This is a genomic window from Mucilaginibacter flavus (assembly GCF_030409315.1).
Classification (GTDB): Bacteria; Bacteroidota; Bacteroidia; order Sphingobacteriales; family Sphingobacteriaceae; genus Mucilaginibacter; species Mucilaginibacter flavus.
Map to the genome: position 1 here is coordinate 1 of NZ_JAUFPS010000086.1, position 42,227 is coordinate 42,227.

Annotated in this window: 34 protein-coding genes; 13 read left to right on the forward strand and 21 right to left on the reverse strand. The window is 42.4% G+C overall.

Annotated elements, in window-relative coordinates; genetic code table 11:
- Positions 1–231 precede the first annotated feature (231 nt).
- From QWZ17_RS24975 to QWZ17_RS24985, 3 genes are all read left to right on the forward strand, one after another.
- The gene (locus QWZ17_RS24975) at positions 232–1,884 is read left to right on the forward strand and encodes a M1 family metallopeptidase (RefSeq protein WP_290308061.1); all 1,653 of its coding nucleotides are present in this window, start codon (positions 232–234) and stop codon (positions 1,882–1,884) included.
- Positions 1,885–1,971: 87 nt separating this feature from the next.
- On the forward strand, positions 1,972–3,648 hold the full coding sequence (locus QWZ17_RS24980; RefSeq protein ID WP_290308062.1) for a M1 family metallopeptidase: 1,677 nt from the start codon (positions 1,972–1,974) through the stop codon (positions 3,646–3,648).
- 233 nt (positions 3,649–3,881) lie between these two features.
- A complete protein-coding gene (locus QWZ17_RS24985) occupies positions 3,882–4,628 on the forward strand; it encodes a head GIN domain-containing protein (protein WP_290308063.1) in 747 nt (248 codons plus the stop codon).
- 322 nt (positions 4,629–4,950) lie between these two features.
- Here the strand turns inward: QWZ17_RS24985 and QWZ17_RS24990 are convergent, their stop codons facing one another.
- From QWZ17_RS24990 to QWZ17_RS25040, 11 genes are all read right to left on the reverse strand, one after another.
- Positions 4,951–5,676: a DUF2490 domain-containing protein gene (locus tag QWZ17_RS24990; RefSeq protein WP_290308064.1), complete on the reverse strand. Its 726-nt coding sequence runs from the start codon at positions 5,674–5,676 to the stop codon at positions 4,951–4,953.
- A 29-nt stretch (positions 5,677–5,705) separates the two neighbouring features.
- On the reverse strand, positions 5,706–6,734 hold the full coding sequence (locus QWZ17_RS24995) for a lipid A deacylase (protein WP_290308065.1): 1,029 nt from the start codon (positions 6,732–6,734) through the stop codon (positions 5,706–5,708).
- Between the two features lie 10 nt (positions 6,735–6,744).
- The gene (locus tag QWZ17_RS25000) at positions 6,745–8,469 is read right to left on the reverse strand and encodes an ArnT family glycosyltransferase (RefSeq protein WP_290308066.1); all 1,725 of its coding nucleotides are present in this window, start codon (positions 8,467–8,469) and stop codon (positions 6,745–6,747) included.
- An 825-nt stretch (positions 8,470–9,294) separates the two neighbouring features.
- Complete coding sequence (gene atpG, locus QWZ17_RS25005; protein ID WP_290308067.1) at positions 9,295–10,179, reverse strand: ATP synthase F1 subunit gamma; 885 nt, start codon at positions 10,177–10,179, stop codon at positions 9,295–9,297.
- 207 nt (positions 10,180–10,386) lie between these two features.
- Positions 10,387–11,961 (reverse strand): F0F1 ATP synthase subunit alpha, encoded by a 1,575-nt coding sequence (atpA, locus tag QWZ17_RS25010; protein ID WP_290308068.1) that lies wholly within the window; start codon positions 11,959–11,961, stop codon positions 10,387–10,389.
- A 33-nt stretch (positions 11,962–11,994) separates the two neighbouring features.
- Positions 11,995–12,543 carry an ATP synthase F1 subunit delta gene (gene atpH / locus QWZ17_RS25015; protein WP_290308069.1) on the reverse strand — a complete coding sequence of 183 codons (549 nt, stop codon included), beginning with the start codon at positions 12,541–12,543 and terminating at the stop codon, positions 11,995–11,997.
- 122 nt (positions 12,544–12,665) lie between these two features.
- On the reverse strand, positions 12,666–13,160 hold the full coding sequence (atpF, locus tag QWZ17_RS25020; RefSeq protein WP_290308070.1) for a F0F1 ATP synthase subunit B: 495 nt from the start codon (positions 13,158–13,160) through the stop codon (positions 12,666–12,668).
- 96 nt (positions 13,161–13,256) lie between these two features.
- Positions 13,257–13,466, reverse strand: a complete 210-nt coding sequence (gene atpE / locus QWZ17_RS25025; RefSeq protein ID WP_259091316.1) for an ATP synthase F0 subunit C — start codon at positions 13,464–13,466, stop codon at positions 13,257–13,259.
- A 43-nt stretch (positions 13,467–13,509) separates the two neighbouring features.
- Positions 13,510–14,595 carry a F0F1 ATP synthase subunit A gene (gene atpB / locus QWZ17_RS25030; protein WP_290308071.1) on the reverse strand — a complete coding sequence of 362 codons (1,086 nt, stop codon included), beginning with the start codon at positions 14,593–14,595 and terminating at the stop codon, positions 13,510–13,512.
- Positions 14,596–14,612: 17 nt separating this feature from the next.
- A complete protein-coding gene (locus QWZ17_RS25035) occupies positions 14,613–14,996 on the reverse strand; it encodes a hypothetical protein (RefSeq protein WP_290308072.1) in 384 nt (127 codons plus the stop codon).
- On the reverse strand, positions 14,993–15,220 hold the full coding sequence (locus QWZ17_RS25040; protein WP_290308073.1) for an AtpZ/AtpI family protein: 228 nt from the start codon (positions 15,218–15,220) through the stop codon (positions 14,993–14,995). Before QWZ17_RS25040 ends, QWZ17_RS25035 begins: the two co-directional genes overlap by 4 nt.
- Positions 15,221–15,292: 72 nt before the next feature.
- Here QWZ17_RS25040 and QWZ17_RS25045 point away from each other — a divergent pair, with 72 nt between their 5' ends.
- The 4 genes from QWZ17_RS25045 (at position 15,293) to uvrC (ending at position 22,900) form a co-directional block, all read left to right on the forward strand.
- Positions 15,293–15,496, forward strand: a complete 204-nt coding sequence (locus QWZ17_RS25045; RefSeq protein WP_290308074.1) for a hypothetical protein — start codon at positions 15,293–15,295, stop codon at positions 15,494–15,496.
- A 68-nt stretch (positions 15,497–15,564) separates the two neighbouring features.
- Complete coding sequence (gene porW, locus QWZ17_RS25050; protein WP_290308075.1) at positions 15,565–18,618, forward strand: type IX secretion system periplasmic lipoprotein PorW/SprE; 3,054 nt, start codon at positions 15,565–15,567, stop codon at positions 18,616–18,618.
- 5 nt (positions 18,619–18,623) lie between these two features.
- Positions 18,624–20,879: a penicillin-binding protein 1A gene (locus tag QWZ17_RS25055; RefSeq protein ID WP_290308076.1), complete on the forward strand. Its 2,256-nt coding sequence runs from the start codon at positions 18,624–18,626 to the stop codon at positions 20,877–20,879.
- Between the two features lie 206 nt (positions 20,880–21,085).
- Positions 21,086–22,900 carry an excinuclease ABC subunit UvrC gene (gene uvrC / locus QWZ17_RS25060; RefSeq protein ID WP_290308077.1) on the forward strand — a complete coding sequence of 605 codons (1,815 nt, stop codon included), beginning with the start codon at positions 21,086–21,088 and terminating at the stop codon, positions 22,898–22,900.
- A gap of 189 nt (positions 22,901–23,089) precedes the next feature.
- Here the strand turns inward: uvrC and porN are convergent, their stop codons facing one another.
- From porN to QWZ17_RS25100, 8 genes are all read right to left on the reverse strand, one after another.
- On the reverse strand, positions 23,090–24,076 hold the full coding sequence (porN, locus tag QWZ17_RS25065) for a type IX secretion system ring subunit PorN/GldN (protein ID WP_290308078.1): 987 nt from the start codon (positions 24,074–24,076) through the stop codon (positions 23,090–23,092).
- 7 nt (positions 24,077–24,083) lie between these two features.
- On the reverse strand, positions 24,084–25,598 hold the full coding sequence (gene porM / locus QWZ17_RS25070) for a type IX secretion system motor protein PorM/GldM (protein WP_290308079.1): 1,515 nt from the start codon (positions 25,596–25,598) through the stop codon (positions 24,084–24,086).
- Between the two features lie 39 nt (positions 25,599–25,637).
- The gene (porL, locus tag QWZ17_RS25075) at positions 25,638–26,441 is read right to left on the reverse strand and encodes a type IX secretion system motor protein PorL/GldL (protein ID WP_290308080.1); all 804 of its coding nucleotides are present in this window, start codon (positions 26,439–26,441) and stop codon (positions 25,638–25,640) included.
- A 51-nt stretch (positions 26,442–26,492) separates the two neighbouring features.
- Positions 26,493–27,803 carry a T9SS ring complex lipoprotein PorK/GldK gene (gene porK, locus QWZ17_RS25080; protein ID WP_290308081.1) on the reverse strand — a complete coding sequence of 437 codons (1,311 nt, stop codon included), beginning with the start codon at positions 27,801–27,803 and terminating at the stop codon, positions 26,493–26,495.
- 253 nt (positions 27,804–28,056) lie between these two features.
- Positions 28,057–28,821, reverse strand: coding sequence for a uroporphyrinogen-III synthase (locus QWZ17_RS25085; protein ID WP_290308093.1), 765 nt, complete (start codon positions 28,819–28,821; stop codon positions 28,057–28,059).
- Between the two features lie 13 nt (positions 28,822–28,834).
- Complete coding sequence (locus tag QWZ17_RS25090) at positions 28,835–29,815, reverse strand: DUF4271 domain-containing protein (protein ID WP_290308082.1); 981 nt, start codon at positions 29,813–29,815, stop codon at positions 28,835–28,837.
- Between the two features lie 67 nt (positions 29,816–29,882).
- Positions 29,883–30,653, reverse strand: a complete 771-nt coding sequence (locus QWZ17_RS25095) for a hypothetical protein (RefSeq protein WP_290308083.1) — start codon at positions 30,651–30,653, stop codon at positions 29,883–29,885.
- A gap of 87 nt (positions 30,654–30,740) precedes the next feature.
- Positions 30,741–33,899 carry a GH92 family glycosyl hydrolase gene (locus tag QWZ17_RS25100; RefSeq protein ID WP_290308084.1) on the reverse strand — a complete coding sequence of 1,053 codons (3,159 nt, stop codon included), beginning with the start codon at positions 33,897–33,899 and terminating at the stop codon, positions 30,741–30,743.
- 424 nt (positions 33,900–34,323) lie between these two features.
- Between QWZ17_RS25100 and QWZ17_RS25105 the strand changes: the two genes are divergently transcribed.
- A complete protein-coding gene (locus tag QWZ17_RS25105; RefSeq protein ID WP_290308085.1) occupies positions 34,324–35,019 on the forward strand; it encodes a porin family protein in 696 nt (231 codons plus the stop codon).
- Between the two features lie 132 nt (positions 35,020–35,151).
- On the opposite strand, the gene QWZ17_RS25110 is transcribed toward QWZ17_RS25105, so the two are convergent.
- Positions 35,152–36,048, reverse strand: coding sequence for a flavin reductase family protein (locus QWZ17_RS25110; protein ID WP_290308086.1), 897 nt, complete (start codon positions 36,046–36,048; stop codon positions 35,152–35,154).
- Between the two features lie 326 nt (positions 36,049–36,374).
- Here QWZ17_RS25110 and QWZ17_RS25115 point away from each other — a divergent pair, with 326 nt between their 5' ends.
- From QWZ17_RS25115 to QWZ17_RS25135, 5 genes are all read left to right on the forward strand, one after another.
- Entirely contained in the window at positions 36,375–37,424 is a 1,050-nt protein-coding gene (locus tag QWZ17_RS25115; RefSeq protein ID WP_290308087.1) for a hypothetical protein, read from the forward strand.
- Between the two features lie 54 nt (positions 37,425–37,478).
- Entirely contained in the window at positions 37,479–38,600 is a 1,122-nt protein-coding gene (gene hemW / locus QWZ17_RS25120) for a radical SAM family heme chaperone HemW (RefSeq protein WP_290308088.1), read from the forward strand.
- A gap of 218 nt (positions 38,601–38,818) precedes the next feature.
- Positions 38,819–39,367, forward strand: a complete 549-nt coding sequence (locus QWZ17_RS25125; RefSeq protein WP_290308089.1) for a fasciclin domain-containing protein — start codon at positions 38,819–38,821, stop codon at positions 39,365–39,367.
- A 246-nt stretch (positions 39,368–39,613) separates the two neighbouring features.
- The gene (locus QWZ17_RS25130; protein WP_290308090.1) at positions 39,614–40,495 is read left to right on the forward strand and encodes a cupin-like domain-containing protein; all 882 of its coding nucleotides are present in this window, start codon (positions 39,614–39,616) and stop codon (positions 40,493–40,495) included.
- Positions 40,496–40,612: 117 nt separating this feature from the next.
- On the forward strand, positions 40,613–40,834 hold the full coding sequence (locus QWZ17_RS25135; protein WP_290308091.1) for a hypothetical protein: 222 nt from the start codon (positions 40,613–40,615) through the stop codon (positions 40,832–40,834).
- Positions 40,835–41,014: 180 nt separating this feature from the next.
- On the opposite strand, the gene QWZ17_RS25140 is transcribed toward QWZ17_RS25135, so the two are convergent.
- A complete protein-coding gene (locus QWZ17_RS25140; protein WP_290308092.1) occupies positions 41,015–42,007 on the reverse strand; it encodes an AAA family ATPase in 993 nt (330 codons plus the stop codon).
- Positions 42,008–42,227 lie beyond the last annotated feature (220 nt).

The following is a 42,227-nucleotide window of genomic DNA, read 5'->3' on the forward strand; positions in this document are numbered from 1 at the left end:
TAAAATGTGAACAAACACCGAAAATAAAAATAAAAATCCACTTATAAGGTTTCGAACACTCAAGGTTTTAAACCCATCGCTACGAACATAGGCTACCTTAACCCAATTTTACCAAACATTAGCCACTTATTAGCTCCTTAATGTAACAGTGTTGTATTTAATTATTTGTTAGCGATTATGTTGCTAAATTAGGCTGTTTAAATTTTGACTGATTATCGAAGCCCTCCGTTAATGAAACTACGATTTCTCATTATTCTGCTATCCTTTGGTGCGCTAACAAGTCGTGCCCAACTCCTTAAAGAAAAAGAAGGCTTTACCCATGCCGATAGCCTGCGGGGTAACCTTACGCCTTTACGTACCTGTTACGATATTAATTACTATCACCTGGATGTGAAGTTCAATATCACCCAACGCGCTATCAGCGGCAGCAACCTTTTTAAGTTTACGGCAACAGAAGATTTTACCAAACTACAGTTTGATTTGTTTGCCAATTTAACAGTGGATAAAGTGATTTACAAAGGCAAGATAATTCCGTTTACACGGGATGCCAACGCAGTGTTTGTTACTTTCCCAAAAACAATTGCTAAAGGCAGTAAAGATCAGTTTACGGTATTTTACTCGGGCAAGCCAACTGTAGCTGTAAACGCGCCCTGGGATGGTGGCGTGGTTTTCAAAAAAGACTCATTGGGCAAACCATGGGTGGTTACTGCCTGCGAGGGTGTGGGTGCCAGCATCTGGTGGCCCAATAAAGATCATTTAAGCGATGAGGTTGATAGCATGCTCATCAGCATCAGCGTACCCAAAGGCTTAAAAGACGTATCAAACGGCAGGCTGCGCAAGGTTACACCACTTGCCGATGGCTATACCCGCTTTGATTGGTTTGTAGCCAACCCCATCAACAATTATGATGTGGTAGCCAACATTGGCGATTACGTTCATTTTGGGGATACTTACATGGGCGAAAAAGGCAAACTCACCATGGATTACTGGGTACTCCCCGCCAGCCTGGCCAAGGCTAAAGAACATTTTGGCATCAACGCCAAGCCTATGCTTAAAGCCTTTGAACATTGGTTTGGTCCGTACCCTTTTTATGAAGATGGTTATAAATTAGTAGAAACCCCGCATTTAGGCATGGAGCACCAGAGCGCCACAGCCTACGGTAATCACTTTTTAAACGGCTACCTGGGGTATGATATGTCGGGCACGGGTTGGGGTAAAAAATGGGATTATATTATTATCCACGAGAGCGGGCACGAGTGGTTTGGCAACAACATTACTGGTAAAGACCTTGGCGACATGTGGATTCACGAAAGCTTTACCTGTTATTCTGAATCGTTGTTTATTGAGGATAACTGGGGCAAAGCAGCCGGACAGGAATATAATTTTGGACTGCGTAGCGGGATAGAAAACGATAGCCCTATTGTTGGACCATACAACGTAAACAAAGAAGGATCGGGCGATATGTATCCTAAAGGTGCGATTATACTTAATATGGTGCGTACTATTATTAATGATGATGAAAAATGGCGCGACATCCTGCGTGGCCTCAACAAAACCTTTTATCATCAAACGGTTACTTACAACCAGGTTGTAAACTACATAAACGAAAAGTCGGGCAAAAACCTGCTGCCCGTGTTTGATCAGTATTTGCATTATAAAGATTTACCTATACTGGAGTTTGCAACCGTACGTGGTAAATTCTGTAGCCGTTGGATAGCCAACGCGAAAGATTTTACCATGCCCATTTTGGTACGCGTAAAAGGCGGCGAATACAAATTTATTACCCCGACTACCCGTTTTACTCCGGTTGATGTAGAGGGGGCCAATAAGGATAACATTGAGATTGATAAACTGAATTTTTATGTGGGGGAATTAGTTGATTAGAAGCCTCACCCTGCCCTCTCCAAAGGAGAGGGTTCTTAAAAAGCAAGCTGCTTTGGGCGCAGTATATTAAATGAGTAAAATATGAACATGAAAACTAAATATCTATACAAATTATCATTGAGCCTTTTACTGGCGGGCGGCGCTTTCATGTCCGCGCAGGCGCAATTGGGTACGGTGAAAGAGAAATTTACCAGGGCCGATACTTTACGAGGATCGTTGACCACGCCATTGCGTACCTGCTACGATATCAACTATTATCACCTTGATGTGAAGTTTGATATCGATAAAAAATTCATCAGTGGCAGCGTACTGTTTAAGTTTACTGCCGATGCTGATTTTGATAAATTACAATTCGATTTGTGGAATAACCTCACCATTGAAAAGGTGGTTTACAAAGGCAAAGAACTAAAATATACCCGCGAGTTTAACGCCGTGTTTTTAAGTTTCCCTAAAAACATCGCCAAAGGCAGCAAGGACGAGTTTACCGTTTACTACTCGGGCAACCCAACTATTGCTAAACGTGCCCCATGGGATGGTGGTATTGAGTATAATACCGACTCCTTAGGCCATGCCTGGGTTTCCACCGCCTGCCAGGGCATGGGAGCCAGTGTATGGTGGCCTACTAAAGATCAGCAGGCCGATGAGGTGGATAGCGCTTTGATCAGCATCAGCGTACCCACCGGTTTAAAAGATGTATCCAACGGCCGTTTGCGTAAAGTAACCGATCTGAAAAATGGTTATACCAAATTCGACTGGTTTGTATCAAACCCCATCAACAACTACGATATTGAAGCCAACATTGGCGACTATACCCATTATGAAGGCGTATACAATGGCGAAAAAGGTAAGCTAACTATGGATTTTTGGCCGTTAAGCTATAATCTTGATAAAGCCAAAGCACAATGGGGCCTTGACGCGCCTCGCATGCTTAAGGCTTTTGAACACTGGTTTGGTCCGTACCCTTTTTACGAGGATGGCTATAAACTGGTTGAAAGCCATCACCTGGGTATGGAGCACCAAAGCGGTACTGCCTACGGTAACCACTACCATAACGGCTACCTCGGGCGCGACCTTTCTGGCACCGGCTGGGGCTTAAAATGGGATTTTATTGTGGTACACGAAAGCGGGCACGAGTGGTTTGGCAACAACATCACCTCAAAAGATTTGGCCGATATGTGGATTCATGAAAGTTTTACCAACTATTCCGAGTCGTTATTTGTGGAGACGTTTTATGGTAAACAGGCCGGTCAGGAATATGTGCACGGCACCCGCATGGCTATTGTTAATGACAGGCCTATAGTTGGCGCTTATGGAGTAAATAAAGAAGGATCGGGCGATATGTACTATAAGGGCGGCAACATGCTCAACATGATCCGCACTATTATTAACGACGATGAAAAATGGCGCGGCATCCTGCGTGGTTTAAACAAAACTTTTTACCATCAAACCGTTACTTACGATCAGGTTGTCGACTACATCTGTAAAGAAACAGGCATGAACCTGGCCCCGGTGTTTGATCAGTACCTGCATTATAAAACCCTCCCGATATTGGAGCTTATAGTACGTAACGGCAAAACCCTTGCCCGTTGGACAAGCGCCGACGCCAAAGATTTTGCCATGCCGGTTAAAGTGCGCATTAAAGGCGGCGACTATAAATTTATCACTCCAACAACCCGCTTTAAACCCGTTGAGCTTGAAGGCGCAACCAAAGACAATATTGAGGTTGATACTTTTAATTATTATATTGGGGTGTTGGTGGATTGATGTTGAGGTGAGTGGTTGATTGGGTTGATTAGGTGAGTGGTTGATTAAGTTGAATTGAGTTGAATAGGTTACAATAATTGAGAAAAATATTTTCCTACCCAATTCGACACCGGTCAACCTAATCAACTTACTCCAACTTAATCAACCCAATCAACCACTCACTTAATAAATTTTCACCACCCATGCAACCTTTATTTACAACCTGGGTCTTATAGGTACAAAACGATATAATTATGAAGTGTTTAAGTAAAGTATTATTGGTTGCAGCGCTGGCAACCGGTACCGTACAATATACTATTGCCAAAGCGCCTGTTGCTAAAATTGTTGCCGATGACGACCAAAGCAATACCGAAGACCGTCACCTCTCAGGTTTTAGTTCGGTAAATGTATCTGGTTCTTTTGATGTGGTAATTACCCAGGGATCAACCGAATCTGTTAAAGTAACGGCCCCTGCCGATATCATCAAACGCATCATTACCGAAGTTGACGGCGGCGTATTGAAAATTTACACCAAAAGCGATAACGACTGGCATTGGTTTGATGGCGGCCATAAAAAGATCATGATCTATGTATCGGCCAAAGAACTTGATGGCGTTACACTTTCAGGATCTGGCGATGTATCTTTTAAAGAAGGTCTGCGCGCCAATTCATTTAAATTAAAGCTAACCGGCTCCGGCGATTTAAGCGGCAAGTTAGAAGTTAAAAACCTCGATTGCGTTTTGGCAGGCTCGGGCGATATCAGCATCAGCGGCAGCGCCGATAACTCAAACGTAAGCGTGGCCGGCTCTGGCGATTACTCGGCAACCCGCCTGGTGACCAACACCGCCGCCGTACGCGTAGCTGGTTCTGGTGATGTTAAAATTAATGTAAGCACAAAATTAGATGCCAGCGTAGTGGGATCAGGTGATATCCATTACACCGGCAGCGTTAAAAGCGTGAGTACTTCAAAAATTGGTAGTGGAGATGTGAGCAGGATGTAGAAGCCTCACCCTGCCCTCTCTCCAAAGGAGAGGGCTCTTGAATTTGATATAAAACAATAAAAGCGATCAGTGATCATCGCTTTTACTGTTTTATGGGGTAACTTTTGTCATCGCGAATATCCCATCAAGGAAACCCCAAAAAATCGACACGAGGTAATTTATAGAATCGTCATTGCGAGGTACGAAGCAATCTCTACGCAGACAAATCGGCCTTATATTATCCGCTCTGTATAGCTTGGAGATTGCTTCGTACCTCGCAATGACGGAATATATAATACCTCAATGGATAGGTAGGAAGCAATCACAAATTTAGATGAGGCTCCTAAAACCTCGTATAAAACGCCAGCTGCGCTACGTGGTTCAGCGTATATGTTTCAGCCTGTTTAATGTATTGGTTTAAATACCCCGTTTCTACATCTATCATTTTGTTGATGCGGTAACCAATGGCTACGTAAGCGCGGTTTTGATCAAAAAAGTGTTTGTTCACTTTTTGTTTGTTGTGTACGTTTACAAATACTTCGTTCTGTAAAGCCACAAATGGCCCTTTATTAAATACTACCGAATCGTTCCCTATCGGCACTACTGCCCGGGCAAAATAACGCATACGCTGGGCAAAGTAATGATCATTTTTGGTGGCGGCGGTGTTGCCAAGGTAACGCTGTTCTAACCGGAAACGGTGCTGCATCGCTACATCTTTCCCAATTTTGTGCGAGTAAATGAATTGCTCCCAGGTGCGATGCTCCGGACGAAAGGTTTGATCGCCGGCCGGGGTACGGCCATAAGTGGCAATATAGGCATAGCCCAAAGCGCCAACTTTGTTTTTAGCAAAGTAATAATTCACGGATGGGCGCAGCAGGATGTGCTTTAAATAGCTGATCTCATCGTGAGATCGTAACTGGCCATCAAACGAGTAACCCCAATGGGTTGATAGCTTCTGGGTGTGGAACAGGGCTCCCCAGGCCGAAAACTGATTGTCCTGTGCGCGTAGAGTTGCAGGAACTACGAACAACAGGATAGCTGCAAGAGCTAATTGTTTTTTCAGGTGCATAAGGTATATATATTAATTAAAAACTCAATTTAGTCTTTTAACCTTTCCAGTACACGCCTGCCCAGGTCAAATGTAATTCTGAAAGCTTCCTGGTTACTCATCTGGTATCCGGGGGTTTGATGAAAGCTCAGGATAAACTGACCTTTGAATCGGTTGTACAAAAACGGTGTCCAGATGATGTCCATACGGTTATATGTTTTCTTTTCATAAAACGCGTCGCCATACATAATATGATGCCCTTCGCCTTTATAAAATTCATCGTACAGCGCAAAACGGTGATAACCAAAATAGGCATTGGCTACAAAACCGGCAGGTTTTTGAAAACCATCCAAACCGCGTACCCGCTCAAATGACATCATACCACCAGCCTCTACCGATAAAGAATCGAGGAAGGTTTTGTGTCCAAAATCCAGGCCTAACCTAATCTGGCCTCCGCCATTATCCCTGATATTGTCATTAGGTACAGCCACCGCGGCACCGGCATCGTGTTCTAACATAAAATAATGCGATACATAAAACATGCCATTCACTGCCGGCTTGTATTTACCAGAGAAACCGAAGATAAACTGCTCCCTATCGGTATTGGTTTGGCGGCTTACCCAATCAATCCAGCCGGTTTCAATAAAATGGTCATTATGCACCCGGGCCAATAAGCCCTCAATATTGGGGCGATAATAACGCAAGGTATCATTTAATAAAGCACGTGGATAATCGGTAAGCAAACCTTCGCGCGGGAAAGCACCGGCATTAAACAACCAGCTTTTACCGGTAAAGCTATAATAGGCAACCGGGTTAACTTTTAAAAAGTAAGGTTGTGCGCCAAACTCGTGGATGCCATTGGCACCAAACACAAAATGGTTAAGGCTATCCAGGTTAAATCCAAAATCCAGCTCGGTACGGATACCGTTGTAGGTGTGGGAGCGCAATACAAATGGTTTGTACTCGCGGTTATCCATAAAACCCAACGCGTTAAAATGCACATCGATGGTTTCCTGTGCCATTGCGGCGGTGCAGCTAATAATTGAAACAATGGCTAATAAGTATATTTTTCTGATCATAAGAAATGTATTATTTAACTGTAAATTTTATAACGCCGCTGTTGCGGCTGCCTGAAAAAGGATCGGTACGCAATGAGAAATAAAGCTGGTACAGCCCTTTCTTTAGCGGCGTTTTTAGCGGAAATTTATAATGGGCTTTTTGCCCCGGTTTTATCGATATATTATAAAAATCTTCAGATGCCTTTTGAACGTCGACCTGGTTAACTCCTAAAAAGAAGCATGCCTCCATAGTAAGTTGATGCGTTACTTGTTTATTAGTAAAGTTGATAGCGAAAGGATAAGGGTTTGTGATTTCCAAGTCGATCATTTGCGTTTGGCCCGCCATACCTGCCATTATGTATGATGTAGGTTTACATATCACTTTTTGATAAGTGCGCGTGTCTTCAATCCAGCCGCCATACCATTTACCCAGGTTGTTAAGGCTATCAGTTGTTACACCAGGGATTTTGCTATCGGTTAAAAAGTATACCTTTTTGTGCTGCATATCGTCCTCAAAAGGCCACATGTCAAACTGGGTAGTGCGGTAATAACGGGAATCGTACCCAAAGCCTTTTAAGGAGTTGGTATAGAAATCATATTTAGATGGATTTTGATATTCATCTCGCATTACCACATAAGCGTCACCAGCTTTCGCGTGTACAGCATCGGCCCAACTGTGAAAGCCGTAGTAAGTTGATAACTGGGGCGCATGCTGTATAGCATCGAAACCAATGATGGTACAAATTCTGAAAACCACAAAAACAGCTATGTTGGCAATACTTAATTTATAAAACCAAGCGGGCGGGTTTTTACCATCTTGTTTAAAGTGGATAAGCGTTAGCATGATCAGCGGCACAAAACCGATCAAGGTATAATGCGGCTGCACATCTACCTTGAAAGTATTGAGGTAAAAAAATACAAAGATACCTACCGCGTTCACCTTCATGGTACGTGTAAAAACGTCCTGCACTTTAGTGGTAAACCCTTTATAAAATAAAAACCAGCTGGTAAAAGCGCCGCCCAGCAATAGCTGCATCCCTATAAAAGTAAAGCCAAACGTAAAGTTGATGGTATCATCGCGCTCAAACAGGTTAAAGTTTAGCGCCGGGAAACCGTGGTGATATTGCCATAAAATATGCGGCACATATAAGCCCAACGCCAGCAATACAATAAAGTAAAATGACGGACGCTTTAACAGCTTCAAATTGGCAAGCAGCGTAAAAGTTACCAATAAAATGCCATGGTATTTGCTGTACATTAAACACGCTACCACTACGCCCAATACCAGCGCCAGCAACCAACTATCCTTATCTAAATAACGCTGATAAAAGAAATAGAACAGTACCGCAAAGAAAAGCAAAGGCGAATCTGGCGTGGCTATAAAGCCATATATGTGTATTACCCAAATGCTTGAAATTAGCAGGATAAACCATTTAGCACTTACCTGGTAACGTTTTAGCATTAACCATATGAGGTAAATAGACGCGCTGTTGGCCAATATGGTTGCCGACCGTACACCAAGTTCATTGTGCATCAGCACATCGCCCATGCGGATAAATACGGCTACCATAGGCGGATGGTAGTAAAAGCCCCAATCCATCATACGGGAGTAAACCCAGTAATAGGCCTCATCGGCATGCAGTTCAAGGCGGCAGGATTGCAGAATGTTAAAAGCCGTCCAAATTAGTAAAAAATAAAGAACGGGCTTGTTATTCCTGGTTTGGGCCTCCGTATTGTTGATGGCGGTATCCTGCATTAGCCTTTATTGTGAAAAATTTAGCTGCAAAGGTATGATAAAACCCCAAACCCTTAAACAAGCGGCTATCATGATTAAGTAAATTGATTAAAATACACATAAAATCTTCATACTTTACGGATAGCGGCAAGAATTAAGACGGGAAAAAGTGTCGGGCATTATAGCCCGAAGTTTAGGCGGGAAGAAGTGTTTTTTAAAATACCGTCATACGAGGAACGAAGCAATCTCCACGCAAACAGATCAACCTTGCATAGTTTGCGCTGTAGCATTTGCAGATTGCTTCGTGCCTATCTATGACAAATCGTAATTTTTAAAGAGGGCTGTCAGTCTGAGCTTGTCGAAGACACGCGTGGAGAGGCCTTCGCACGCGTGCTTCGACAGGCTACCCATGACGTATTCGTTTTAGCCTAATGCGGTGGGTTTGAACGCTGGCGACGACTCACCCCGGCTACGCTTCGCTGGCCGACCCTCTCTGCGGCTAAAGCCGCAAAGAGGGTAAAAACATTCCTTTTTTTTCCCCGCCCCTCTATGCGACGCAGTCAGAGAGAGGGGCAGAACAAGCGTAGCGATGTTCGGGGTGAGTCGTCTGCGCCATACGATATACGTCATTTCAACTTTCACAATCCGCGGATTTTATAACTCAGCATGACCCCATTTTTTTCTTGTTGTTGTCATCTCCATTTTCAAAAGCCCCGGATTTTATAACTCGCAATGACAGGAGGTTATCGTTAATAATCCTTTCATCGTCAATAAGTTTTAACGCCATTCCACAAAAAAGGCCCTCTTTTGCAAGAGAGCCTATATATAAATACGTTAATAATTGGCTTAGCTGCCGCTTAATGCCGCCGCACCGCTCACAATTTCGGTAAGTTCGGTGGTGATGGCTGCCTGGCGGGCCTGGTTGTATGAAAGTTTTAAGGCTTTCAATAATTCGCCGGCGTTGTCTGTAGCTTTATCCATCGCCGTCATACGGGCACCATGTTCAGACGCATTTGAGTCTAATACGGCACGGTATAACTGAATTTTGATGTTTTTAGGAATCAGCTGTTCAACTATTTCTTTTTGAGATGGCTCAAGGATGTAGTCAACGTTAGATGCTTTAACCTCTTCTTTTTTCTCTGGTTTAGGAACAGGCAATAGCTGCTCGGTAATTAAAAACTGTACAGCAGCGTTGCGGAAATGGTTATATACCAATTCTACACGGTCGTAATCGCCTTTAATGAAACCTTCCATAATGCTTTCAGTTATTTTAGAAGCATTTTCAAAGTTAAGGTGCTGGTACAAATCGTTATTGTTGCCAATTACATTGTACTTGCGTCTTTCATAAAACTCCTGGCTTTTTTTACCAATAGCTACAATTGAAACATTACCTGCCGCCAATTGCTTGCTATATTTTTCGGCAATAAGATTATTGGCCGTTTTAATTACGTTGGCATTAAAAGCACCTGCCAAACCGCGGTTCGATGATACAACAACAACCAAAACACGCACCGGCTCGCGCTCCTGTAAAAATGGTGACGATCCCTCTTCCAAACTTTGAGAAAGGTTTGCCAGCAACTCATTCAGTTTGGTAGCGTAAGGACGCAATTGAATGATAGCATTTGTAGCACGCTTTAGCTTAGCTGCCGAAACCATTTTCATGGCCTTGGTAATTTGCTGCGTTGAGGTTACAGATTTTATCCTGTTTCTTACTTCTTTTAAATTAGCCATTTTTTTTGAGTATCAAGTAGTTAGTATCAAGTATCAAGTACCTGGCCGCACTGCTTGAATAATGCTTTTTTAAGTATCAAGTATTTAGTACCAAGTAATAAGATGCATTATCTTTACTTTTACTAAAGCTATTTTCTAAATCAAGTAGTTAGTAACATTTACCAAAATAAAAATCTTGATACTTGATACTAACTACTTGCTACTAATTTAGTATTTTCCTGCCAGTTCTTTAGCTACTGTTTCCAGTACGCCGGTGATCTGATCATCAAATTTACCTGCTTTAAGGGCAGCTAAAACTTCCGGATGACGAACTTCTAATTGGCTGGTGTATTCTAACTCAAATTTCCTGATATCTTTTACAGGTACGCTACGCATCAGGTTTTTAGTACCCAGGTAAATGATAGCAACTTGTTTTTCAACAGATACCGGCGAGTACTGGCCTTGTTTCAGGATCTCTACGTTACGTACACCTTTATCCAGTACAGATTTGGTTGAAGCATCAAGGTCTGATCCGAATTTTGAGAAGGCTTCCAATTCGCGGAACTGGGCCTGGTCAAGTTTCAAAGTACCTGCTACCTTTTTCATTGATTTGATCTGCGCGTTACCACCCACACGTGATACCGAGATACCTACGTTGATGGCCGGACGGATACCAGCGTTGAATAAGTTAGACTCTAAGAAGATCTGACCATCGGTAATTGAAATTACGTTGGTTGGGATGTATGCAGATACGTCACCAGCTTGTGTTTCGATGATAGGTAACGCGGTTAATGAACCACCACCTTTTACAATACCACGGATTGACTCTGGCAAATCATTCATCGCCTGGGCGATAGAATCATTTGAGTTAACTTTAGCGGCACGCTCTAATAAACGGCTGTGCAGGTAAAACACGTCACCAGGATAAGCCTCACGGCCCGGTGGACGACGTAATAACAATGACACCTCACGGTAAGCAACTGCTTGTTTTGACAAGTCGTCATAAACAATCAAAGCCGGACGGCCTGTATCACGGAAATACTCGCCGATAGCAGCACCCGCGAAAGGAGCAAAGAACTGCATGGTAGCAGAGTCTGAAGCATTTGCAGCAACAACGATAGAATATGGCATAGCACCATTTTCTTCTAACGTGCGTACAATGTTTGCTACTGTTGATGCTTTTTGACCGCAGGCAACATATATACAGATAACCGGTTTGCCGGCATCATAAAATTCTTTTTGGTTGATGATGGTATCAATACAAACAGCGGTTTTACCTGTTTGACGGTCGCCAATAACCAACTCACGCTGGCCGCGGCCGATAGGGATCATCGCGTCGATAGCTTTGATACCGGTTTGCAAAGGCTCGGTAACCGGCTGGCGGTAGATAACACCCGGTGCTTTACGCTCCAAAGGCATTTCGTAAGTTTGGCCTGTAATAGGTCCTTTACCGTCAATTGGGTTACCTAAGGTATCCACAACACGGCCAAGCATGCCTTCACCAACGTTGATAGACGCGATGCGGTTGGTACGTTTTACAGTATCACCTTCTTTGATATCGTCAGATTTACCTAACAATACCACACCTACGTTATCTTCTTCAAGGTTAAGTACGATACCTTGCAATCCTGTGCCAAATTCAACAAGCTCACCTGATTGTACTTTTGTTAGTCCATAAACGCGGGCAATACCATCGCCCACCTGGAGCACAGTACCCACTTCTTCTAATTCAGATTCTGACTTAAAGCCTGCCAATTGCTGACGCAAAATTGCCGATACTTCGTCTGGTCTTACCTCTACCATTGTTTAAATTTATTTAGAGTTTTGTGTTTAATATTATAATACCCCGCTTTGGGTAAATTCTTTTTGTAATTTTTTAAGGCTGCTGCTTACGCTGGTATCCAATTGCTGATCTCCAACGGTAAGTACAAACCCGCCTATTAAAGCTGCATCAACTTTGGCACTTAATTGTACAGTACCACCTATTGAAGCCTGCAGTTCGCTAATGATCACTTGCTTGTTAGCTTCAGATAAAGAAGTAGCCGAAACAATACGGGCTTTGGTGATATTCTTTTTGATATTGTACAGGTTAATATATTCATAACCTGTTGTCAATAAAACTTCACCGCGGCCTTTATTAACCATTAACTTAAAAAAAGCAAGCGTAAGTTTGCTAACCTTACTACCAAATATAAGGTCGAGGATGCTTAATTTTTTACTGTGCGATACTACCGGATTTGCCAACACAGCGCTAAGCTGCGGGTTGGCTTTCAATGTATGCACAAAAAGCTCCATATCGCTCTTAGCAGCTTCAACACTGTTTTGCTCTTGTGCAAGATCAATAAGTGATTTGGCGTACCTGGCTGCTACTGTTAATTCTGACATATTTTATGTATTTCGGATTTCGAATTTTCGATATCGGAATTTTTTATTTTGAATTTCTGGAAATTGGTTTTGGACGCGGCAAGGAAATAAATCCGAAATTGAACATCCCAAATCCGAAATCCTTACAATTTCACTTCCTTCAATAACTGGCTAACCAGCTCGTCTTGTTTTTTCTGATCTTCTAACTGGCCTTGTAAAATTTTCTCAGCAATCTGGATAGACAATGTAGCAACCTGATTTTTAACATCGGCCATTGCTACCGCTTTTTGATTGTTGATTTCAACACGGGCAAGCTCAATCATACGTGCGCCTTCTTTATGAGCAAGTTCTTTAGCATCGCTAATCATTTGCTCTTTTACTTTTTTGGCATCAGATAAAATCTGATCGCGCTCGGCACGGGCTTGTTTAATCAGTGAATCGTTTTCGCGAACTAAACGTTCCATTTCTTCTTTAGCGGCTTCAGCTTTCAGCAATGCTTTTTCTATTGAAGCTTCGCGGTCGCCAATGGCAGCCATAATTGGTTTCCAGGCAAATTTAGCTAATATAAAAAACAGGAAAGCAAACGCTACTGTTGTCCAAACTACTAATCCTAAATCCGGTGTTACTAATGGATTCATCTTTTATATATTCTATTTTTTAATGAACATTTTAATTAAAAGCCGGGCTGGTGCCAATCGCGCCAGGCACGGCTTTTAGTTTTTTAACCGGGTTTCTTATTTAAGACCCAGGAATGATACAACTATACCAAACAGAGCAGCACCTTCAATAAGAGCCGCAGCGATGATCATAGCAGTTTGGATTTTTGAAGCAGCTTCTGGCTGACGTGATATACCTTCCATGGCTTTACCACCAACCTGACCGATACCTATACCAGCACCGATTACCGCTAAACCTGCACCTAATGCAGCAATACTTCCAATCATGATTTAAAATTTAAATGTTAATATATATTATAGTTATTTACTATTAATGGTGATGCTCTTCAATTGCAGTACCGATAAACAATGAGGTAAGCAGGGTAAAGATAAACGCCTGCAACAATGCTACCAGCAACTCCAATATATCCATGAACACCACAAACGCAACAGATACCGGCGCAATAGCAACTGATTTAAATACAAAGATCAGTGATATTAAGCTAAGCACAATAATGTGACCGGCAGTAATGTTGGCAAACAAACGAATCATCAACGCGAACGGTCTTGAAAAAATACCAAGCAACTCAACCACCCACCAAAGCGGCCACAACCAAACAGGCACAGTACCCGGGAAAAAGATGTGCGCCCAGTAATGTTTGTTACCGTTAAGGTTTACTACCAATAAAGTAATTACCGATAGCACCATAGTTACCGCTATGTTACCGGTTAAGTTTGAACCTCCCGGGAAGAAAGGAATCAAACCTATCAGGTTGTTGATCAATATAAAAAAGAATACGGTTAACAGCAACGGCATAAAACGCGCGTACTTGTAACCAATATTAGGTACAGCCACATCATCCCTTATGAAAAGAATAACCGGCTCAAGGAATGATTGCAATCCTTTTGGCGCTTTGCCAACACGCTTTTTATAGCTTGATGCCACACTTAAGAAAATGATAAGCAACAAGATAACAGACATCCATAAAGACGCCACGTTACGGGTTATTGAAAGATCAAAAACAGAAACAGCGGTATCGATAGTTTTATCGTCGCCACTAACAGCTTTTACCTTGTCATTAATAAGCGCGTATTTAGCATACTTTCCCTGGTGAATTTCTTCGCCTTCATGACCAAAGGCCGATGACATAAATATTTCTACACCTTTGTTGGTATATAATATTACAGGCAAAGGAAACGCGATACCGCCACCCACATGATAAAAATGCGAGTCGCCAATATGTGTCATAATGGTTTCTGTAGGGTCAAACTTCTGTTCAGTTTTTGTTTCCTGGCTGTTTTCGGGGGCTTTTTGCTCTTGCGCGTAAAGCTTGCCAAAGGAAAGGAGCGTTAAAAAAACGCCCAAAACTACGCTGGTGGTTATTTTTCTTGAGTTCAAAATGTGGCTAAAATCCATTAATTGCGAGATTCTTACTATAAATTTTGGTTGCGCAAGTTACGTAACAAAGTGTAGATTTCAAAGCCCATATTTAAGATATATATGTAAGCAAAATCTGCCATGAAAATATACCGGTCAATTGGGGTTTTGGTTACCAATATCAGCACAAAAAGTAAACTGAAAAGTATCTTAACGGTGGTACCAATTAAAAAGGCCTGTGCATACAACTGTGGCTTTACCTGGCCTATAACCAATACCAGCATCACGGTTAAAAACGTAAATATGCTTACGAAACCAAATAGCACCCAAAATTTTTGAATAAGCCAGTCCGGATGCCCATTGTGGCTTATTATTACAGGCAGTGCAGCTATCAGTGCTACAAATAACAGAAATGAAAGGGCAGGTTTAAGCAGCTTCAATTTTTTACAGATCTGATTACTAAAAATAAAGAGGCAAAAACACCCAGCAATGCCAGTAAAGCGGTTACCCACTTGGTTTGATGATTGGCCGCCTCATCAATTTTATACCCGGCAAAAGTACAAATGCCAATAATTACCAGCATTTGAAATGCTACCCCCATATATTTGGCGTAACCATTTACCTCATCACGGCCATCGCCGTTATTTTGTTCATTTTGGGCCATGCGCAAATTTATTAAACCTATTGTATAATCTTTAGTATTTTAGCAATGCTTTTAATTATAATATAAATATTTATGAAGATCTCGTTAGCCACAAATGACGACAAAGCTGTCTTTGTAAAAACACTTTTAAAAAAGCATGCCAAAACAAAACCTAACACCGACGCTAACCATGTATTTTTAACAGAATTATTATACGCCGTGGAAGAAATCAAACTGATAAAAACCGGACAGCTAAAGGGAAAGCCTGCCGAAGAGTTATTAAATGAGCTTGCTTAAATTGTATGTTACAAATGGCACATGGCGATAAAAGACCTATTAAAACTCATATACTAATATAAAAACCTTTGAGGCGCAATTCTAACTACATCATCCTAAGGCAAGTCAGTTTTGCGCTGTTTGCATTCATGCTACTCCTGGCAGGTTGCTCGCTCGAAAAGGAAAGCGGCTTTAACCGCAATATGCAAAACTTAACCGCGCATTATAACATCCTGTTTAATGCCAATGAGATTCTTCGCATTAAAAAGGAAGCTTATGCTGCCGCCTTTGTTGATTCTTATAACGAACTATTAAATGTTTATCCGGATACAGCGGCGCAAAGCAGCACGCCCGATAAAGACCTTGAACTGGCCATCAGCAAAGCCAACAAGATTATTAATATTAAGGAGCAAAGCCATTACCTGGGCGATGCTTACCTGGTGCTGGGCAAATCGCGGTTTTTGGAGGGCAAATATTTCGACGCGGTAGAGTACTTTAACTACGTTGTTGCATCATACGGCAAACAGGCTAACTTAAAACAGGAGGCGCTCATTTGGAAAGCAAGGGCCTTGTTATACCTCAGCAACCCTACCGAAGCTAAACTGGCTATTGATACCGCGATTAATAACATCAACCCTAAAAAAAGCATTCCTGCCGGTATATATGCTGCCAAACTACAGCACGACATCAATACCGAAGAGTACCCCGCCGCAGAAGAAAGCGCCAAAACAGCCCTGCAATATTGCCACGACGGTAACCTTAAACTAAGGTGGACCTTTATTTTGGCCCAGCTACAGGAGCTCAATCAAAAACCCGATGCTGCCATTGCCAACTATGGCAGTATTGTTAAAAGTAACGCGTCGTTCGAGATGGCTTTTAACGCCAACCTTAACCGCATCCGCTTACAGGATATGGAAAACGGCATCAAGCTTAATAAAACCGAACGCCTTCGCCGCCTGCTCAAAAATCAAAACAACAAGGAATTTAAAGATCAGATCTATTACCAGATTGCCCAACAGTTTTATGCCACTGGTGATATTGATAACGCGGTTAAAAATTATAAACTATCGGTACGTAACAGCACCGCAAACCAAAGTCAGAAAGGTTTGAGTTACCTGCGTATTGCCGATATCGACTTTAAATACAAAGCCGACTATGCCGGTGCCAAATTATATTACGATAGTACCCTTACCTACCTGCCCCCCACTTATCCCGGCTACCAGATCATTCGTAAAAAAGCCAATAACCTGCAAATTCTTACCGGTTTGCTGCAAACCATATCGCGCGAGGATACCCTGCAAATGCTGGCCTCGCTTGATGAAAAAGCCCGCGCCGCACGTATTGAGGCCCTGGTTAACCGCAAAATTTTGCAGGATAAGGTGGCCCAGCAAGCTACCGACAGCAATAACGGGCAATTTGAAAACAACAGGAACACCGCCGGTTTAAATAATCAGCAGGCCAACAAAATTGGCGGCAGCACCTTTTACTTTTACAATCCGGCGGCATTAAGCTCGGGCGTAAATGATTTTAAAAGGCAATGGGGTAACCGCAAATTAGAAGATAACTGGCGCCGCAGCAAACGATCAACAAGCACCCTTGCCCAAACGGTTAATACAGCCGGCGGCCAGCCCGACGACCCTTTCGTGCCATCGCAACAGGATGCGGCCAATGCAGCCAAAGGCGATGTTGGCGCTTACCGGCAGGACCTGGTTAAAAATGTACCGCTCACGCCCGATTTGCTCAACCGCTCAAACATCAGGGTTTACAATGCCTACATGGATATGGCTAATTTTTACCGCGATATTTTGGGCGATAAAAAAGAAGCTATAGCAACTTACGAAGCTTTATTACTGCGTTTCCCAAAAAGCAATGATAAAGCGGCTGTGTATTATAACCTGTATCGTTTATATGCCGATGTAGATGTTAAAAAATCTGAAGACTATAAAAACAAGATCCTTACAGAGTTCCCCGATACCGTTTTTGCCAAAGTTATCCGCGACCCTAATTATGCCAAACGATTAGACGATGCCAATTCGGAATTTAATGGCTACTACAATAATGTATATGCTTTGTACAGCGACCGTAAATACACCGAAGTAATTACCCAGGCTAATGACCTGCTAAGTCGTTACCCCGACAATAAATTTGCCGCGCAACTGTATTATTTAAAAACGATAGCTGCCGCCCACCAGGAAAAACTACAACCATTTGTAACAGATCTGCAATTAATTGTAGCTAAATATCCTAATGACAGGCTGGTAACACCCTTAGCACAACAGCACCTTAGCTACATAGATTCAAACAAAACGGAGATGGCAACCCGCGTTGTTGTATTATCGGGTAATGATTTAAACGAGATTCCGTTTACCCCCCCTGTTGCGTATCAAAAGAAAACAGAATACCGCCCGGATTACCACCCATCGGCAGATATTCAGGTAGCACAGGTAAGGCAGGAACCCAAAGTAACGCCACCGGCAAAGCCGAAGCCCGAGCCTCCGCCTCCCACCCCGCCTAAGCCTATTGAACCGGTTAAGCCCCCGGTTGCCGCCGTTGTAACTCATAAAGATTCGGTTAAAACAGAAGTGACGGCGGTAGTTACAACTCATAAAGACACAGTAAAAACGGTGGTTGAACTACCCAAGCAACCTGCAACTACCCCAGCGGTGGCACCACCCACTGTCGATTCGGTGCGTAAGCTGCTTGATCAGTACGCGGCCGTTAAGCAAGCATCGGCGCAGCAAACCACACAACCCGTAATAACAGCGCCGGCAGTTACCTATATATTTAACCTACGGGATAGTACCAACTACTATTTTGTTATAAACGTTACCAGCGGTACAACTAACCTGGCCTCTTCACGTTTTGGTGTAGGGCAGTTTAACCGTACCCATTTTGCCAATAGCGCCATTAAGCACGATTTGAAAGCCCTTGGGGCCGATGACCAGGCGATATTTGTTGGTCGGTTTTACAGCCTGGATGACGTTAAAAATTACGCCCGCGGCATTGTGCCTTTGTTACCCGATATTATGAAGGTGCCCAAGGATAAATACAGTTTTTTTATCATTACGAAGGAAAATCTGGATAAATTAGCCGACCAAAAAACATTAGATAGTTATATTGATTACTATCAGAAATTTTATTGACACAAATGAAGACCACCTATAATAAGAAACCAACACTTAGCTCACAGGATATAAGGCACTATAACTGGTACATTTGGCGTACAGTTATCGCGCTTTTTGTTTTTGTAGCACTAATGATTACACTTACCATTTTTGATGTATTTGGTCAGCTGCCATCATTCCAGCGTCTGGAAAATCCCAAAAGCGCCCTGGCTTCGGAAGTAATATCGTCTGATAAACAGGTGCTGGGTACTTATTATATCCAAAACCGCTCAAATGTTACTTTTAAAGAGATATCGCCTAATGTAACCAACGCGCTTGTTGCTACCGAAGACAAACGTTTTTTTGATCACTCGGGTATTGATTTTGGCCGTAGTTTTACCATCTTTCTGCACCTGCTTATTGGGCAAAAACAAGGTGGCAGTACCATTACCCAACAATTGGCCTTAAATCTTTTTAGCGAAAGAGCCGCCAATCCGTTTAAACGTGTTATTCAAAAAATGCAGGAGTGGGTTACCGCCGTTAAGCTTGAACGTCATTATACCAAGCAGGAAATACTTACCATGTATTTAAATACGGTTGATTTTGGTGCTTATAACACCTATGGTATAAAATCGGCGGCGCGTACTTATTTTAATACTACCCCGGATAAGCTAACGCCAGATCAGGCCGCTTTATTAGTTGGCATGGTAAACGGACCGGGCATCTACTCGCCCATAAGGCACCCCAAAAATGCCATTAACCGCCGCAACCTGGTACTTAACCGTATGGTTGAGCAAGGTTCATTAAGTGAGGGCCAGGCAGCGGAGTTAAAGCAAAAACCATTGGGCTTAGATTTTCACCTCAGCACGCATATAGATGGCCCTGCCCCTTATTTCAGATCGGTATTAAAAAAAGAGGTTCAGAAGATATTTAAGGAGCAAAACATTAACCGTCCGGATGGCACTCCATATGATCTTGACCGTGATGGCTTAAAAATTTATACCACCATTGACGCAACCATGCAGCAATACGCCGAGGAAGCGCAGCAGGAGTACATGAAAAACCTGCAGGTGCAGTTTAATGACCACTGGCGCGGACAAAACCTGGCCAAAAACATCCACAACTTTAAGTTTTTGGTTAACCAGGGCATGCTTAAAAGCGACCGGTATAAACAGCTGAAGTTACAAGGTATGGATGATGAAGATATTAAAACCAACTTCAACACGCCCGATACGGTTAACCTGTTTACCTGGCATGGCAGTATCGATACGGTAATGAAACCTATCGACTCTATAGTTTACAGCAAAATGCTATTGCGTAACGCCCTTATGAGTATGGACCCAACAACCGGCTACGTGAAAGCCTGGGTTGGCGGTACCAACTTTGAACACTTTAAGTATGATCAGGTAAAAAATGGCACCCGCCAGGTGGGCTCAACAGCCAAACCGTTTACTTATGCTGTGGCTATTGATAATGGCTACTCGCCATGTATGAAAATCAATAACGTACCGGATACCATTCGTGGTTATGGCGATCCGTGGTGCCCGCGGTCATCACCGTCCGAAACATTGCCCGGCTTTATCACCCTGCGCCAGGCATTAGCTCACTCACAAAACTGGGTTACGGCACACGTAATGAGCGAAGTGAAACCCGAACCAGTTGTTGACCTTATCAAAAAAATGGGGATCACCAGCGCGGTACCACCATACCCATCTATATGCCTTGGCACATTTGATGCCTCGGTGTTTGAAATGACTGCTGCCTACTCGGTATTCGCCAATCACGGTTTATGGACCGAGCCAACTTATATCTTACGTATTGAAGATAAAAACGGTAACGTGTTATACACCCATACGCCAAAAGTGGTACAGGCCATGAACCCGCAAACCGCCTACGTAATGACCTACATGCTTAAAGGCGTTATTGAAGAAGGTACAGGTGCAAGGTTAGGCTATAAATATGGCCTGCGTAACCCTATAGGCGGCAAAACCGGCACAACGCAAAACAACTCTGATGGTTGGTTTATAGGGATAACCCCGCAACTGGTTACCGGTTTATGGACAGGCTGCGAAGACAGGGATATCGCCTTTCAATCAACCCGCCTGGGTGAAGGCGCCAACAGTGCTTTACCTATTTTTGCCCTTTATATGAAAAAGGTATATGCCAACCCTGCTCTCGGTATCAAAAAAACAGTTGATTTTGATGCACCCAAGAACGGTGTAAGCATCGTGTTGGATTGCGGGCAGTACACGCAGCAACAACAGGGGACTAATGAGGTGGACAAGAAATTAGATTTTTAAAGGCATTAAAATAATTAATACGCGTCATTGCGAGGAGGAACGACGAAGCAATCCCCGATTTACAGAGCGGATCTGTAAACGCACCTGCCTATTAGGGATTGCTTCGTTCCTCGCAATGACGACTCAATAAATAACGTCATCACTATTTTCCCAGGTTTGCCCCTGATGGATACCCGGAATGACGCATTGCTATTTGTTTTCGGTACATGAGTGAGAAATTTGATTACAAAGAGGCTTTAAAAAACATCCCTCACAAGCCTGGAGTTTACCAGTATTGGGATGTGGAGAATGAGCTGATCTATATTGGGAAGGCTAAAGATCTGCGCAATCGCGTTGGCTCGTATTTTAATAAGGACGCGCATATCAATGCCAAAACAAGGGTGTTGGTATCCAAAATCCGTAATATAACTTTTACCATAGTTGATACCGAGGTGGATGCATGGCTGTTGGAAAACGCCATGATCAAAAAGCATCAGCCGCGTTATAACGTAATGCTCAAGGATGATAAAACCTATCCCTGGATTATTATTAAAAACGAAAACTATCCCCGCATTTTCTGGACCAGGCGTATTGTTAAAGATGGATCAAAATATTTAGGTCCGTACGCATCAGTAAGTATGATGCACAATATTTTGGGGCTGATTAAGGAAACTTATCCCCTGCGCACTTGCAGCCTGGCACTTACGCGCGAAAACATTGATAAGGGAAAATTTAAAGTTTGCCTGGAATACCAGTTGGGCAACTGCAAAGGCCCATGTCAAAACTATCAAACCGAGGACGATTACGACAACAGTATTGGCGAAATCACCGATATCCTGAATGGCAAGATAGGGGCTATCCTTCGTCGCCTTAAAAGTGAAATGGAGGCCGCCGTGGCCGATTATAATTATGAGCTGGCCCATCGCCTGAAACGCAAGTTTGATTTGCTGGATAACTACCAAAGCAAATCAACCATTGTTAACTCATCCATTACTGATGTGGATGTATTTAACATCGCGTCTGAAGAGAAATTAGCCTTTGTAAACTACTTAAAGGTGATGAATGGCACCATCATCCAAACGCAAACCATCGAGCTAAAAAAGCGCCTGGACGAAAGCGATGAGGATTTGCTCACGCTTGCCATCATCGAGTTTAGAAGCAGGTACAACAGTACCTCAAAAGAGGTGATTGTTCCGTTTAAAATAGACGTGGAGGATGCACCAGGGATTAAGTTTACCGTACCCCAATTGGGCGAGAAACGCAAACTGCTTGATCTATCCCAAAAGAATGTGCAGTTCTTTAAAAAAGAAAAAATAGATCAGTACGAGAAACTGAACCCCGAGATCCGTACCGAACGTTTGCTTACGCAGATGATGAAGGATTTACGCATGAATCAGCTGCCAAAACATATTGAGTGTTTTGATAACTCCAATTTCCAGGGTAAATACCCGGTTTCGGCCATTGTAGTGTTTAAAGATGGAAAGCCATCAAAAAAAGATTACCGGCACTTCCATGTAAAAACGGTTGAAGGACCAAACGACTTTGCCACCATGGAAGAAGCCGTACACCGGCGCTACCGCCGAATGTTGGATGAGGGAACCGAATTACCTCAACTGATCATTATTGATGGTGGCAAAGGACAGCTATCATCGGCCATGCATAGTTTAAAGTTATTGGGGATTGATAAACAGGTAACCGTTATTGGCATCGCCAAACGCCTGGAGGAATTGTATTACCCGCATGACCAGTACCCGATGTACCTCGATAAAAAATCAGAGACTTTAAAAGTTATTCAACACCTTCGGGATGAGGCCCACCGGTTCGGGATTACCTTTCACCGCAAAATTCGCGATAAGGGCACCCTGGCCACCGAACTTGAATTGATAGAGGGAATAGGTAAAACCACCGCCGAAAAGCTCTTAAAATACTTCAAATCTGTTAAAAAGATTCGCGAAGCAAGTGAGGAAATGTTGTTAGAGGTTGTGAATTTGAAACAAGCTAAAGCGATAAGGAGTTATTTTAGCACGGAGGAAGTGAGTTAAAAGAATGTTTACTCCCTTAAGAACACAGATAGCAAAATGAATATCCAAACTTACGAAGTTTTAAAAACTTCGTAAGTTTTCATCGCTTCCGTAATTTTATCTCGGAAAAATAGGATTCGTCCGCTCTAAACGCAAAAAGTCAAAACCATAACAGTTTTGACTTTTTACTTTTGAATTTTGACTTAACAATTAGTATTGCCAAAGGTTAAGTTCCCAATCCATCAGGTTTTTCTTGATTTTTTCTGCTTCGTAAAGCTTATCAATACCCTGGGCGTAATCTTTTATACGTTCGTCTTTATCGTTACTTTGTTTCACAATATAACTGGTAAAAATCCTTTTCATGAAAGCATCATCAAAGCTTAGGCCAGTTGCATCGCTGTTACGGCTTACTACTTCTTTGGTTGATAAAACCTGGCGGGCATCAGGGAAATAAATCCAAAACGCCGGCAGGTAATCCACATTAGCGGTACCTAAGCCTTTTGGCTTAACAAGCGGCGCAATACCAACTATACGTGGCTCAAATATTGAACGCTGCCTGTCAAATATCCAGTCTTCCTTGATGCGGAATTTAAGAACACTATCGGGGTTAAACTCGCTGGCCACCATTGATGAACCGATAACATTACCATCTTTATCCAATTTGTTAACCACACTACTGTCGGCTCCGGCTAAACGGCCTTTTGCTTGCGCAGCGGTTAAAGGAGTTGAAAAGCTATCGCCATTAACATCTTCGGGTTTGCCTGGTGTTGGGTCGTAAGCGGTCAATTCGCCGCTCATAACTGCTGCCAGCAATACGTCAATTAACCGGCATTTTGGCGATGCCAGGTAATTGTTCATTTTTTCGCGAACGTCAATTTCGCGCCAGATCCTTTTTTGAAAAGCAACATCGCTTTCGCGCAGGCTGGCATAAGGCGTTACCTTAGCACTTAAAATATTGTTCTTTTTAAAGTACCCGTCAAGCGGCCTTTCAAACGGCTTTCCAGGTTTTTTCTTAACAGAATCAACAGGTGCTGCCGAGCTTACTACATTATTAGGCTGAGGCTGTACCTGGCGCTGCCTGGTTGAGGCAGAAGCAGCCGGCTTTTTGCCACGAGTACTTGTTTTTTTCTTTTTTGTTTGCGCAAATGCACTTACACAAGCTAAGCAAAGTACTACTAATAAAATTCTCTTTTTCATACGCGTATTAATTAGCGGTTAACACAATGGCATCAAGCGCGCGTGGTGAACCGTCTGGACCAACAGCTACAACATCTTTAAACACAACGGTAGTACCTGTTGTAACGCTGTTCATAGCCGATTTCATTGCGCCGGTAAGTTCGCCGCTGGTACCCGAATATATAATTGGGTCCTGGCGCGGTTTTATGATAAATAAAGTAAAACGGGTTACGTTAAATTTAGCATCAAAGTCAAACCCATCAAGCTTTGCAAATAACCTGTCTTGTCCGCGTAAGTTAGCCGCGCTGGTTGAACCACCGCTTTTACCACCAAACTGCGCTTTAGGATCAGGAATACGTTTTACACGGAAAGCCGATGCTCCTAATACCATACCTTTTTCGCCGGTAACGGTGATCTTGGCATCGCCAATACTGCTTACTTTAACGGTATAGTGACCAGCAGAACCACTGATAGAACCGCCGCTCATGCTTACATTTAAAGCCGATGTTGGTACACCAGGGGCAGAAACAGTAACCGGGTTTGGTACACCAATATATAATACGTTCATCTTATCTGGCGATACCACCGCCGACGGGCGGGCTACCATGTAAGTTTGTGAAAAAGTATAAGTTTTATTTGGGCCACCATCTGTTGCCTTAACAACTAATTCACCAGATACGGTATGGCTGCCTTCGCCACTTGCGGTAGTTGTATAAGTACCTATACCATCTTTACTTGGCACCGGCGAACCACCTACCGTAATAGATGGATTAGTGTGCGAATCATAGGCTGTTAAATAAATGTCTGCCTTGTATTGCTGACCTGATAAAATATAGCTGCTTGGCGCCACAACAACGGCTTTGAATGTGTTTAGCGTTATTTCGGCCTTATCAACGTTAGCATATAACTTTTTAACTACCTCGTTCTCGGCATTTTTAGAATCGGCTTCAATTTTAGCTAAAGTGGTAATCGTAGCTCCCAACGGGATACCTTCACCAAAATAAGCGTCCTGCCATGATTTATCCTGAATACCCGGACGTGATGCCGGCGGATCTGTATTCAAGGAGAAATTCACTCCATCAGCATCTTTACCCAATAACTGAAGTAATTTTGCTTTCGTAGCATCAATTTTCTCTTTCAACTCATCGGCTCTTTTCCCGTTGATCATAATCTCTGATGAGATGTCAAGGTTGTCCCTTGCTGTGATGTCATCAATCTCGGGATTCATGCCACCGCCCGCAGTTTTTAATTTATCCTTGGTTTCTTCAATAAAAGCGTTCAAATCCGAAGTCGCCTTAGTTGCTTCTTTAGCAGCTTCCAGGTATTTTGCTTTATCGGGCTGCGCTTTTACCTTAGCCTCAAAAGAAGCATATGTATTTTGTAAACTCGTATTAACGTTTTTGGTTGAAGCATCTAAGCTTCGGGTTATATTTTTAAAAGCATCTAACAGGTTCTCTGGTACGTTTAAGGCAATTAAGCCTAAAAGCACCAGGTACAGAATACCTATCATTCGCTGTCTTGGGGTTTCCTTACCTCCGGCCATGTATTATAAATCTTAGCTTTTAAAAAAATCTATTAATAATTAACTAACACGCGTGTGGTTCATCGCGGTAAGCATATTGCCGTAAATAGCGTTCAATGCACCCAGATTTTTAGCTAAACGTCCTACTTCATCCTTAAACTGTTTTGAATCATCTAATGATTCGTTGAAGTTGTTCATGGTTAAAGCAAGGTTTTGGTAAAACTTGTTCATTGATTTTAAGTGCGCGCTTGAATCCTGTAATTCCAATTCATAAACCGCATTTAATGAACCTAAGTTTTTAGCCAGTTTATTCACCTGGTCATGGTAAGCTTTTGAATCAACATTTGAGTTAGCCATTTCGGTTAAGTTAGCCGATGCTTTTTCAAAAGCTGTGCTTAAATTATCATAGCTTGCTGTAGCTGCTTTTACTTTATTGGTGAAGGCCACTGTGGCTTCGCCTGCATCGGTTACCCGTGATATAGCGGCAACTTTATCGCCAAATGTTCTTAAACCATCGCCCAGGCTACGTACCAGCTCCGGACCAATTTTGGCATCATCTAACATTTTATCTAATGCTGCTGTGCTGTTTGATGCACTGATCGCTGCCGGACGAGATGATGATTTTGGTAACTCGCCCTGAAAATCTTCGTTAAGTTCGGGATACACACGTACCCAGTCTACTTCTTTGTCTTCGCGTTGTAAACCTAAAATAAAGAATAACACTGCTTCGGTACCTAAACCTGCTGTAATGAACTCTGATGCGAATTTCCAGTGCTGTATTTTAAATAACAACCCGATGATAACAACCGTTGCACCGATTGAAATTATGTTTCCTATCCCGAATGGTTTTTTCTTTCCTGCCATAATAATCAGAAATAACTTTGTTTTAGAGTGTGTTGGTGTTTATGTGTTTTGTTAATGTTTGTCTCTAATATCGCGCCCCAGGTAGCTGGTTACGCAACGGAAACCGATGTATGATTTAGCGGTATCCTGATACTCATAAGTACGGGTTGAGTTTTGTAGAAAGTAACCGATATCTTTCCATGACCCGCCGCGAACAACTTTACGTTTAATCACTTCAGGATCGGAAGATTTGGCCTCAACCGCGAATGTTGGGTTTAAATCATGTACAAATGTTGATGCAGATTCGTCGAATGCCGATGAAGTCCATTCGGCTACGTTGCCTGCCATGTTATATAAACCGTAATCGTTAGGGAAATACGAACGTACGTTTACAGTATAAGCGCCGCCATCATCGGTATAATTACCACGGCCCGGCTTAAAGTTGGCCAGTAAACAGCCTTTAGCATTTTTGATGTACGGGCCACCCCATGGGTAATCGGTACCTAACCTGCCACCGCGGGCGGCATATTCAAATTCGCCTTCGTTTGGTAAGCGGTAGTCTGCGCGTGGCGGCAAATGATGCGCGTCTTTATAAGCAGTGTTATAACGTGTGCGCCAAACGGTGAAAGCCCTTGCCTGCCTCCAGGTAACGCCCACTACCGGATAGTTACGGAAAGCCGGGTGAGAGAAATAAGCCTCAACCATTGGCTCGTTGGCGGCGTATGAAAAATCGCTTAACCAAACTAGCGTATCCGGGTAAACATTTACGGTATCGCGTAAAATGAAATCAGAACGGCGTGATTTTGGATCGTTACGGTGGTTAGCCGCATCGCGCAGCACCATTAAAGCGTAGTTGTATTTTAAAAGGCGAACGTCAAGCTCGTCGCGGTCAAATACGCGGTCTTCATTCTGGTAAAACATACCCTGAAGTTTTGATTTGTTGCTTGCAGCACCTTTTTTATTAGCCCAAACCGGATTTTTTTGAACGTAAGCCCAGTTGATATATCTTTTGCCGCTCGCGCTTGCAGGCTTGCCTTTAGTTTGGATATAATATTTATTGTCGTTAACGTAGTTGGTGATAGCGATAGAGTCACGTACCCAGAAAACAAATTTTTTGTACTGGCTATTGGTGATCTCGGTTTGATCCATAAAGAATGGAGATTCGGTAACCTGTTTAGGCTGTGCTGTTTGTGCGAAGGTTACATCCTGATCTGTTTGGCCCATCATAAAAGAGCCACCGGGAATATAAACCATTCCGTAAGGCACTTCGGCTTTAAATGATCTTTGCGGAACACCGGTTAATTCACCCCTGTCGCCGCCGCCACCGCAACCGCTTAGAATTCCACTCGCTAAAACAACTATTAAAAAGTATATCTGCTTCATTTTTAAAATCAAAATTCAGTTATAAAAACTATAACATTATGAGACCCCCGAATATATCAATTTTGCATTACGTGCCAAAAAACATTTGATTAAAGCCATAAAAAGGCCTATGAAATGCGTTCGGCATTATTTTAACAGCAAATTACCATATGAAATATTACCATCTGATACCCCACAGCGGTGATTATCAGATGCCATTAATACGCTATTGCAAACGGGAAAGTTGCAATAAGGTTAAATAAATTTCTATTTTTTATTTATTTACCAGTTTGCAGTATTGCTCAATAGCCATAGTCATGGATGGAGCGCCAGGAGTTGGAGCAGGTACATCCAGGATTAAACCAGCCTCAAGCACCGCCTTGTGCGTGGTAGCACCAAAAGCAGCTATGCGCGTATTGTTCTGTTTAAAATCGGGAAAGTTTTTGTAAAGGGATTGAATGCTTGATGGGCTAAAGAAAGCGATAACATCATAAAATACATCAGCCAGATCTGAAAGATCGCTGCAAACCGTACGGAAAAGCACGGCAGGTGTAAAGTTATAACCGTTCTCTAACAAAAAGCGTTGGGTTTCTTCGGCAGCCACGTCAGAGCATGGGTAAAGAAACTTTTCGGCAGAGTGTTTTTTAAGCACCTCGGCCAGGTCGGCCGCGGTTTGTTTGCCAAAAAAGATTTTGCGTTTACGGTATTGAATATATTTTTGAAGATAAAGCGCGATAGTTTCTGAAAGGCAGAAATATTTCATTTCAACAGGTACCTCAAAACGCATCTCTTCGCAAATGCGGAAGAAATGATCGGCAGAGTTACGGCTGGTGAAAATAACCGCGGTAAAATCAGCCAGGTTAATCTTTTCCTTTCTGAAATCCTTGGCGGGCACACCCTCAACATGAATAAATGATCTGAAATCAATTTTCAGGTTAAGCTTTTTGGCCAGCTCGGCGTACGGATTTTTATCGTTTTCGGGCTTTGATAAAGTAACTAAAATACTTTTAACCTTTTTCTTTCTGTCTTCCAAGTCTATTCTTTTAACTAACCTAAATCCTAATATTCAATGCCTTTATTAAAATCAAAATAGGGCAAATTTCGAGGGCACAAAGATACGTAAATAAATAAAACTTATGAAATCTGAAAGTAGAAATTATATTTACGCTGCTTCGTACGTATTGCCATATGAAAATTATAATAATAATGATGAGGGTAAACCAAAGCAATGCAGGTATATATTGCGCTGCAAGTAGGCTAAAACATATCACCACCGGTAAAAACACAAACGCTATATTAAAATAAGTAAGATGTAATATGTTAAGGTATTCGCTTACCAGCCGGTTAATATCAAATATAAACCCAAGCACCTTAAGCACAATGAATTTTAAGGCAAACAATGTTACAACGCCCACTGTAACCAACACAAAAAGCCGGGTACCGCTTGAGGTATAATAAACCCCCTTATAGGCTGCCAACTGGTATAAAAATAAGCCCAGTGTTAAGCAAAACAACAGGAACAACCCCAAAAATGCCCAGGTGCTTACCACACCGTCATCTTTACCGGCTGCCGATAGTACCCGCTTGCTATAAAACGATTGTAATACAAAAGTTACATCGTTATTAAGGGCCATGTTTAGCAAGGCGGTATACAGTAATAGCCCAATAATGATGAGGATAACCCAAGGATCGCGCAGGGGGCGGGTAAGGCCATCCTTAACTTTACTTTTGGTTTTTAAGTGCAGATCTAAAAAGCCATAGCCCTTATATACCGTATGATCTATTAAGCTATCGAGATAAGCGCTGTTGTGGGTAGTGGAATCGGGCATGCGGATGTACTGCATGGCAATGGAATCTGATACGAATGCTTTGCGGTTTTGCATGGCATTGGCTACAGAATCGAGCAGGGAGTTACCGCCCATGCTGATGTGCCTGTACTTAGGTGTTGCTGGTTTACCTGTAGTATCCTGTTGCGCAGCCGCAGCAGTTATACCCCATAAAACCATTAGCAAGCAACAGGCAAAAAATCGCATCTAAAAATCAACCTTTTAATTTGGCTGCAAAATTACGGTAATAATTGGTTGTTTTGGTAGCCGGCTATTAATTCTCACCCGGCTGGGGCGACTTTTTATTAACACCGCCGCCGTGTATAGACTTACGAACAACCGTTACCCCAGTGGCCGACCAAAACACCAGGAAGCCCGGCTTAGTTTTGCTTACCGATATCCTTAAAAGAATACGTTTGGGGTCGGGGTGAATATTGAGAACATCGATATTGTGGTGATCCTTTTCGGTCATCACGTCTTTTTTACCCCATTTGGCCAGGTCATGCACCAGGTAGCTAAAATTGGCATCGGTGGCGGGGATATCATTATAATAATCGGGCAGGTTAAATTCTTTCGTTTCGATGCCATCCTGGTAAACCAACGTGATTTTTAATTGCGATGGGCCTTCAGAACTGGTTAGGCCCAGGTACATGCCTGTATACTTTCTGTGCAGTACATCAAAAGCAAAACTCCCCTCGCCTGCCACATAACGGGCCTGGTTGTTCCAATTATTGGCATTATCATAATGAAGTTTAACGGCCGGATGGCTGGCATTAGCCGGGATTAAAGAAACATCGGGCAGGGCATGCGGAGCTTTATCGCCATGAAATACCGCTGCGGCCATGGTAAGGTACCCATCGCCATCGCCGCCACCATCTATCCCTTTTGTCCAGCTGGTTAAGCTACCATCTGTAAAAGTGGTTACCGGGCGTGCGTTTAATAAGGTATCAATATCTATTTGTATCACTTTCCCTTTTTGCTGGGCAATACTAATGGATGCCATCAAAAGGCAGGGGAATAAAAAGGCTATAAGTTTAAAGTTCATGTTTGATTGGTTGCACTAAAGATAGGCAAACCAGCGAAAGACTTACGAAGTTTCTGAAACTTCGTAAGTCTGGAATCCGCGACACTTTTACTGCGATACCGGCACATCCGCCGTACCCCAATTGGTATTAGGCTTATCGCCCATTTTAAGCACCAGGTTACCGCCTTTCAACAGTTCGGCCGCCGGGAAACTGAACGATTGCCATTCTTTGCCGTTCAGCGTAGCGCTTTGCACGTATTTGTTATTGCGCGATACATTAACGGCCTCAATGGTGAAGCTTTGCCCCCTGCCGTATTGCCCATTCAGATGGATGGTAACTTTTGGGAATATCGGGCTGCCTATTTCATACAATGGCTTAGCGCTTGCGCCGCCATCGGTTTGGAACAGGCCTATCGCGTTCATCACAAACCATGAGCTCATTTGCCCCTGGTCTTCATCGCCCAGGTAGGCGTTTGATTCGCCAAAGCCATAAAAACGATCAACAATGGCACGGCTCCAGCGCTGGGTAAGCCAGGGCCTTTTAACCCAGTTGAAGAGGAACGCGAAATGCATCGATTGCTGGTTACCCTGTATTACCGGGAAATCCCAATACTGATCGCCGGGTGCGTTGAACCTTAGCTTGTCGCTTTCTCCAAAGCCCCACTCCAGGCGTTTGATAAATTTATCAACCCCAATGGCGTTGGCTAAGCCGGGTACATCCTGCGGTACAAAATAGGTAAGCTGCCAGGCGTTGCCTTCTACATAGTGCTCGTTAGCACCAGATTTAAAGGGATCAAAATTAGGGAACCACGTACCATCAGATTTTTTTAAGCGGGCATAACCACTTTCGGGGTCGATGATGTTTTTCCAATAGCCCGAGCGCTCATGAAACACATCGTACTCCTTTTGCTTGCTTAATGATTTAGCTAGCTGCGATACCGTCCAATCGTCATAAGCATATTCCAAAGTGTTTGAAAAACGGCCCAGATCATAAGGCACGTATTTATATTTAAGGTAAGCCTGTAAATCTTCATTACCGGCAAAGCCGGCCGTTCCCACTTTTTGAGCCGGTGTGGTTTGCATTTTATTTACGGCTTCAAAAACTTTCTGCGCGTCGAAATCGCGGATGCCCATCTGGTAGGCACTCACCAACAGCGGAATTTCATGCTCTGCAACCATTACCGGTACATAGTTCATCCCGGCGGGGCCTTTAGCCAGCCAACCGTTGGCATTGTACATAGCCAATTGCGAATGCACCCATTTTGACGACCACTCCGGTGTAACCAAATTCCAGTACTGGTTCAAGTTCCAAAACGTATTCCAAAAGGCATCGCAGCCCAAAGCAACCGACTTACCATCTGTAAACTGTTGTACCCGCTTTGAAGCATCAATCCATTGCCCGTTTACATCGCTCCAGGTATTGCGGCTGGCCAGGCCGCGGTACATGTTGGTATAAAAGCGCATTTTTTCGCGATAATCATTACTGCTTACTTCCAACCGGCCAAATAAATTATTCCAGGTATCTTTTTGCGCCTGGCGCACTTTATCAAAACTCCAGCCAAAAGGTTTTGTAATTTCTGTTTGCAGATTTTCGGCAGCGTTGTTAATGCTCACCAATGAAATACCGGTACGCACTTGAATAACCGGGTTAACATTGGTATCAAACTCAACAAAAGCGCCCGCCTTTTTAGGGTCGATAGCTGCCGTTACATCTTTATCGGTAACATTGTTATTTACCCAGGTACCAAACTTTTTAAAAGGCCTGTCAAACTCTATCACAAAGTGAATGGTATAGTCCTGGTTAACCCCTCCCGACCATACATCGCCAGAAAATTGCCTGCTGTAGCCTTCAATACGGGTATCGCTTATCTTTTTAAAACTGATATCTTTTAAATTATACCCATACTCGGCCGGAATCATTAAATCAATCATCACCCGGGCATTGGTGCCCTTAGGGTAAGTGTAGCGCATAAAACTGCAACGGGTAGTAGCAGTAAGCTCGGCTTTAATATTGTAATTGGTAAGCTGTACCTTGTAGTAACCTATTTTTGCTTCTTCGGTAGCTTTATCAATTTTTGAACGATAACCGTCGCCGGTTTTAGCTTCATCGCCAACCTGGGTTTTTAAGCCGCCACTTGTTGGGAAAACACCAAGGCCCGCCATTGTCCATTCGTGAATGTGGCTAAAGGTGCCTACGCTTTCAAAAGCAGGATCGTACCCTGCCGACCAGCCCTCGTTCTGGTTATCCGGACTTAACTTTACCATGCTAAAAGGCATCCACGGCCCCGGCGCTATCATCCAGCGCGAATGAGCTGTACCTATACGGGTATTACCATAATCGGCAGGTGTGGCAATCGCTTGTGCCGATCTTTTCACGGTTCCGGTTTGCAACAACACGCCATTACTATATACAGCATAATTACTTGTTTTGGGCGATGTAACCGCAGGCATAGGTACCTCCAACTGGTACCTGGCCGAATCGACATTTTGCTCGAACACCTGTTTTCCATCTAACTTAACTGATAGTTTTGGTGTACCGGTAAGGTGTTGCACATCAACCAACAGGGGTTGAAAACGAACTCCGTTATTACTAACCTCGTAATCGGCCGCTTTAACTTCGCGCACAAAAATATCTTTGGGGTTTACCAATTCCAGTTTCTGCGAGCCGGTCATCGCCACCTGGTCAAACACCATCCAGGAGCCATCAAGCGTAGTTAGCTGAATTTCGTTGCCCCCTTTGTGCAGCATGCCAGGCTTTATATCGATAACTATTTTATAAGGGTTGCTTTTTTTCAAGTTGCCGTAAATAGAGCTATCCCGCGTTGCTTTTTTAGGAAACTGGTATTTAAACTCCTGCCCGTTCACTGTTACCTTAAATAAAGGCGGCTCATTATTATTATAACCGGCAAGATTAATGATAAGACTGCCAAAATTATTTTGCGGCAGGTTTGCTATGCCGAAAAGAATGTTTAACACATTGGTGCGGGTACCAGATGTAGCACCGGTGCCACCCCAGCCATCTTTAATACCTGGTAAAGCATATGGCCAGTCTGTTCCTGGTTTTGAAAAGCCAACCAGGTAATAGCGATCTTCCCAACCAAAATCTTTATATAAAAAATGATCATAGTCGGCAGGGGCTAATGCCAGGCCGGCGCTACTGTTATCAGCCTTGCCTATTTGCCATACTACTTTTTGCTGGGCGGTTGCGGTTAACAGGTAAAAGCAAAACAATCCTATTACAATTAATATTCTTTTTTTAGCGTACATACAGAGGTTAGTCGTTTTATTTGTTGTATTGTACAAACATATTAAATTAGATTAAATTTTAAAACTATTGAAATGCAATTTTTATACCACATGTATTGGGGCTGCTTATTCAGATTGATATATGGCCGCTTCAAATTTTTATTCTGTCGAATATAAGTTTTTTAGCCAAGCTATAGCATGCCAAAAATAGAGTTTATCATTGGCACACAATAACTTGACTTAAGAAAGTCAATTATTGCGCAACACTGTAGTCAAGATCGTCTTTTTAAAAACAGAGTATAACTCATAATATTAATCTGTCGAAAAAAGTTATAGATTAACAACTTCATATACATGCTACTTAGAGGTATAATTTAAGTTAATCCATCATCGCTTTTTATTCTATTTAATATTAACATTACATTTAATATAGCCTTATCATTTTATGAAGAAATTCTTACTGATAATTGTTTTGTCAGGGTTTGTAACTGGTGCTTTAGCACAAAGCATGAAATTTACAATTGTCGCCGGAGTAAATTCATCTACGGCATCCAATATTCCAGACGATTTTATAAAACGGGTAGCCATAGCTGGTGAAACCTTCCCAAATTCAAAGCTTATCGGGTTTAATGCAGGTGTACTTGCTGCATATCCTGTTGGAAAAATAGCTATACAAGCAGGATTGCTTTATACCACAAAGGGAGGCGTACCATATTCGTTTTCGACCGGTAGCAATGCTAATAATTCGCTTAGCCGAAAAGACGTATTGCGATTAAACTACCTGGAGATGCCTTTAAATGTTATTTACAATTTGCCGGTTGGACCCGGTAAATTTTTCCTTGGAGGAGGGCCATATGTTGGAATAGGCATTTCTGGCAAAGCAAGCTACAATATTAAAGAAGGCCCCGGCGAAACAAGCACAAATCAAACAACTAAAGACAGTAAAAGTGTGACCTATGGCTCGGGCTATGACGACCTAAAAGCTACGGATGTTGGCTTAGGCGCTAAACTTGGATTTGCCTTAAATAAAGGATGGCTTATTAGTTTTAATTATGAGCAGGGACTTACCAATTTATCAAACGACCCCAGATACAACGGAAAAAATAAGACTCTTAGCTTATCGCTGGGATATTCCTTTTAAGAACAGGTAGTTTGCCCACCGGTAGGTATGTGAAGTAGAATAGGGTTAAATAACAATAAAGCTGTTTTGTCCCTAAAACAATGCTGTCTGGAGTAGGAGATCTGACCCATTGGAAATGACAAGGTGTACAACCTACATCAACAACACTTTCCAGGCATCCATTACACGGCCGTTATCTAACAAATCTTTAGCTTTTAAGTGCAGGCGCATGGTTCGGATGTGGTTATCGATGTCAGCATCAAGCAATACTTTCATTTCATCGGTTTTGCTAAACGCTTCTACGTCCTCATCAGACGGTAGTGCATTAACAAGTCCCAATAACCCTAAATTATTCCCGGTTAATATACTGGAGTTTTTAACCTCTCCAGGAAAGGCATCTATGCCGATGCCTGCTCCGCTACAATCTATTGGTTTGGCAATTTTAAACAAATTATCGCGGGTTACCCTACAATACCAATCGCCACCTAAACGCGCAACCAGGTCTATTTTATGAGGATCTATTTTTCCATCGGCATCCAAAATATCTTCATTAATATGCATCCGTTTTACCTCTGCGATAACCAAATTGCCGGCTCCTCCGTTTTTTCCCAATGATATCACATCATTCACTACACATTCCAATTGAACGCTCGATTCTGCTACCCTGGGTGGCCTTACTGTCTCCGAAGCCAATTCAGTAAACCCTGCTTTGTAAAACTCATTTACTCCTCGTGGATAATCTGCACTGGTTAAATAGGTTTGTTGAACCATACCATAGCTCACAATATTGATCACACATTCGGGCACTTCCAAAACGTTTTCGAGCGTATGCTTAGTGGTGTTATCCCGTGCTCTGCTGGTCGGTGAAAAAACCAATATTGGTGGATTGATACTAAACACGTTAAAAAAGCTAAACGGACTTAAATTAACCTCGCCGTTTTTATCAATAGTGGATGCAAAACATATGGGCCGGGGCGCAATGGCATAGTGCAAATAACCCTGCATTTCTGCCGGTGTTACTGATGACGCGTCAATAGTTTTTAACCTCATTTAATTTTTTATTAACGTGAGTTCGTGATAAGAAAAGTATATAAAGGGTATGGTTTCTGCCTGCAAAATGATTCGCCACCATTCATTAACAAATAGCGACATCTTGTGCTGAGCGATAAAATTGCAGAAATTTTGGTAAACATTGCAGACATTGAATGTTTAATTAATTTGCAAATACTCGAAACTCACCAGGGTCATCTCTCCGGCTCCAATATTTCCCTAAGCAAATCAAATGCTTAAACCAATATGCTTAAATACCCCAAAGCCTGTGTTTTTAAAAGAAAGATTTGCTGCATATATTTGAGAAGAAGAGCACATTGATAATAATGAAGATGACGAAACGAAGTTTAATAACGTTAATTTATTTGCTACCCACATTTTTATTTGCCCAGAACCAGGAAAAGCTTACTGCAAGTCAAATTGTAGACTCTTCGTTAGTTTTTTGCGGTGGTGAACTCCAAATATCAAAAATAAATTCGGCCCAGATTACTTATTTGGTTACCGAGCCAAACGATTCAACAGAAGTAGTGCATGATAAATTAAAAACGGGAGAGAAATATGTTCAGTGCATGTTATCAAAAACTTATCTCCCCCAGACTATATTTTTCGATGGAGAAAAAATCAGTAAGGTAGATGGCAGCTCAGTAACTCAAATTACTGATATTGAATCGAAAGAAGAAGTGAAACTCAAAACCTATAGCCTAATTCAATACGGTTATAAAAAACTTAATTATCAGTTATCCCGGCTTCCCGACCACAAATTTGAAAACGCTGATTGCTTTGTGGTAGAGGCAAAGGCACAGAATGGTTATACAACCACAAACTTTTTTGACAAAAAAAACTACAGGTTAATCATGGTGATTTATCCTAATGGCAATAAATCAGTCCTGATGGATTATGTTTTCAAAGACGGCATTCTTGTTAATTCCAAAATTGGGAACTCGTTTGCTAAATCTAAGGTTAAAAATATCCTGAAAGAAATACAAACATGGGACCTAATATCAGTTCATTTAAATGAGAATATTTCCGACACCTGGTTTAGCTGTCCGTATACCGACAAAGTATTTGTTCCTGAATATATTAAAACCGGAAGATTTGCCTCTACTAACGGTGATCCGACAACATTTACAAGGAATGACATTTCAATGGATTATACCGACGACAAAGGAAATGTAGATTTAAGAAGATTTTTAGTATGGGGCTTTCTTTCGCCAGACACTTTCGGATTGATCGATGAACAGGCATTTAAAAACAATGATAAATCTTCCGCATCACAGATATTTGTCCGAGTTGTTTCCTGGGACGAATACGGATATGTTTGCCAATGGATTACCGATAAATATACAGATACCCAAGATTATAAATTAATTAAGTGAAAATAATAACTGCTCCTCACAAGCATAGCTTAACTTTGCATCTTATTATTTCTCATGGCCGGCATCTACATTCATATTCCTTTTTGCAAACAGGCATGTCATTACTGCGATTTTCATTTTAGTACATCGCCGCAGTATAAAGATGAGTTGGTGCAGGCCCTGGTTGCCGAAATTGGTCTGCAAAAAAACTACCTGAACGGCGAAACCATCGAAACCATCTACTTCGGCGGCGGCACCCCGTCGGTGTTGGCCGCCGATGAGATTCACCTGCTTATCAATACCATTACCGAACTGCATACCGTAGCCTCAAACGCCGAAATTACCCTGGAGGCTAACCCCGATGATCTGGACGCTGCTAAAATAAAGGCCCTGCGCCAAACCAACGTTAATCGGTTTAGCATCGGCATTCAATCTTTTTTTGATGAGGATTTGGTTTGGATGAACCGCGCGCACCGGGCCAAGGAATCAGAATCGGCCGTAAAAAGGGCACAGGATGCCGGGTTTGAAAACATCACTGCCGATTTAATTTACGGCTACCCGTTGCTAACCGATACCAAGTGGAAGCACAACCTTGATAAAATGTTCGAGCTGAACATTCCACATATTTCGGCTTATTCCATGACGGTTGAACCCGAGACAGCGCTGGCGGCATTCATCAGCAAAAAGAAACAGCCCCCCATGAACGAGCAGCAAAGCGCCGCCCAGTTTATGGTTTTAATGCAAGCAATGACCGATCATGGCTTTGAACATTACGAAATTTCAAACTTTTGCAAACCGGGGCATTATTCAAGGCATAACTCCAACTACTGGCAGGGTGTAAAATACCTGGGCATCGGTCCATCGGCGCACTCTTATAATGGCGAAACCCGGCAATGGAACATCGCCAACAATGCCAAATACACCAAAGCTATCAACATAGCCAAGATACCTGCCGAAACGGAAATCTTAACAGAAGAAAACCGGTTGAATGAGTACATCATGACCTCTATCCGCACCATCTGGGGGCTTGACCTTAACCGGTTAAATGCCATTGCAAAAGGCTCGGCCGATGAGTTGATGAAAACTACCGGCGAGTTTTTTGATAAGGAATGGATCATCCAAAAAGATAATACACTGTTTTTAACCCCCACCGGTAAGTTATACGCCGATCATATAGCTGCGGGACTGTTCTTTTAAGCCTGGCAAACTTCACATCTTTTTTTCATTAGTCAGTAATAGAGTAAGAAACACCGGTTCTGTAAAAACCATCCTTTATTACCTCCCGTATCTTCATTAAATAACATACACTACCTGGTTATTAAAATAGCAAGAGCTCGTGGTATTTTAATAACCGTAAAAGAAAACCCTTGCGCACCTCAGGGTGCCATTAAACATTATTAATCAAAATTATCATTATGAAAAAATTAATCATAGCGGCTATTGCATTAGCAACTTTCGCGGTAGCCCCAAAAGCAAATGCCCAAACTAAAATGGTTGGCGGTGCAGAAATGTACCCCACTAAAAACATTGTTGAAAACGCGGTAAATTCAAAAGATCATACCACCCTGGTTGCCGCTGTTAAAGCTGCCGGTTTGGTTGAAACCTTAGAATCTGCAGGACCTTTCACCGTTTTTGCGCCAACTAACGAGGCTTTTAACAAATTACCGGCAGGTACCGTTGATAACCTGGTAAAACCAGAAAACAAAGCAACGCTTACCAAAATTCTTACTTACCACGTAGTAGCCGGCAAATTAAGCGCGGCCGATTTGTGGGCCAAAGTAAAAGCAGGTATGGGCAAGGCCGAACTGAATACAGTAAGCGGTGGCAAATTAACCGTAATGGCCAAAGGCAAAAAATTATACCTCGTTGATGAAAAAGGTGGCAAATCATGGATCACCATTGCCGATGTTAACCAAAGCAATGGTGTTATTCACGTGGTGAACGCCGTTTTAATGCCTAAATAATCAGTTTGCAGTAGGCGGTTTGCGGTAAGCAGTTACTGCCTTTTTAAAAGAGTTTGCAATTTGCACGTTGGGCAGTTTGCAAACTCTTTTTATTTTATGAAGGTTAGTCGAGTGGCTTTTGACGCCCGGTTTTATTATTTTAGCTTAGGATAGATACCTTTTGAGATTTTATTTCGTTCCTTTGTTTACTTTTTGGTAATATAAAAGTACCCTATTTTAAATTAATACAACCGGAAGGTAACATATATGAGTTTTATACTTAACCCGATTGATACTGTTGAAAATATTTCTCCTGAAGATTTTAAGAAGAATTATTTAGATCCGCGCCGCCCCCTGGTAATTAAAGGCCTTACCAAAAACTGGCCTGCCCGCGAAAAATGGACGCCCGAATACCTGAAAGAAGTTGTTGGCAAAAAGGTAGTGCCTTTGTATGATAACTCCAAAGCCGATCCTTCAAAACCTATTAACTCATCGGCTACAGAAATGCCTTTTGATGACTATATGGACCTCATCCGTAGTCAACCTACAGAATTACGCATTTTCTTTTTCAATATATTTAAACAAGCACCACAACTGCTTAACGATATAGTGTTACCTAAAGACCTCATGGGTGGCTTTTTAGAAAGCATGCCGGGTATGTTCTTCGGCGGCTCAAATTCGGTTACGTTTTTACATTACGATATTGATTTGCCACATATTTTCCATACCCATTTTGGCGGCCGCAAACATGTGATTTTGTTTGAAAACAAATGGAAACGCCGTTTATACTGTATCCCCAATGCAACCTATGCTTTGGAGGATTATGATGTATTAAACCCGGATATTAAAAAATTCCCTGCTTTAGATGGTGTTGAAGGTACCGACGTACATTTAGAGCATGGCGATACCTTGTTTATGCCTACCGGCTACTGGCACTGGATGAAATACATCGACGGTTCATACTCCCTGAGCCTGCGTGCCTGGGATGCATCCATAAGCCGTAAAGCCGCGAGTATTTATAACCTTGCCGTAAAAGGCGGAGTTGATAGCGTGCTTAAAATGGTATTTAAAGAAAAATATGCCAAATTCCGCGAAGAACTGGCCGTAAAATGGGCTAATAAGGAACTGGCCGCAGGGAAACCTTATTAGGTTCGGATTGCGGGGTTCCGGGTTCGGAATTTTGCTGATGGAAATTTTTATTTAATTACTTCACAAGCTAAGTTTATATCTATATTTGCCGGATATTTAGCTTTTATATTACACAATATGAAAAAGATTTTAGGGCTTGCTGTTACATTCGCCGGTATTTTAGCTATTGCATATGGCTTTATTTTTACTCCAAAACACACTTTTAACGCTGCCGATTCTGTTAACGGCTTAGACGCTTCAGCAGCATTGGTTTTTGCTGGCTTTGTTACTTTTGGTATTGGCCTTGTTATTTTTATGGGCTCACTCCCTTACGCAGGCGAAAAGAAAGCTCAGGCTTAATATTTTTATAAATACATTTAAGTATACTTCAAAATAAAAAGGCGTACCTGTTTACATGTAAACAGGTACGCCTTTGCGTATAAGCTAAAATTTAAGCAGCATTTCCACCTTAAATATACGGTGGATTTAATTATTTGCTATAACTGCCTTTTATTTCTTAAAACCAATCTACAGCAATTATTACACCGTCCCCGTTTTAATATACTGCACTACCGCTTTGCCGGCTTTTTCAAAGCGCTCGTCCCAATCATCACCCTGAATCAAAACATAGCTAACCCCTCGTTCGGCTAACTCCTGTTTGTGGCTTTCATCAAGTTTTAGGCGAGCTTCTTCGTTAAGCCGGGTACCATCCTGTATGTAAGGGGCATCCACATCAAGGTATAAATACAAATCGAAATGATTGGCAGCATCTACCCACTCCGGCACCTGCAATTCTTTACCAAACAAGAACCGACTGTACGATCGGGTGATGTTTATATCGGTATCAACAAAAAGAATTTTGTTGGCTTCTTTTAGTTTTTCGGTAATGGTTTTGGCATGCAGTTCGGCTATCTGTAACAAATCGACTTCAGTACATTCGTTAGTATTTTCCAGAATATCACGCGCCATTTCGGGCACTGCTATGGTGTGGAAATGATGGGCCAGTCTTTTTGCCATGGTAGTTTTACCGGTCGACTCCGTTCCTAAGAGGCAAATCTTTTTGGTAAAATATGGTTTGGCGGCATCGGCCAAAAAATTCCAATAGGCAAAAGGTTTTTCCCTTATTTGGGTAGCAGATACCGGCACCATGGTGCGCGGCTCATCAAACATGACAGCTTCGCAATTCAAAAAGCGCCCCATGTATGCTCCATAAGGTTCGGACGCGAAAATGACATCAATAGGTGGCAAATGCTCAATCAGGTAATTAGCCCAAATGCGCGAAACCCCTTCTGATGATACCGAGGTATTGGGTAAAACAGCCTCATCGTAATTAAGCAGCCAGGGGCGTACCTTGGGGTTGTCTTTATACGTTTCCTTCAGCCATTCCAGTCGTACACTTCCCCAAATGGGTTCATCATAACTGGCGCTTACCAACACAATCAGGTCATCACAATGCTGTAAAGCAAAATCAATTAAAGCAATGTGCCCCTTGTGCAAAGGCATAAACTTGCCTATAACCAAACCTGTTTTCATGCGTTAAGCTCTCGCCGCAAATGTAAAAAGCTTTGAGCAAATCTCAAATGAAGTATTTGCGTCTATTTGTCTGAACCGCGATTAAGCAGATTTTTTAAGATTAACAGGATTTTTCGTCAACATCAGAGATTGCATGCGATGTCTCGTCCTGAAATAGGTTTACTAAATTAGTAAATCATTTAAATCATGATCAGGCGAGAAATAGTATCAAAGAAGCAGC

What these genes read in the sequence shown, in the direction of transcription:
- QWZ17_RS24975 (WP_290308061.1), top strand. Translation starts at nt 232, where the DNA reads ATGAAACTACGATTTCTCATTATTCTGCTATCCTTTGGTGCGCTAACA.
- QWZ17_RS24980 (WP_290308062.1), top strand. Translation starts at nt 1,972, where the DNA reads ATGAAAACTAAATATCTATACAAATTATCATTGAGCCTTTTACTGGCG.
- QWZ17_RS24985 (WP_290308063.1), top strand. Translation starts at nt 3,882, where the DNA reads ATGAAGTGTTTAAGTAAAGTATTATTGGTTGCAGCGCTGGCAACCGGT.
- QWZ17_RS24990 (WP_290308064.1), bottom strand. Translation starts at nt 5,676, where the DNA reads ATGCACCTGAAAAAACAATTAGCTCTTGCAGCTATCCTGTTGTTCGTA.
- QWZ17_RS24995 (WP_290308065.1), bottom strand. Translation starts at nt 6,734, where the DNA reads ATGATCAGAAAAATATACTTATTAGCCATTGTTTCAATTATTAGCTGC.
- QWZ17_RS25000 (WP_290308066.1), bottom strand. Translation starts at nt 8,469, where the DNA reads ATGCAGGATACCGCCATCAACAATACGGAGGCCCAAACCAGGAATAAC.
- atpG (WP_290308067.1), bottom strand. Translation starts at nt 10,179, where the DNA reads ATGGCTAATTTAAAAGAAGTAAGAAACAGGATAAAATCTGTAACCTCA.
- atpA (WP_290308068.1), bottom strand. Translation starts at nt 11,961, where the DNA reads ATGGTAGAGGTAAGACCAGACGAAGTATCGGCAATTTTGCGTCAGCAA.
- atpH (WP_290308069.1), bottom strand. Translation starts at nt 12,543, where the DNA reads ATGTCAGAATTAACAGTAGCAGCCAGGTACGCCAAATCACTTATTGAT.
- atpF (WP_290308070.1), bottom strand. Translation starts at nt 13,160, where the DNA reads ATGAATCCATTAGTAACACCGGATTTAGGATTAGTAGTTTGGACAACA.
- atpE (WP_259091316.1), bottom strand. Translation starts at nt 13,466, where the DNA reads ATGATTGGAAGTATTGCTGCATTAGGTGCAGGTTTAGCGGTAATCGGT.
- atpB (WP_290308071.1), bottom strand. Translation starts at nt 14,595, where the DNA reads ATGGATTTTAGCCACATTTTGAACTCAAGAAAAATAACCACCAGCGTA.
- QWZ17_RS25040 (WP_290308073.1), bottom strand. Translation starts at nt 15,220, where the DNA reads ATGGCCCAAAATGAACAAAATAACGGCGATGGCCGTGATGAGGTAAAT.
- QWZ17_RS25045 (WP_290308074.1), top strand. Translation starts at nt 15,293, where the DNA reads ATGAAGATCTCGTTAGCCACAAATGACGACAAAGCTGTCTTTGTAAAA.
- QWZ17_RS25055 (WP_290308076.1), top strand. Translation starts at nt 18,624, where the DNA reads ATGAAGACCACCTATAATAAGAAACCAACACTTAGCTCACAGGATATA.
- uvrC (WP_290308077.1), top strand. Translation starts at nt 21,086, where the DNA reads ATGAGTGAGAAATTTGATTACAAAGAGGCTTTAAAAAACATCCCTCAC.
- porN (WP_290308078.1), bottom strand. Translation starts at nt 24,076, where the DNA reads ATGAAAAAGAGAATTTTATTAGTAGTACTTTGCTTAGCTTGTGTAAGT.
- porM (WP_290308079.1), bottom strand. Translation starts at nt 25,598, where the DNA reads ATGGCCGGAGGTAAGGAAACCCCAAGACAGCGAATGATAGGTATTCTG.
- porL (WP_290308080.1), bottom strand. Translation starts at nt 26,441, where the DNA reads ATGGCAGGAAAGAAAAAACCATTCGGGATAGGAAACATAATTTCAATC.
- porK (WP_290308081.1), bottom strand. Translation starts at nt 27,803, where the DNA reads ATGAAGCAGATATACTTTTTAATAGTTGTTTTAGCGAGTGGAATTCTA.
- QWZ17_RS25090 (WP_290308082.1), bottom strand. Translation starts at nt 29,815, where the DNA reads ATGCGATTTTTTGCCTGTTGCTTGCTAATGGTTTTATGGGGTATAACT.
- QWZ17_RS25095 (WP_290308083.1), bottom strand. Translation starts at nt 30,653, where the DNA reads ATGAACTTTAAACTTATAGCCTTTTTATTCCCCTGCCTTTTGATGGCA.
- QWZ17_RS25100 (WP_290308084.1), bottom strand. Translation starts at nt 33,899, where the DNA reads ATGTACGCTAAAAAAAGAATATTAATTGTAATAGGATTGTTTTGCTTT.
- QWZ17_RS25105 (WP_290308085.1), top strand. Translation starts at nt 34,324, where the DNA reads ATGAAGAAATTCTTACTGATAATTGTTTTGTCAGGGTTTGTAACTGGT.
- QWZ17_RS25110 (WP_290308086.1), bottom strand. Translation starts at nt 36,048, where the DNA reads ATGAGGTTAAAAACTATTGACGCGTCATCAGTAACACCGGCAGAAATG.
- QWZ17_RS25115 (WP_290308087.1), top strand. Translation starts at nt 36,375, where the DNA reads ATGAAGATGACGAAACGAAGTTTAATAACGTTAATTTATTTGCTACCC.
- hemW (WP_290308088.1), top strand. Translation starts at nt 37,479, where the DNA reads ATGGCCGGCATCTACATTCATATTCCTTTTTGCAAACAGGCATGTCAT.
- QWZ17_RS25125 (WP_290308089.1), top strand. Translation starts at nt 38,819, where the DNA reads ATGAAAAAATTAATCATAGCGGCTATTGCATTAGCAACTTTCGCGGTA.
- QWZ17_RS25130 (WP_290308090.1), top strand. Translation starts at nt 39,614, where the DNA reads ATGAGTTTTATACTTAACCCGATTGATACTGTTGAAAATATTTCTCCT.
- QWZ17_RS25135 (WP_290308091.1), top strand. Translation starts at nt 40,613, where the DNA reads ATGAAAAAGATTTTAGGGCTTGCTGTTACATTCGCCGGTATTTTAGCT.
- QWZ17_RS25140 (WP_290308092.1), bottom strand. Translation starts at nt 42,007, where the DNA reads ATGAAAACAGGTTTGGTTATAGGCAAGTTTATGCCTTTGCACAAGGGG.